Origin of the sequence: Rhodococcus sp. 14-2470-1a, from assembly GCF_002259425.1 — a bacterium.
GTDB lineage: Bacteria > Actinomycetota > Actinomycetes > Mycobacteriales > Mycobacteriaceae > Rhodococcoides > Rhodococcoides fascians_E.
Genome location: NZ_NPFZ01000048.1, coordinates 1 through 52,732, shown reverse-complemented (window position 1 = coordinate 52,732; position 52,732 = coordinate 1). Strand labels below are relative to the sequence as shown.

Annotated in this window: 62 protein-coding genes, 3 tRNA genes and 1 riboswitch (1 of these 66 cut by a window edge); of the genes, 24 read left to right on the top strand and 41 right to left on the bottom strand. The window is 65.7% G+C overall.

What is annotated here, in order from left to right; all coding sequences use genetic code 11:
• The 14 genes from CH292_RS27215 to CH292_RS27150 form a co-directional block, all read right to left on the bottom strand.
• On the bottom strand, positions 1–177 hold the beginning of the coding sequence (locus CH292_RS27215; protein WP_094656259.1) for an endonuclease VII domain-containing protein. Its footprint begins 282 nt before the window's first position; 177 of the gene's 459 nt are visible here — the first part of the coding sequence; its start codon is at positions 175–177; its stop codon lies off the left edge, out of view.
• Positions 174–659: a hypothetical protein gene (locus CH292_RS27210; RefSeq protein ID WP_094656258.1), complete on the bottom strand. Its 486-nt coding sequence runs from the start codon at positions 657–659 to the stop codon at positions 174–176. Before CH292_RS27210 ends, CH292_RS27215 begins: the two co-directional genes overlap by 4 nt.
• Positions 656–1,600 (bottom strand): hypothetical protein, encoded by a 945-nt coding sequence (locus tag CH292_RS27205; protein ID WP_094656257.1) that lies wholly within the window; start codon positions 1,598–1,600, stop codon positions 656–658. Before CH292_RS27205 ends, CH292_RS27210 begins: the two co-directional genes overlap by 4 nt.
• A gap of 2 nt (positions 1,601–1,602) precedes the next feature.
• Entirely contained in the window at positions 1,603–2,670 is a 1,068-nt protein-coding gene (locus CH292_RS27200; RefSeq protein WP_094656256.1) for a DNA cytosine methyltransferase, read from the bottom strand.
• Between the two features lie 156 nt (positions 2,671–2,826).
• Positions 2,827–3,144, bottom strand: coding sequence for a hypothetical protein (locus tag CH292_RS27195; protein ID WP_094656255.1), 318 nt, complete (start codon positions 3,142–3,144; stop codon positions 2,827–2,829).
• A complete protein-coding gene (gene bet, locus CH292_RS27190) occupies positions 3,141–4,160 on the bottom strand; it encodes a phage recombination protein Bet (RefSeq protein WP_094656254.1) in 1,020 nt (339 codons plus the stop codon). The genes CH292_RS27195 and bet overlap by 4 nt, the downstream gene beginning before the upstream one ends.
• Positions 4,157–5,062 (bottom strand): YqaJ viral recombinase family protein, encoded by a 906-nt coding sequence (locus CH292_RS27185; RefSeq protein WP_094656253.1) that lies wholly within the window; start codon positions 5,060–5,062, stop codon positions 4,157–4,159. The genes bet and CH292_RS27185 overlap by 4 nt, the downstream gene beginning before the upstream one ends.
• A complete protein-coding gene (locus CH292_RS27180) occupies positions 5,059–5,412 on the bottom strand; it encodes a hypothetical protein (protein WP_094656252.1) in 354 nt (117 codons plus the stop codon). The genes CH292_RS27185 and CH292_RS27180 overlap by 4 nt, the downstream gene beginning before the upstream one ends.
• A complete protein-coding gene (locus CH292_RS27175) occupies positions 5,409–5,666 on the bottom strand; it encodes a hypothetical protein (protein WP_094656251.1) in 258 nt (85 codons plus the stop codon). The genes CH292_RS27180 and CH292_RS27175 overlap by 4 nt, the downstream gene beginning before the upstream one ends.
• Positions 5,663–6,085 carry a hypothetical protein gene (locus CH292_RS27170; protein ID WP_094656250.1) on the bottom strand — a complete coding sequence of 141 codons (423 nt, stop codon included), beginning with the start codon at positions 6,083–6,085 and terminating at the stop codon, positions 5,663–5,665. Before CH292_RS27170 ends, CH292_RS27175 begins: the two co-directional genes overlap by 4 nt.
• Complete coding sequence (locus CH292_RS27165; protein WP_094656249.1) at positions 6,085–6,513, bottom strand: hypothetical protein; 429 nt, start codon at positions 6,511–6,513, stop codon at positions 6,085–6,087. Before CH292_RS27165 ends, CH292_RS27170 begins: the two co-directional genes overlap by 1 nt.
• Positions 6,510–6,758, bottom strand: coding sequence for a hypothetical protein (locus CH292_RS27160; protein ID WP_094656248.1), 249 nt, complete (start codon positions 6,756–6,758; stop codon positions 6,510–6,512). Before CH292_RS27160 ends, CH292_RS27165 begins: the two co-directional genes overlap by 4 nt.
• Complete coding sequence (locus tag CH292_RS27155) at positions 6,755–6,976, bottom strand: hypothetical protein (RefSeq protein ID WP_143545819.1); 222 nt, start codon at positions 6,974–6,976, stop codon at positions 6,755–6,757. Before CH292_RS27155 ends, CH292_RS27160 begins: the two co-directional genes overlap by 4 nt.
• An 86-nt stretch (positions 6,977–7,062) precedes the next feature.
• On the bottom strand, positions 7,063–7,260 hold the full coding sequence (locus CH292_RS27150; RefSeq protein ID WP_094656246.1) for a helix-turn-helix domain-containing protein: 198 nt from the start codon (positions 7,258–7,260) through the stop codon (positions 7,063–7,065).
• Between the two features lie 167 nt (positions 7,261–7,427).
• Between CH292_RS27150 and CH292_RS27145 the strand changes: the two genes are divergently transcribed.
• The gene (locus CH292_RS27145; RefSeq protein ID WP_256978600.1) at positions 7,428–7,724 is read left to right on the top strand and encodes a helix-turn-helix transcriptional regulator; all 297 of its coding nucleotides are present in this window, start codon (positions 7,428–7,430) and stop codon (positions 7,722–7,724) included.
• Between the two features lie 118 nt (positions 7,725–7,842).
• Here the strand turns inward: CH292_RS27145 and CH292_RS27140 are convergent, their stop codons facing one another.
• On the bottom strand, positions 7,843–9,129 hold the full coding sequence (locus tag CH292_RS27140) for a lipase family protein (protein ID WP_094627341.1): 1,287 nt from the start codon (positions 9,127–9,129) through the stop codon (positions 7,843–7,845).
• 681 nt (positions 9,130–9,810) lie between these two features.
• On the opposite strand from CH292_RS27140, the gene CH292_RS27130 reads away from it, so the two are divergent.
• The 6 genes from CH292_RS27130 to CH292_RS29520 all read left to right on the top strand — a co-directional run bounded on the left by CH292_RS27130 (position 9,811) and on the right by CH292_RS29520 (position 12,051).
• Positions 9,811–10,470, top strand: coding sequence for a TetR/AcrR family transcriptional regulator (locus CH292_RS27130; RefSeq protein WP_019667338.1), 660 nt, complete (start codon positions 9,811–9,813; stop codon positions 10,468–10,470).
• 111 nt (positions 10,471–10,581) lie between these two features.
• Positions 10,582–10,654 (top strand) — tRNA-Glu (locus CH292_RS27125).
• A gap of 132 nt (positions 10,655–10,786) precedes the next feature.
• Positions 10,787–10,860: transfer RNA gene (locus tag CH292_RS27120), tRNA-Asp, on the top strand.
• A gap of 66 nt (positions 10,861–10,926) precedes the next feature.
• A tRNA-Phe gene (locus CH292_RS27115) sits at positions 10,927–11,003 on the top strand.
• 120 nt (positions 11,004–11,123) lie between these two features.
• Entirely contained in the window at positions 11,124–11,678 is a 555-nt protein-coding gene (locus tag CH292_RS27110; protein ID WP_094656245.1) for a DUF6584 family protein, read from the top strand.
• A 241-nt stretch (positions 11,679–11,919) separates the two neighbouring features.
• The gene (locus CH292_RS29520; protein WP_019667336.1) at positions 11,920–12,051 is read left to right on the top strand and encodes a hypothetical protein; all 132 of its coding nucleotides are present in this window, start codon (positions 11,920–11,922) and stop codon (positions 12,049–12,051) included.
• Here the strand turns inward: CH292_RS29520 and CH292_RS27105 are convergent.
• The 3 genes from CH292_RS27105 to CH292_RS27095 form a co-directional block, all read right to left on the bottom strand.
• Positions 12,022–12,318, bottom strand: coding sequence for an ANTAR domain-containing protein (locus tag CH292_RS27105; RefSeq protein ID WP_230594378.1), 297 nt, complete (start codon positions 12,316–12,318; stop codon positions 12,022–12,024). The two genes, CH292_RS29520 and CH292_RS27105, sit on opposite strands and share 30 nt — an antisense overlap.
• 108 nt (positions 12,319–12,426) lie before the next feature.
• Positions 12,427–13,014, bottom strand: coding sequence for a helix-turn-helix domain-containing protein (locus CH292_RS27100; protein WP_020111539.1), 588 nt, complete (start codon positions 13,012–13,014; stop codon positions 12,427–12,429).
• A gap of 42 nt (positions 13,015–13,056) precedes the next feature.
• Positions 13,057–13,473: a hypothetical protein gene (locus tag CH292_RS27095; protein WP_230595947.1), complete on the bottom strand. Its 417-nt coding sequence runs from the start codon at positions 13,471–13,473 to the stop codon at positions 13,057–13,059.
• Positions 13,474–13,549: 76 nt separating this feature from the next.
• On the opposite strand from CH292_RS27095, the gene CH292_RS27090 reads away from it, so the two are divergent.
• Positions 13,550–14,653, top strand: a complete 1,104-nt coding sequence (locus CH292_RS27090; protein WP_094656244.1) for a hypothetical protein — start codon at positions 13,550–13,552, stop codon at positions 14,651–14,653.
• 5 nt (positions 14,654–14,658) lie between these two features.
• Here CH292_RS27090 and CH292_RS27085 read toward each other — a convergent pair whose 3' ends face one another.
• The 4 genes from CH292_RS27085 to CH292_RS27070 are packed head-to-tail and all read right to left on the bottom strand — an operon-like array spanning position 14,659 to position 19,705.
• The gene (locus tag CH292_RS27085; RefSeq protein ID WP_094656243.1) at positions 14,659–15,558 is read right to left on the bottom strand and encodes a pseudouridine synthase; all 900 of its coding nucleotides are present in this window, start codon (positions 15,556–15,558) and stop codon (positions 14,659–14,661) included.
• A gap of 23 nt (positions 15,559–15,581) precedes the next feature.
• Positions 15,582–16,781, bottom strand: coding sequence for a lipase family protein (locus CH292_RS27080; RefSeq protein WP_033190679.1), 1,200 nt, complete (start codon positions 16,779–16,781; stop codon positions 15,582–15,584).
• Positions 16,782–16,812: 31 nt separating this feature from the next.
• Positions 16,813–18,276 (bottom strand): MFS transporter, encoded by a 1,464-nt coding sequence (locus CH292_RS27075; RefSeq protein ID WP_256978599.1) that lies wholly within the window; start codon positions 18,274–18,276, stop codon positions 16,813–16,815.
• Positions 18,277–18,280: 4 nt separating this feature from the next.
• The gene (locus tag CH292_RS27070) at positions 18,281–19,705 is read right to left on the bottom strand and encodes a condensation domain-containing protein (RefSeq protein ID WP_019667328.1); all 1,425 of its coding nucleotides are present in this window, start codon (positions 19,703–19,705) and stop codon (positions 18,281–18,283) included.
• Between the two features lie 208 nt (positions 19,706–19,913).
• Here CH292_RS27070 and CH292_RS27065 point away from each other — a divergent pair, with 208 nt between their 5' ends.
• The 3 genes from CH292_RS27065 to CH292_RS27055 are packed head-to-tail and all read left to right on the top strand — an operon-like array spanning position 19,914 to position 22,774.
• Positions 19,914–20,921, top strand: coding sequence for an alpha/beta hydrolase family protein (locus CH292_RS27065; RefSeq protein WP_094656241.1), 1,008 nt, complete (start codon positions 19,914–19,916; stop codon positions 20,919–20,921).
• Entirely contained in the window at positions 20,922–21,851 is a 930-nt protein-coding gene (locus CH292_RS27060; protein ID WP_019667326.1) for a glucosyl-3-phosphoglycerate synthase, read from the top strand.
• Between the two features lie 26 nt (positions 21,852–21,877).
• On the top strand, positions 21,878–22,774 hold the full coding sequence (locus tag CH292_RS27055) for an oxidoreductase (RefSeq protein WP_094656240.1): 897 nt from the start codon (positions 21,878–21,880) through the stop codon (positions 22,772–22,774).
• Positions 22,775–22,822: 48 nt separating this feature from the next.
• On the opposite strand, the gene CH292_RS27050 is transcribed toward CH292_RS27055, so the two are convergent.
• The 4 genes from CH292_RS27050 to CH292_RS27035 all read right to left on the bottom strand — a co-directional run bounded on the left by CH292_RS27050 (position 22,823) and on the right by CH292_RS27035 (position 25,817).
• Entirely contained in the window at positions 22,823–23,818 is a 996-nt protein-coding gene (locus CH292_RS27050; RefSeq protein WP_094656239.1) for an NADP-dependent oxidoreductase, read from the bottom strand.
• An 11-nt stretch (positions 23,819–23,829) separates the two neighbouring features.
• Positions 23,830–24,252 (bottom strand): organic hydroperoxide resistance protein, encoded by a 423-nt coding sequence (locus CH292_RS27045; protein WP_019667323.1) that lies wholly within the window; start codon positions 24,250–24,252, stop codon positions 23,830–23,832.
• Positions 24,249–24,695 (bottom strand): MarR family winged helix-turn-helix transcriptional regulator, encoded by a 447-nt coding sequence (locus tag CH292_RS27040; protein WP_019667322.1) that lies wholly within the window; start codon positions 24,693–24,695, stop codon positions 24,249–24,251. The genes CH292_RS27045 and CH292_RS27040 overlap by 4 nt, the downstream gene beginning before the upstream one ends.
• A gap of 87 nt (positions 24,696–24,782) precedes the next feature.
• Positions 24,783–25,817 carry an ABC transporter substrate-binding protein gene (locus CH292_RS27035; RefSeq protein WP_094656238.1) on the bottom strand — a complete coding sequence of 345 codons (1,035 nt, stop codon included), beginning with the start codon at positions 25,815–25,817 and terminating at the stop codon, positions 24,783–24,785.
• A 92-nt stretch (positions 25,818–25,909) separates the two neighbouring features.
• Between CH292_RS27035 and CH292_RS27030 the strand changes: the two genes are divergently transcribed.
• Together CH292_RS27030 and CH292_RS27020 are read left to right on the top strand one after the other, a co-directional pair.
• Positions 25,910–26,377 (top strand): MarR family winged helix-turn-helix transcriptional regulator, encoded by a 468-nt coding sequence (locus tag CH292_RS27030; protein ID WP_037165134.1) that lies wholly within the window; start codon positions 25,910–25,912, stop codon positions 26,375–26,377.
• Between the two features lie 445 nt (positions 26,378–26,822).
• Complete coding sequence (locus CH292_RS27020; protein ID WP_094627350.1) at positions 26,823–27,905, top strand: 3-deoxy-7-phosphoheptulonate synthase; 1,083 nt, start codon at positions 26,823–26,825, stop codon at positions 27,903–27,905.
• On the opposite strand, the gene CH292_RS27015 is transcribed toward CH292_RS27020, so the two are convergent.
• Positions 27,902–28,525 carry an alpha-ketoglutarate-dependent dioxygenase AlkB gene (locus CH292_RS27015; protein ID WP_019667317.1) on the bottom strand — a complete coding sequence of 208 codons (624 nt, stop codon included), beginning with the start codon at positions 28,523–28,525 and terminating at the stop codon, positions 27,902–27,904. The two genes, CH292_RS27020 and CH292_RS27015, sit on opposite strands and share 4 nt — an antisense overlap.
• A 127-nt stretch (positions 28,526–28,652) precedes the next feature.
• Here CH292_RS27015 and CH292_RS27010 point away from each other — a divergent pair, with 127 nt between their 5' ends.
• Entirely contained in the window at positions 28,653–29,732 is a 1,080-nt protein-coding gene (locus CH292_RS27010; protein ID WP_019667316.1) for an iron-siderophore ABC transporter substrate-binding protein, read from the top strand.
• 40 nt (positions 29,733–29,772) lie between these two features.
• Positions 29,773–30,198, top strand: coding sequence for a VOC family protein (locus CH292_RS27005; RefSeq protein ID WP_026348168.1), 426 nt, complete (start codon positions 29,773–29,775; stop codon positions 30,196–30,198).
• Between the two features lie 13 nt (positions 30,199–30,211).
• Here CH292_RS27005 and CH292_RS27000 read toward each other — a convergent pair whose 3' ends face one another.
• Both CH292_RS27000 and CH292_RS26995 read right to left on the bottom strand, forming a co-directional pair.
• Entirely contained in the window at positions 30,212–31,228 is a 1,017-nt protein-coding gene (locus tag CH292_RS27000; protein ID WP_019667314.1) for an AraC family transcriptional regulator, read from the bottom strand.
• 4 nt (positions 31,229–31,232) lie between these two features.
• Positions 31,233–32,450 (bottom strand): pyridoxal phosphate-dependent aminotransferase, encoded by a 1,218-nt coding sequence (locus CH292_RS26995; protein WP_037165152.1) that lies wholly within the window; start codon positions 32,448–32,450, stop codon positions 31,233–31,235.
• A 103-nt stretch (positions 32,451–32,553) separates the two neighbouring features.
• Here CH292_RS26995 and CH292_RS26990 point away from each other — a divergent pair, with 103 nt between their 5' ends.
• Entirely contained in the window at positions 32,554–33,540 is a 987-nt protein-coding gene (locus tag CH292_RS26990) for an LLM class F420-dependent oxidoreductase (RefSeq protein ID WP_094656306.1), read from the top strand.
• A gap of 11 nt (positions 33,541–33,551) precedes the next feature.
• Here the strand turns inward: CH292_RS26990 and CH292_RS26985 are convergent, their stop codons facing one another.
• The 3 genes from CH292_RS26985 to CH292_RS26975 form a co-directional block, all read right to left on the bottom strand.
• Positions 33,552–34,220 carry a DUF3239 domain-containing protein gene (locus CH292_RS26985; protein WP_256978598.1) on the bottom strand — a complete coding sequence of 223 codons (669 nt, stop codon included), beginning with the start codon at positions 34,218–34,220 and terminating at the stop codon, positions 33,552–33,554.
• Positions 34,221–34,246: 26 nt separating this feature from the next.
• Positions 34,247–35,902 (bottom strand): DNA repair helicase XPB, encoded by a 1,656-nt coding sequence (locus CH292_RS26980; protein WP_026348165.1) that lies wholly within the window; start codon positions 35,900–35,902, stop codon positions 34,247–34,249.
• Positions 35,903–36,024: 122 nt separating this feature from the next.
• On the bottom strand, positions 36,025–38,295 hold the full coding sequence (locus tag CH292_RS26975; RefSeq protein ID WP_094656236.1) for a helicase-associated domain-containing protein: 2,271 nt from the start codon (positions 38,293–38,295) through the stop codon (positions 36,025–36,027).
• A 61-nt stretch (positions 38,296–38,356) separates the two neighbouring features.
• Between CH292_RS26975 and CH292_RS26970 the strand changes: the two genes are divergently transcribed.
• Positions 38,357–38,545, top strand: coding sequence for a hypothetical protein (locus CH292_RS26970; RefSeq protein ID WP_019667308.1), 189 nt, complete (start codon positions 38,357–38,359; stop codon positions 38,543–38,545).
• Positions 38,546–38,621: 76 nt separating this feature from the next.
• On the opposite strand, the gene CH292_RS26965 is transcribed toward CH292_RS26970, so the two are convergent.
• The 3 genes from CH292_RS26965 to CH292_RS26950 all read right to left on the bottom strand — a co-directional run bounded on the left by CH292_RS26965 (position 38,622) and on the right by CH292_RS26950 (position 40,336).
• Positions 38,622–39,236, bottom strand: a complete 615-nt coding sequence (locus tag CH292_RS26965; RefSeq protein ID WP_019667307.1) for a transglycosylase family protein — start codon at positions 39,234–39,236, stop codon at positions 38,622–38,624.
• Positions 39,237–39,246: 10 nt separating this feature from the next.
• Positions 39,247–39,484: riboswitch (cyclic di-AMP (ydaO/yuaA leader) on the bottom strand.
• Positions 39,485–39,730: 246 nt separating this feature from the next.
• Positions 39,731–40,102 carry a YccF domain-containing protein gene (locus CH292_RS26955; RefSeq protein WP_037145213.1) on the bottom strand — a complete coding sequence of 124 codons (372 nt, stop codon included), beginning with the start codon at positions 40,100–40,102 and terminating at the stop codon, positions 39,731–39,733.
• A gap of 15 nt (positions 40,103–40,117) precedes the next feature.
• Complete coding sequence (locus CH292_RS26950) at positions 40,118–40,336, bottom strand: hypothetical protein (RefSeq protein WP_094656235.1); 219 nt, start codon at positions 40,334–40,336, stop codon at positions 40,118–40,120.
• Between the two features lie 169 nt (positions 40,337–40,505).
• On the opposite strand from CH292_RS26950, the gene CH292_RS26945 reads away from it, so the two are divergent.
• Positions 40,506–40,919, top strand: coding sequence for a cold-shock protein (locus CH292_RS26945; protein ID WP_019667303.1), 414 nt, complete (start codon positions 40,506–40,508; stop codon positions 40,917–40,919).
• On the opposite strand, the gene CH292_RS26940 is transcribed toward CH292_RS26945, so the two are convergent.
• From CH292_RS26940 to CH292_RS26930, 3 genes are read right to left on the bottom strand one after another with little or no spacing between them, the layout of a single operon-like run.
• The gene (locus CH292_RS26940) at positions 40,920–41,441 is read right to left on the bottom strand and encodes a DUF2771 family protein (protein ID WP_094656234.1); all 522 of its coding nucleotides are present in this window, start codon (positions 41,439–41,441) and stop codon (positions 40,920–40,922) included. It lies immediately after the preceding gene.
• On the bottom strand, positions 41,438–43,072 hold the full coding sequence (locus tag CH292_RS26935) for an MFS transporter (protein ID WP_179278115.1): 1,635 nt from the start codon (positions 43,070–43,072) through the stop codon (positions 41,438–41,440). The genes CH292_RS26940 and CH292_RS26935 overlap by 4 nt, the downstream gene beginning before the upstream one ends.
• 43 nt (positions 43,073–43,115) lie before the next feature.
• Positions 43,116–43,946 (bottom strand): glutaminyl-peptide cyclotransferase, encoded by an 831-nt coding sequence (locus CH292_RS26930; protein ID WP_306437491.1) that lies wholly within the window; start codon positions 43,944–43,946, stop codon positions 43,116–43,118.
• A 37-nt stretch (positions 43,947–43,983) separates the two neighbouring features.
• On the opposite strand from CH292_RS26930, the gene CH292_RS26925 reads away from it, so the two are divergent.
• From CH292_RS26925 to CH292_RS26915, 3 genes are read left to right on the top strand one after another with little or no spacing between them, the layout of a single operon-like run.
• On the top strand, positions 43,984–44,883 hold the full coding sequence (locus tag CH292_RS26925; RefSeq protein ID WP_373454703.1) for a DUF3027 domain-containing protein: 900 nt from the start codon (positions 43,984–43,986) through the stop codon (positions 44,881–44,883).
• The gene (locus CH292_RS26920) at positions 44,880–47,594 is read left to right on the top strand and encodes a sacsin N-terminal ATP-binding-like domain-containing protein (RefSeq protein WP_094656231.1); all 2,715 of its coding nucleotides are present in this window, start codon (positions 44,880–44,882) and stop codon (positions 47,592–47,594) included. The genes CH292_RS26925 and CH292_RS26920 overlap by 4 nt, the downstream gene beginning before the upstream one ends.
• Positions 47,584–48,132, top strand: a complete 549-nt coding sequence (locus CH292_RS26915; RefSeq protein ID WP_019667297.1) for a phosphatase PAP2 family protein — start codon at positions 47,584–47,586, stop codon at positions 48,130–48,132. Before CH292_RS26920 ends, CH292_RS26915 begins: the two co-directional genes overlap by 11 nt.
• Here CH292_RS26915 and CH292_RS29130 read toward each other — a convergent pair.
• Both CH292_RS29130 and CH292_RS26910 read right to left on the bottom strand, forming a co-directional pair.
• On the bottom strand, positions 48,098–48,244 hold the full coding sequence (locus tag CH292_RS29130) for a hypothetical protein (RefSeq protein WP_167336921.1): 147 nt from the start codon (positions 48,242–48,244) through the stop codon (positions 48,098–48,100). The two genes, CH292_RS26915 and CH292_RS29130, sit on opposite strands and share 35 nt — an antisense overlap.
• 174 nt (positions 48,245–48,418) lie before the next feature.
• Positions 48,419–48,667 (bottom strand): DUF2530 domain-containing protein, encoded by a 249-nt coding sequence (locus CH292_RS26910; protein ID WP_019667296.1) that lies wholly within the window; start codon positions 48,665–48,667, stop codon positions 48,419–48,421.
• Between the two features lie 18 nt (positions 48,668–48,685).
• On the opposite strand from CH292_RS26910, the gene CH292_RS26905 reads away from it, so the two are divergent.
• The 3 genes from CH292_RS26905 (at position 48,686) to CH292_RS26895 (ending at position 52,048) form a co-directional block, all read left to right on the top strand.
• On the top strand, positions 48,686–50,140 hold the full coding sequence (locus tag CH292_RS26905; RefSeq protein WP_019667295.1) for an NCS2 family permease: 1,455 nt from the start codon (positions 48,686–48,688) through the stop codon (positions 50,138–50,140).
• Between the two features lie 52 nt (positions 50,141–50,192).
• Positions 50,193–50,621 carry a MarR family winged helix-turn-helix transcriptional regulator gene (locus CH292_RS26900; protein ID WP_019667294.1) on the top strand — a complete coding sequence of 143 codons (429 nt, stop codon included), beginning with the start codon at positions 50,193–50,195 and terminating at the stop codon, positions 50,619–50,621.
• Positions 50,622–50,764: 143 nt separating this feature from the next.
• On the top strand, positions 50,765–52,048 hold the full coding sequence (locus tag CH292_RS26895; protein ID WP_179278119.1) for an MFS transporter: 1,284 nt from the start codon (positions 50,765–50,767) through the stop codon (positions 52,046–52,048).
• Here the strand turns inward: CH292_RS26895 and CH292_RS26890 are convergent.
• Positions 52,016–52,621 carry a response regulator transcription factor gene (locus CH292_RS26890; RefSeq protein WP_019667292.1) on the bottom strand — a complete coding sequence of 202 codons (606 nt, stop codon included), beginning with the start codon at positions 52,619–52,621 and terminating at the stop codon, positions 52,016–52,018. The two genes, CH292_RS26895 and CH292_RS26890, sit on opposite strands and share 33 nt — an antisense overlap.
• Between the last annotated feature and the right edge of the window lie 111 nt (positions 52,622–52,732).

The window sequence follows — 52,732 nt, the reverse complement described above, 5'->3', positions numbered from 1 at the left end:
CCAATACAGCTCGCCCGTGATCCCGTAGGTGCGTTCGACGTGTCGCGCGTGCGCCCGCTCCTTCGACGCCTTGCGCTTCTCCCGATCGTGCGTCGCGCACCGCGGACCCGGATACCTCGCCGGCCGGCGAGAGTCCGGATCGCAGTCCTTGCACCGCTTGCGTTCCGGCGCGCTCACAGCCGAGCCTTGCCCGTGATCCGCTCGAGGCACGGCATCCGCCGAGGCTCGCCGTTGCGCACGTTCACGCACGGCGACATTTCCTCCGCCCCGCACGTCGGACACGGCCGGTCGACCGCGCCGTTCACGTCGTACGCGCCCGGCACCGGGTCGCCGTCCGCCGCGATCGGCAGCGCGCCCAGTTGCTCGTCCGGCCCGACGAGCCGGAGCCGGCGATCGCGCGAATCCTCGCGAGCTGCACGGCCGGCCGCGTCGAGCCGCATTACCCGGTCGTTCGCCAAACGCCGCGCGCCGTCGACGACGTGAAACGGCTTGATCCGATCCGGCGAGGTTTTGTGGTGAAGCACCACGGCCTCCGCCGCGTCCTCGATCGGCAGGTCGCGGACCGTCGCGAACCACACGTCGACGTCAGCCTGCCCGACCGTGCGCTGGTCGAATGCGGCGATCCCGGTCAGCAGATCCCACACGTCATCCCGCGTCACTGCGCCAGCTCCGCCGGTGCGTTGCTACCGAGCGCGAAGATGCTCCGCCGGCCGTTCGTGCGCTCCGCCGCCTTCGCCTCCTGCACCGCCTGCACCCGCGCGTCCGTCGTCGACGGCCGAGCCGCCGCCGTCCGAGCCGGAGCCGAGCGGCCGCGAATCACTTCCGACACGAGCGAGGGCAGCGTGCGCGGCCCGAGGCCCGGTTTCTGCATCCACAGCCCGAGCGCGGACTTCACGTCCTCGTGCGACGTCCCGCCGGCGAGCAACATTTTCACTTCGAGCGCGAGCGCCGTCCGGACCGCTTGCGGATGCTCGACCGGAATCGCCTCGCGAATCAGCTTCCACGGCGTCGCGTCGATCGCCGGCCCGCGAGCCACGTTCACATCGACGTCGAGCACCGGGTCGCTGGCCGGCTCGATGTGAACCTGGCCCGTCGTCGGATCCTCCCAACCGACCGCGCCCGGCGACGGCCGCGAATCCGGCTCGCCCGCGTTGCTTACGTGAGACGAACTACCTACGTAAGTAGGTATATTCTCTTCTCTTCTCTTCTCTGTAGAGCGGACGTCACGTGACATGTCCCGTGACGACCCCTCCTCCTCCTGGCGCTTTTTTCTTTCACGCTCACGCGCCTTACGTTCGCGATCGGCCTTCTTTCGCCTGGCCAGCGCGTCGCCGGACTCTTGCCACTCGCCCCACGTCCGAAATTCGAGCACGTTCGGGTCGTCGGTTTCGACGAGAATCCGAGCCGCGCAGAGTTCGGCTACTCGCGATCTACTCGCCGGTACGCCGAGGTTTCCGAGCGCTTTTCGCGTGATTTTGCCGCCGGTTTCCGCGTTGCCGCAGTAGGCAATCGCCCGCGTCATCAACCGCTCAGCGTTGCCCGACAAGTTCTCGACGGCCGGATCCATGTAGTACGTCGTCGACAGCCAAACCTTTTGCATCGTCAGTACCTCCCAGCGGTCGCGCCGGCACCGACGAGGCCGGCCGGCGCGGTCAATAGCGGGCCCAGAATTGCGGCCGCGAGCAACGGCGGAACGGCATTCCCGACTTGCTCGAATTGCTTGGTTACGGATCCCGACCACGGGTAGTCAGCGCGGAAAGATTGAAGCGCGCCCGCTTCGGCCACCGAGACGCGTCGCGTCACCGAGGCACCGTCGCCGAGCGACTGTTTCCATACCGCGGTGCCCTTGCCCGTGATCGTCGCCGCCGGAGCGCCGTACGGATCGCGCGGCCGCGACTGGCCCGTGACGCCGGCCGCGAGCATCGACACGTTCCCCGGCTCGTATCCGGCAGGTGAAGCGCCGCCGGTCCAGCCGAGCGCGTCCGCCATAGTCCGCGGCGCGTCGAGTATTGACCCGAACAGATCCAGCTCGACAGGCTCCGGCCACTGCGCGCGCGTCGGCTCCGGAGCGGTCGCCGGCACGCCGTCGCGCCGGCCGATCAGGATTACCCGCCGGCGCGTCTGCGCGACGCCGTGCGCCTCCGCCGCGAGCTGCTTCACGGTCACCGAGTAACCCCAGCTCCGGAAGATCCGCGCGAAGTGCTCGAACAGGGACGCGACTTCCGGCACTTCCTCGAGGACGACGACGCGCGGCCGCAGCTCGCGCACCCAGCGGACCGGCTGGCACACCAGCGGCGAGCGATCGTCGGCCCACGCGTAGAAATCGGTCGAGTCGTCGCCGGCCGCCATGCGATCGGCGAGCGTGTGGCACTGCACCCGGTCGTACTCGCCGAGCTTGCCGCCGGCGCTGCTCCACGCCTGGCACGGCGGCGACAGGATCAGCACGTCGACGAGGTACTGCTCGAAGTAGGTCAGATCGAACGCGGCGACGTCGGCCCGGATCCGCCGGTGGCCGGCAGCTTCCGCGGTCGCGCACGCGTCCGGATCGGTGTCGAGTCCGACGAGCTGGCCGGTATAGCCCGCTATACGCGCGCCCTCGTCCCACCCTCCCGGACCGGCGAACGCGTCGACGACGATCGGCGTTCGCCCGTCAATTACGTTGCTGTTCATAGTGTTTCGTTTCCTTGGTTGGTTGGTATGCACGCCGGCCCGCAGATCCCGGCCGGCGGCCGCTGGCGCTTCTCACAGACGAAGCACCAACGCGCCGGCGGCAGCTCGTCGCCGCCGCCGACGCATTGGTCGAACAGATGAAGCTGTGTCACGCGATCAGTAGCTCCGCCGCCACATGCGCGCATCGCCCGCGACCACGCCGTCGACGAGCAACCCGCGCTCGTCCATATCGGCGAGCCATGCCCGGCACGCGGCGAGGGCAGGGCAGACCATGCACAACTCAGCGGCCGCGGACTGGCGCACGCGCATATCGCGCCACGTCTCGTACGGCGCGGACCCGTCCCACAAGGTCCGCCGGCCCGGCTCCGGCCGGAATGCTGCACGCTGGCAGACCGCGAGACCTTGCTCGTCCTCGCGCCCGAACGCCGCGTCGACTGCGCGCTCGTAGAGCGACAGCGCCGAGTCGGCCGTCACTTGCCGGCCGATTCCGCCGCCGGCGCGGATTCCTCGAGGAATCGGACGACGCCGGCGATATCGTCGCGAGTGAGGTCGGTCAGCGCGGACAGCTCGCGCCCGACGCGCGCGGACAGGAACGTGCGCCGCTCCTCGTCGTCGAGGATCCCGGCCGTGTCGAGCGCCTTCCGGAGCTTGTTCCGATCGCGCTCCGTTGCGGCGACCGGCTCCGCGGCAGCAGGTGAAGGCCCGGCGGCCGCCGGCTCCGGATCCGGCACCGTCTCCGCGTCGACGACCTCGTGCGGTGTCTCCTTCGGCCGGCGCACCGCGGCCCGGACGCCGGCGAGTCCGCGGCCGCCGCGCTCGCGACGCTTCTCGTTCGTCTCCTGCACGCGGTCCATCGCGCCGATATCCTGCGCGGCGTCCTCGAGCACCATCCCGGCGAAGTCGTTCGGATACGCCAGACGCCACGCGGCCGCCTCCGCGCACTTCGCGAGCTGGTTCGCCGGCATCTTCGCCCACATCGAGTTAGGGCGTTGACGCTGCCCGTATCCTGTCAGTTGGACGTATTCTGCGTACATCGCGACCGCGACGTACCGATTCCCGTTTACCGTGATCGCCACCTTCGCCGCGGCCGGCGGTTCGGTGTCGAACCACGCGTCGTCCCAGCCCGAGTTACGGCTACGCCACAGTGCCTCGCCGACCTCGAGCACGTCGCCGCGCTGGCGTGCGATCCGGTGCCCGAGCACGCGATAGCCGTCGATGCCCGTCTGGATCGTGTAGGTGAAGCCGTCGTCCACCCAGTCGCCGTTTACCTGCTTCCGCTTCGCTCGCGCGATCATGTAAATCTGCTTCGAGAACGGATCCAGCCCGGTCCGCTTCGACTGGTGGAAAAACAGCTGCACTTCCTCGTCCGGCGCGTCCTCGACGCCGGCGAGCCGCAGCACCGCCGAACGTTGCGCGTCACTGAAACCGAGCTGCTCCGGCTCGATCGCCAGCTCCGTTACCGGATTACGTAGTGCCAGTTCGTTACTCATGCGCTCAGAGCCTCCATAACCTTTTTGCCCGCCGGATTGAGCCGGATCGAGTCGTGCGGACCCGGCCCGCGGCCGGCGATCTTGTATGTCTGTTTTCCGTCCTGCTCCTCGCGAGTCAGCAACGCCTCCGCGGCGTCGCCCATCACGTCGAGCACCCGCGTTTTCAGCCCGCGCAGCCGCTTGTCCGTCTCCCGGTGGTCGAGCACCGCGTCGAGGTAGTCGAGCGCCAGCGCCTCGTCGAGCTGCACCGTCGACCCGTCGATTCGAGGGTGAAGCGCCCGCACCGCGTCGTAAGTCGCCACGTGATCGTCGAGTTCCGGCCCGGCGTCCGGATCCGACAGCGATCGGTGAAAGTCCCGCAGCTGGTCGACAATGCCGTCGAACAGGTCCGCGTCGAACCGCACCCGGTACGTGTGCCACTGAAAGAACGGACCCATGACGACCAGATCGGCCGGCTCGCGCGTGTAGCCCGAGACGCCCATCTGCACGATGACCTGCGTTACGTAGTCCGCCGGCCCGTCGTCGGTAAAGAAATCGCCCCACTCTTCGAGCGAGCGCGCCGTTTTCTTCTCGACGACGCGGCGAGCACGGCCGCGCGAGGCCCGGCCGTCGATCGTGGCAATCAGCGGAAACCCGAACCGGTCGGATCCGTCGAACTGCACTTCGCCGCGCGAGAGCCGCCAGCCGGCGTTAGCCGATCGCCACAGCTCCGCGAGCGCCAGCTCGTAGGCATGGCCGACGCGAAATTCGTCCTTCGGATCCTCCGGCGGCAGCTCGCCGCGCATCCGGTGCCACAGCGACCGCGGCGATTCCCAACGCGACAGCCCGAGCACGGCCGCGGCCTTGGACGGCGACATGGTGCGCAGCCACTCGTCCGAGCCTGGTTTGATCTTGACGCTCATTCGACGATCACCCCGAGCGCGGCCGAAATGCGGCGCAGTTTGCCGGCGCTTTCCGCGCGCACAGACTGAAGCACCTCGCGCACCGCGGCCGCCTCGACCGGATCCAGCAGCAGCGACCCGTCGTCCTGCCAGCCGTAAACCTCCGCGTCCACGACGTCGGTCGAAACCGGCTCGTACCAGTGGCCCAGCGTCATATCGGCCGCGACGCCAGCCGGCACGGCGAGAGTGACCTCGACCCGCCCGCCGGCCGCCGCGCGAATGTTGACCAGCTCGCCGGCGTCGAACGTCTCCCGTGACACGTCCGCGGACAGGTCACGTGACAGATCCGCGGACGTCCGCCCGGCGCTCATCGCCGACCCGCGCAATGCGTCTTGTGTTCGACGAACACCTGAAACCCGGCAGCGACGCGCATCCGCGCCTGGTGGACGGTCAGCCCGCCCGTGCGCAGCACACCGTCGCGGCCGCGGTCGACCGCATAGTTCCCGCCGGCACCGACCGCCGGCTCGAGTACGATCGTCGACGACGCCGTTTTCCGCGCGACGAGCACGGACCGGCCGCACTTGTCGCACGGCACGCCGGCGGACTGCATCAGAGACGCGCTCACAGACCGGCCGCCTTCCGCATCGACGCGGCGAATCCGTCGATCCGAGCGCCGGCCGCCATTCCGTCGAGGTAGGCGTCGGCCGCGGTGTCCGCCGCGGCGCGCCGCCACTGTTCGACGCCGGACAGCTCCGCCGCAGCAGGTGAAGCGTCGCCGGCGAACTCGCCGGCGCGGATCCGCGCCGCCATTTCCGCGAACCCGTCGCGGACGTCGGCGACGGTCGCCGTGTCCGGACCCGGCTCGATCGCGTGGCCGGCCTCGATCGTGCCGGCGACAGCCTCGAGCATGGCCTCGAGTTCGTGTCGCGTCGCGCCGACGCCGTGCCGGTGCGCGATCGCCGACAGATGCTCGCCGGCCCGGTCGACCCACGTCGCGACGTCGGCCGCGAACGCGTCCCACGCTCGTTCTTCTCGTGCGTCCATCAGTTGCCCGCCTCGTCGTCGTCGTGTCCGTGAAAGGTGATCGGTCCGCGCGCGTCGACGAGCTGGTCGAGCGTCAGCGCGTGGTCGTGGTTGAAGCTGGCCGAGCGCAGCAGCTTGTCGGAGTACATGGCCCACGCGATCCGGTCGGCGTCGAGCACGACGTCGCCCATGAGCAGCACCGTCTCCCGCGAGACCTTGAAGCCGCGGATCCGATCGTGTCCGGATCCGGCCGGCAGCTCGTCGGCCCACAACAGCCGGAGCTTGTGCAGCGGAATCCAGATCCGCGCCGCGGACTTGCCCGAGTCGAGGCGCACGTCGTCGAGCACGAGGAATCCCTCGTCGCCGTCCGGCGAGACGACGCCGGATCCTTGCTCGACGCGCGAGGGCATATCGAACTTGAAGGACACCCGCGTGCCCGCTGCCTTCACAGCCCGACCTCAGCGTCGCGCGCCCGGTCGTAGTCGCCGTCCGGGTCGCCGTCGTCGTCGACCTCGAGTCCGCAGTCGCGTATCGCGTCGAACGTCTCGTCGACCGCTTCGGCGACGATCTTCTCGTCGACGCAGACCCCGACGACCTCGCACGCGTCGAGTAGGTCCGCCTCGAACCGCTCGCGCATCCGCGCGGTCAGATCGCCGAACGTCTCCCAACGTTGCTCGTCTGTGCGCGCGCTCATGCGACCACCGACACCCAGCGCACGAGCTGGTAGCCGAGCATCCCGCACACGCACAGCAGGAACGCGTTCACCACGACCGAGCCGACGATCACCCAGTCGATCCCGCCGCCGTTGTCGACGTCGAGGCCGGCCGCGTCGTCGCGCGGAACGGTCGCGAAATGCTCGTCGAGTTCGGCCGCGCCGGCGTCCCTCTTGTCGATCGTCAATCCTTCGGACATACTGGTGCCCTCTTCTCTTTCATCAGGGGTGGAGTTCAGTCCGCCGGCTGCGCCAACAGCCCGCGGACTCTTTTCGTTGTGCGCCTTCACTGTTCGGACGCCGTGCGCTTCGCCGCGATCTTCTCGACCTTGCGAGGGTCGAACAGGAACGGACCGCGAACGCCCGTCCCTCTATGCGCCGGTTTCAGCTCACCACGTGCGACCATCCGCGAAATCCCCGAGGGAGTCACGCCGAGACGGTCCGCAGCTTCACGCGTCGGAATCAGCTTCTCTGTGATCGTCACAATGTGATCGTGGCAGTGAATTACAAGCGTGTCAAAACATTGTGCGCCCGGCGTGTCTGCGGGGTTTCATAACGTTGTGACGTAGAGCCGTCTTGCGGCAGTCATAAGGTTGTGCGAGGATTGATCTTGAAAGCACGATCAACGCAAGTGATGAAGGAGAGTCACCGATGAGCGCACCGAGCACGCCGCGACTTCAGATCCCAGTGTTCGACCTCGCCGACCGGCTCCGGAAATCGCTCCGCGTGTCCGGCATGGCGGTCACGGAAATGGCGGACTACTTGGGCATCACGCGCGAGACCGCCGGCCGCTACATGAACGGCCACGTCCGCGTCCCGACAGCAACGCTCCGCGTGTGGGCGATGGCTACAAATGTGCCGTTCGAGTGGTTGAAGGACGGCGTGGTTCCGGCCGAGCTAGCAGCGGAAACGCAAGGCGCAGAACCTAATCGACGGACTTTGGATTAAAAGTCCGTAGCTCTACCAACTGAGCTATAGGGGCGCGGATCGAAAGTGTAGTGGGTCCGCCCCGGCACTTCGCCACGCCCCCTGGCGCGCTCTCGAAAAGAACACCGGGAGGGTTCGGTCACCGACCGAAACTGCTGCATCCGTCGGGTGCCGGTATCCCGGCGAGCCTGTCGTCGATCCACTGATGGGAGCCTGGGAGCCCGGAGACGGCGACGATCATGTGTTCGCCGACGTATTCCTCCAGTCGAACCTGGGCGCCGCCCGCGCACCATTCGTCGTACAGGGTTTCGGCGCCTTGTTTGGGAATCCAGAACTCGTGCTGTCCCTGATAGATGAAGACCGGCGCCGACGGTGTGAGGTCGCCACCCATGCGGGTCTGCCGGATGATCTCTTCGGCTATGGGCGTTCGGTCGACGTTCGGCACGTCGGAGAGAGCCTGGACAGGAATCGGCGCGACGAGGCCGCCGGGCGCGAGCAGGTACACGCACATGTCCTTGGCGATCTGGGCGAGTCGCAGCCCGTTGGCGTTCATCAGTTGGAACATCTCGGGATATTCACGTGCCACGCCCATCGCGGCCGACAGGAACAGGGTCGATGCGGCGTTGTTGCCGTTCATCGACCCGAGGAGGATGCGGTAGTCGATGGGGGCGCCGCCGAATGCCGTTCCGACGATGTTGACGTCGGGTGCGTACACCGGTGCGAGTTGGGCCGCCCATCCGGATGCGATGGCGCCTCCGGAGTACCCGGTGATGGCGATCGGTGATTCGGCAGGCAGGCCGAGTGACGGCAGATTCACCATGGCGCGTAGGGCATCGAGGACGGCGTGCCCCGCCATGCGTCCGGCGGCGTACGCCTGGCGCGGGCCTTGGTGATCGGTGACGACGACGGCGTAGTTCTTGGCCAGGAAGAGTTGTACCGCAGCGATTTCCGGTGCGATGCCGCGGGGCAGTGTCCAGGACGGCGCGCATGTCTGGCCGAGTGAGTCGATTGCCATGTTGTAGGCGACGACGGGTCGGGGTCCCGGCCCCGCCCAGGGTGCTGTCGGCACGATGACGGTGGTAGCTCCGGCGACCGGCCTATCCTTCGAATCCGTTGTTCGGAAGAGGATCTGTGTCGATTGGACAGGGGTGAGCAACGGGCCGACGGTGACTGTTCTGGTGTTGAGAACCGCGCCGGGAGAGTAGCTTTCGAATCCTGGTGGTGGATCGAACCACGGCTCGCCCAGTGGTGTTGCCGCGGCCAGTGTCGGGTCCTGGGCTGGATCGATGAAATCGGACATAGGGTCGGCGTTCGCCGTCCAGGTGGCGGTGGTCAGCAGCGCGACGCTGAAGACTGTTGCTGCCGATCGGCGGAGGATGGTTCGAAGAGTCATGCGTGCCCCGAATTCGTTGTCGTCGTTGACCACGATGTGTTGTGGGCCACAGTAAGGGCGAGTTCGGGTGGGCGAGTGCTTCCGGCGCTTTCGGAGGCGAAACCGTTATACGAACCCCTTCTGAGACTTGCACGGCCACAGCGATATCGGCGTCGAGACGTGCGAATGAATCGAACTGGCAACGAATCCCGGGGTGTTCGATTGTTTCGACGCCGTCGGTGTGGTCGAGCGGTCCAGAATGTCTGCGTGGCAGGGGATTCGTGACCGGCCGGGCTCGGTCGACCGTCGGCACGGTAGAAGTGTGTCGGACCCGTGGCCGGCCGGAGTGCTGCATTTCGAGTCCATCGGAAGAGGCGCTTCACACAATTGTGACGCTTTTGTGGCGGAGTTCTCGATTTCGCCGTGCGTCGAAATCGTGGATTGACACCGGCGGGCTATATGTAAAGCCGTTCGGAATTGCTCGGTGTAGAGCTCCAATAGCGCGGCCCGCGACAAAGAAACGGCTCGAGTGCGCACCCCCTGCAGCGCACTCGAGCCGGCTTGATCGTACCACTCGGATTGTTTGAAGACAGCTCGGAGATTTGTCCGGATTACTGTTTCCAGCACTTTTTCCGAGCGAGTGGTCGGTCTCGAGTGCGCTGGTTCAAGTACGCTCGACTAGCGGTACTGCCTGCTGATAGATGCAGGTCGCTCGGGTTCGGAGGCACGGAAGCAATGGCACAACAAGAGCGCGCTCGGCGAACCCGAGCAGCGATAGTCGAAGCGGCGGCATCGGAGTTTGCACGCCGCGGGTACGCGGCTGCGTCGGTGAACACCATTCTGGAGGGCTCGAATGCCACCAAGGGCGCGATGTACTTTCACTTCCAATCCAAGGAAGACCTGGCTCGTGCCGTTCTGACGGCCGCGCTGGACCGGTACGTCGCCATCACGGAGAAATGGCTCGATTCGCCGCTGCACCCCTTCGAGGTGATCCGCGGGATCATCGACGACCTGGCGCTCGGGTTCCAGAACGACGTGATCGTTCGTGCCGAGTTCCGGCTGATAGTCGAGCCCGAGTTCTACGCGGAGATTCAATCCGGCGGAGGCCGTGTGTGGGGCCGTGCGGGGGTGCAGCTCGCGCGGAAGGCCCAGGAGATGGGGGACCTCGACCCCGAGTTCGGCCCGGAGAAGTTCATCCGAGTGCTGTCTGCGTCTCTTGCCGGCCAGCGGTACATGGCCGACCTCGTCTCCGACAGTCGCGATCTTCGCGTGATGTTCGAGGAATCGCTCGAAGTCGTACTTCACGCGATGGCGTCACCGGCATGGCTGGACCGCTGGAAGGCTGAAGGATGGCGCGAAAACACCGCAGAAACCGAGTCTGACCTGCCGGTTTGAGTTTTCTGCGAAAAGTGTCCTAAGCTATCCCAGCTCCCAACGGAACGCCGTTGAGGGTAGCGGCGGAGCAGTTCGGAACCGAAGAAATTCGGGCCCGGGTCATTCCGTCGGGCCCCCTTCGTCTAGCGGCCTAGGACGCCGCCCTTTCAAGGCGGTAGCGCGGGTTCGAATCCCGTAGGGGGTACGCAGGAAACGATCGGAATTGACAAACCGGTCGGCAGTACAGCAGTCTCTTGCAGGCCGCCGCGGTTCGAAGCAGGTTCAAAGCCTGCTAAGGTCTACGGCGGGAAGTTCCTCCGGGAATGTTTCACAGCAAGGCCCTGTGGCGCAGTTGGTTAGCGCGCCGCCCTGTCACGGCGGAGGTCGCGGGTTCGAGTCCCGTCAGGGTCGCAAAATCGATGCGAAAGCATCGGCTTGCGTGTAGTTCACGAGATGGCATTGTCACCGGTGCCGCCCGGCCAGGTAGCTCAGTTGGTACGAGCGTCCGCCTGAAAAGCGGAAGGTCGCCGGTTCGATCCCGGCCCTGGCCACCACAGCGTTCACAAGCCTTCACCGAGAAACTCGGTCGGGGGCTTGTTTCGTTTCCGGTTGCCGCAGGCTCCGCTTCACGGTCACGGCGCCGACCGAGTTGCCGGACGGTTACGCTTCTCGCTGTGGACGTGATCGACAGCGCGCAGCGCGCCTTGGCCGCGGGTGACCTCGACGGCGCTCGGGAGCGTCTGTACGAGGCGCTGAGGACAGCGCCGGCATCCCAGCCCGTTCTGGAACTGCTCGCGTACACCCACCTGTTGCGGGGTGATCGTGCTTCCGCTGGGGCGGCGTGGTTCCTGACCGACAAAGCCGACGACGACCCGACCGCGTCGTCGGCGTTCGAGGCCCTGGCTGCCCGTCATCGTTCTGCTCTCGAGTTGGCGAAATCGCTGCCCATCAATGCCCCGTCTCGGTACTACCCGGAGCGGGCTCGCGCGCGGCTCGACCGATTGGTCACCGCAATCGCAGCCGGCGGGCAGGAGTGGGTGCCACCCAGGGACACGGTGTACTTCGACGAGGCGGGCGTCGATGTCGACGATTTCGTCGACGACGAGTTCTCGGACGGAAGCGTGACTCGCAGCGACAGGCCACTGCGTCAGCGTGTGTTGGCGACCCTGGTGATCGTCGCGATCGCGGCGACGTCTGCATCGGTTGTGCTGGCCATCGTGTTCTCCTGACACACTGCGCGACGGTCGGAGATACTGCAGGCGTAAAGTTTGTTTTTCGACACCGTCCGGAACAGAAGGCACGATCATCGATCCCACCCCGCAGGAGACGAGTCACCGCGACGCCAACTACGCGGTCAATCTTGCGCAGGCCCGCGTCTTCGCGAGGAGTCTTGCAGAGCACATCGAGAAGTGTTCGGCGTCCATCGAGGTTGCGCAGGCCCGGTCTTTTCGAGCGCGCGCGGACAAGGCCATGACCCGGGCACGTGAACTCGACAGCGAAGCGGCCACGTTGCGTCGTGAGCTCTACGAGATGTATCGCCAGATCGACAACATGACCGCCCGCTTTCCCGAACTACGCGGAGACCCCGCTCTGCGCAACTGAGCCCGGCGCCAACACGTGCCCCCAGCGCGCCAGTGCTATCCGTCGTGACTCGGAATCGTGGCTGTCGCGGCCCTCGGCGATCGTGATGACCGTCCGCGCCAACTCGAACAGGCTCACCCTGTTGTCACGGGCGGTGGCGAACAGGTCGTTCACCGCGGCAGTGACGGTCACGCCGCATCGGCCGACGAGCACACCCGTCGCGATATCCACATCCGAGCGCGATGCGGGTCCCCGAGACACCGTTGTTTCGGGATTTCTCTCAGTCATGAACGTTCCTCGTACCTCTCGTGTGCTTCGGTGGTTCCGGAGCCGACGTCGTCTGCTCTCGGATCGCTCACTCTGCCATATGGATCCGACTGGAAAGTAGCGAAACAGCTACGAATCGGTGGGCTTGGCTCGAACGTGCATCCGTTCGCCCTGCGGGCCGAAAAGACTGAGGATTTCCACAGGGAGATCGTCGACTGCACCGAACCAATGCGGTACCCGGGTGTCGAACTCGGCGGCTTCGCCCGGCTTCATGACGATGTCGTGTTCACCGAGAACGAGGCGCAATCGACCGTTGAGAACGTACAACCATTCGTACCCCTCGTGGACACGGGGCGACGGCTCGGTGCGCACCGGATCCACGATGAGTTTGTACGCCTGCATCCCGCCCGGCCGACGGGTCAGCGGGTGAATGGTCACGTGCTCGCGGCGTACCGGGGTGCTCTTGATGCGAGGGTCTTCGACGGGCGGTGGGCTGATCAACTCGTCGAGCGGAATCTGATGGGCCCGTGCGATCGGCAACAGCAGCTCGAGGCTCGGTTTGCGTGAGCCGGATTCCAGCCGCGAGAGTGTGCTGACGGAGATGCCCGTGGTGTCCGCCAGCGCGGAGAGCGTTGTTCCGCGTTCGCTGCGCACCTTCCGCAGGCGCGGGCCGACGCCTGCGATGACCGAACCGACGTCGTCCTCGGAAGTGCTCATGAGGATATTGCAGTTTCGGCAAACAGTTTTGTCAAGCGAGAGTCAGGGGCAGGCGAGTGCGGCCTGGTCGTAGATCCGCTGCGCCTGCTCGGTCGTCGGAACGGCGTCGCCCTTCGCGGCCTCCACCTCCAACTGCGCAACGATGTCCGACTCCGGGGTACCGCCGGCGATCTCCGTACACGTACTGGACAGGAGGTTCTCGATCGCGGTGTCGTCCCTGCCCTCGGCCAGCCCACCGAACTGGGCACGGAACGCGACCACGAACGCTTGCACCTTGGCCTCGTCGAACACGCTTCCGGCGCGATCCCGGACACTCGTCGCGATGCTGCTTGCCGAGCCGGCGGCGTTCTCGAGCGACCGATCCGCGTCGGATCGATCCTCCGCAGTGCACCCACCAAGAAGCAGGGCACCGATCACGACGGACAGGGCCGCAGTACGGGTTCGCGAAACGATCGTCATGTCCGCGATGCTATCGCGCATCACCGACGTCGCCTTTCCACCCTCATCGGCCCCTGATCGCGCCCATACTTGTGCAGTGACCCCCGACGTCGCACACACGACCGTCCGAGTTCGGCACTCGCGCGTGCACCGTGACGCGTACGGCAGCACCGCCGCCGAAGCATTCATGATCATCGCGATCGTGACGATCCTCGTCACCCGCTTGTATCTGGAACTCACCCACTACCCCCAAGTGGGCGGCAAGACCCTGCACATCGCACACGCGCTGTACGGCGGCGCGCTGATGATGGTGGCGTTGCTCGTCGGGTGGCTGTTCATCGGGTTCGGTGTCCGGGCGCTGGCCGTCGTCCTCGGCGGCGTCGGATTCGGGCTGTTCCTCGACGAGGTCGGCAAGTTCGTCACCAAGGACAACGACTACTTCTACGGGCCGTCGTCGGAAATCATGTACGTCCTCGTCGTCGTGGTCCTCGTGCTGAACCGCATCGTGCGGGATTCCCGACGGCCTTCCCACGAGGAGACTCTGGCCAATGCGGCCGCGATCGCGGCGGAGGGCGTCGCACACGGGTTGCCGGATCATCGCCGGGAATGGGCGTTGCGCATGGTCGACCGCGCGGAAGCCGAGGGCGCCGAGGTCGAGACCGTCGCCGGTCTTCGATTGTTGCTGGAGGGTGCCCCGGTGACGCGTTCGCGGTTGTACGACGCTCGCATGTTCGCGCCGCGGCTGATCCCTGGCTTCCTGAAGAGTCCGCGCCTGGTTCCGGTGGTGGCGTGGGCGATGACGGCTGCGTCGTTCGTCGGTGTGGTCTTCGGGGTGGTCGAACTGACGCTCGGTGGACTCGATCTCGACACGCGCGACAGAACCATCGATATCGACGAAATGGGAATTGCCGGCGGAATTCTGTTCGCGTCGTCGGCGATCACGTTCCTGCTCGCATTTCCGGCCGTGCTCCGGCTTCGCAAGGGCAGATTGTGGCCCCTTCGATCCCTGCGTATCGCCGCATTGGTGTTCACTCTGCTGAATGCCTTGGTCGATTTCGCGCAAGAAGGATTCACGGCGCTGATCAATGTCGCGATCGGATTGTTCACAATGGCTGTACTTTCTCACCGAATCTCGGTGCGAACGGCCGAGATCGCCGAGGAGAACGCGTCGCGGGGCGACGTCGTGTCGATGCCGAAATAGACTTGTCAGGACGGAAAATCGAGCGTTCGACGGGTCGCGAAGACACACCGTTCGCCGGTGAAAGGATCGTCGAAACTCAGCTCACGAGCCAACAGTGCCAGGGGACGGGAATAGTCGTCGTGAGCGACCTCGTAGAACGTCGGGTAGAAGTTGTCCCCGACGATCGGCACTCCCAATGAGCTCATGTGCAATCGAAGTTGATGTGTGCGACCGGTTTTGGGTGTCAACGTGTACCGTGCCCAGCCGTCGTGGACGGCAGCGACCTCGACCCGTGTCTCGGCGTTGGGCTCGCCAGGCACCTCTTCGGCACGAAGAACGCCGCGCTCTTTGACCATTCGACTTTTGATCACCAACGGAACGGTCAGGTTCGGATCGTGGCGAGCGATGGCGTCGTAGATCTTGGTGACGGTACGAGCCGCGAACAGTTCCTGATACGCGCGCCGCACCTCGGGCCGGATCGTGAACACGAGAACACCGGCGGTGAGCCGATCGAGGCGATGGGCAGGCGACAGATCCGGCAGGTCGAGTTCCCGACGGAGAACGACCAGCGCGGACCGCGCCACATAGGCACCGCGGGGCGTCGTCGCCAGAAAGTGCGGTTTGTCCACGACCAGAAGGTTCTCGTCGCGATGCAGAATCTCCATCGGGAACGGCACGACCGGTTCGTCGGGCGGGTCTCGGTACAGATAGATGTCCGCGCGAGGACGCACCACGGAATCCAGCGAGATGGGAGTGCCGCCTGCATCGACGACCTCACCCAGTGCAACCTTCTCGCGGAGCCTCCTCTCGTCCTGCGGAAACCGCGAAATCAGGTATTGCAACACAGTGACAGGGCTCGGGTCGTCGGGCATCCGAATCCGAGTCGGACCGAGCCCGTCGCGCACGGGTAGGGGAGCACGCGCCATGCGCCCACCCTAGTTGCTCGGGATCAACAGCCACTCGGCGCGGGCTCGCCACGTAACCGGGCGTCGAGCCAGAGGTAGGCCTCGGGGAGGCCGAGGACGGTCGCGGAGAAGTGCTCGGCCGCAGGGTATCCGCGGAACACGACGTCGGCGCCCGATCGGCAGTATCGGTCGACCATGTCGGCGACAGGCTGGTACGGGGCGATGAAGTCGTTGACGCCCTGCCACACGAACAGTGGTGCCGTCGGGACTCCGTCGTAGAAGGTGACACTGTTCTCGCGTAGTACTTGTTGCGCACTCGGTGTGTCCGCCAGTGACGCGGCGGTGCTCAGGTCGCGAGCGCTGTGGAAGGCGCCGTCGATGAGGATCGAGCGTCGGCACTCGTTGAACATCTTGTTGCGCAGTGCGATTCCTCGGTCGTTGAGGTTGCTGGTGATGGGGAATCGACCCGGGTACTCGCGTTCGAGCCCGAGCGCCACCGCCATCGCCATGCCGAAGCCCGGGTGCGGTAGCGGGCTGTACGCCAAATTCTGGGCGATCTGCGCCAGATCGGCCGGGATTCCACCCTCGGCGATTCCGGCGATGTCGAGATCCGGCGCGTACGTCGGCGCGAGCGCAGCAGCGAAGGATGTCGCGAGTCCACCGCCGGAGTAGCCCAGTAGGCCGACCGGCGAGTCACGGAGCGGCAGTTGCTCGAACCGCTTCACCGCTCGTACACCGTCGAGGGTGATCTGGCCCGCCATGCGCGCGGCACCGTAGGCTGCCGTCGGGCCGAGGTAATCCGGCACGGCAACGGCCCAGCCGCGGGCGACCATTCCCAGATACACGGCCGGTGCTTCGATCAGTTCCTCGGAGAACAACCCGTGCGACGGTGCGCATTTGGTGCCGAGGGCATTGACGATCGCCTGGTACGACACGAGGGGCGTGCCCTCACCGTGTCCCTGCGGCATCAGGACAGTCGTCACGGCCGCGATGGGATCGCCTGCGGAATCGGTGGAGCGAAACTTGACCTGCCACACGTCGGTGCCCGGGTACGCGGACGTAGGGACACGTCGGCTGTCGAGGACGTCGCCGTTGGCGGCGTCGGCCACGTCGGCGGGCGCGGCGTAGAACGGATCTGGATCGGCGACCAGTTCGACGGGTTCCGCGGCAGCGGTGGCCGGAAACCCGACCAGGGCGCCGACGGCTGCCAGCACTACGAACACAGCGGTGATGCGAGAACGCACGGATCTTTCCTTCTTCTCGGGCGGGCGGTGATCAGGCAGGTACGGGAACGGGCGGCGGCCCCGCGACCCGTTTGGGCAAGGCGAAGGCAAGCACCGCCGCACACGCGACGACGGCGGACAGTACGAAGAACACGTGACGCTGAGCGACGATGTACGGCTGTGCGGCGATCCACCCGGTGCTGCCCGGTGGGAGTGCGTCCGACAGCGTCGGCAGTCGGTGGAAGAACAGCAGTCCCACGAGAGCGATTCCGACGGCTTGACCGACCTGCTGGACGGTAGGGATCAACCCCGACGCCGATCCGACGGTCGTGTCGTCGGTGCCCGAGACGATCGTCGTCTGCAACGGTGCGACGAACACGCCGATCCCTGCGCCGCCGACGAACAGTGGTGGTGCCAGCAGGGCGAGGCTGTGTGCCGTGTCCTCACGGTAGGTGAGGGCGGCGAAGCACATCATGGATACACCGAAGAGGACGAAGCCGAGCGGCAGCATCCGAGTGCCGAGCCGTGCGAACAAGGTTGGAGACAGGACCGAGAACACCGCGGCGCCGACCGCGAACGGCAACGTGATCACGCCGGTGCGCATCGGCGACAACTCCAGGCCGAACTGGAGACTCAGCGAGACGGTGAAGAAGAAGCCGGTGAACGAGCCGAACATGAGAACGGACAGGGCGCAGCCGAGTGCGAACGTACGTTGCCGGAACAGATCGACCCTCACCATGGGGTGGCGTCCGGCTCGGCTCCATCGCCGTTCGTGGAGTACGAACAGCGCGAGGACCGCGAGCGAGGCGAGAACTGCCGAGGTGCCGCCGATACTCCATCCGTGCTCGTAACTGTGAGCCAACGGATAGATCAGAAGGACCAGTCCGAGGGTGGACAGAACTACTCCGAGAACGTCGAGACGCTGAACGCCTGCGGGTTTCTCACGCGAGAAGCTCGCGGCCGCGATCACCATCGCCCCCACGCCGAGCGGTGCGTTGACGAGGAACACCGACCGCCAACCCCAGCCGAACATGTCCAACGAGACCAGGATCCCTCCGACGGACGGACCCAGAATCGCGGCACCGCCCGCGGTGGCACCGTACAGCGCGAACACGACGCTGTGGCGCTCGCGCGGAAACGCCGTGGCGATGATGGCGACGGTCTGAGCGGACACCATCCCGCCCGCGATGCCCTGCAGAACTCGCGCGGCGATCAGCAGCGTCGGCGAATCGGCGGCCCCGCACAGAATCGAGGCAGCGACGAACACCGACATCCCGGTTACGAACACCGTTCTCCGGCCGACGATCCCGCCGAGCCACGCCCCGGTCAACAGGGTGCATGCGAACGCCAACGTGTAGGAGGACACGATCAGCGATTGCGCGCTCGAACCAGCATCGATGTCGGTGGCGATGGACGGAAGAGCCACGTTGACGATCGTGACGTCGATCATCAACATGAACACGGCCACCAGGCACGCGGCGAGCCTGCGCCGTGCCGTGCGCCGTGGGGGTTGCACTGTCCTACGCGGTTTTTCCGGTCATCGACTGGGCGAACGAGTAGTCGCCGGTGGTCGCGACGGACTTCAGAATTTCACTGATCTTGGCGTTGTACCGCGCCACCGAATCCCGTGCGATGTCGGTGCCCGGGTACATGAAGGTCGTCCCGGTCTCGTTCTGGAATCGGTTGATCCACATGTACACCTCGTCGGAACTGCCCTGATTTCCGAAGAGTCCACCGTTGACGCTCGAGACGATGTCCGCGCCGGGCAGCGTACGGACATCGACGTACGAAATCATCGGCGCCGACCACCCGGGTCGGGTTCGAATACCCGTGTCGGGTGTCACGAGTTCGAGGACGCGGTGGTACGAGACGTCGGACAGTGCCTTTCCTGCGTCGAACGCGCGCTGCGCGACCCCGGCGAGGTGCGAGAACGTCTGGGTCCCCGAGACCGGGAATTGAACGGGGACGAGACTGGAGAACCAGCCGATCGCGCCGAACTCGGCGGGCATGCTCCTCGTGCTCTTCGGAGTCAGGCCGAGGTAGGTGAGATGGCCGGCCAGTTCGTACTCGGTGATCGCCGCCGCAGCGAAAAGGCCACCGATGAACTTCGCTCCGAACCTGGCACAGGCCTCGTCGAACGCCTCGCCCTCGGCTCGGTCGAAGAGCGGCTGCGTGGCCACCTCGGATCGCGTGTACTTCTCGAGCTCACCGAGGGGAAGCGCGAAGGACGGCAGGTCTCCGCCGTTGGCCTTCACCAGTTCGACCCATTGACGCACTTCGGGCGAATCGAGTGTCAGCTCGCCGGATGCGGTGCGTTCGCGGGCGCAGTACTCGAGGTAACTGCCGAGGCAGGGTTGCACGTCCAGCGTCCCGGCAACCGCGTCGGTGTAGAGCGAGCGCAGCTCGAAGAACGTCAGTGCCTGAGATATCCCGTCGGTGTCGAGGTGATCCACCGCTGCGTAGACCGTGAACCCGTCACCGCGGTCGATCACACCGAACGAGAAGCAGTCCCAGGACGTCGGACCGGGTGTCGTGTTCTGTACGTGGACGCGCAGGGCTTCCTCGTCGTCGAATCTGCCGTGCTCGGTCGGTGCGAGCTCGATGTCGTCCGCTGAGGCCTGATGGCGCACGACACCGGTGTCGTCGGTGACGAACCACGTCGAGAACGTGTCGTGTCGTCGGACGAAACCGTTGATCGCGCTATCCATGGCGGCCGGGTCCAGCGGTTCGAAGATGTCGAAGGTGACCAGGCACAATCGAGAGAACCGAAAACCCGAGTCGCGATTTCGATACGCGGACTTCAGGTATTCCTCCTGGATGTGCGACGCGGGTGTCGGGTGCGGCGGCGCAGCATGCACGCGTGCCCTCGACTCGGGTGTCGCGGTCCACGTCGTCACCAGTCCTGGCTGTGGTTTCCAATCGCCGATGAGACCGAAACTGACCACGTGGACCCCTTCTCCCGACAACTAAGGTGTATTCGGATGCGCAGCACGAAGCGTGCCGACGCGGGATCCATCATGGTCGTGCAGGCATGACATGGCGACGGTTTCCGGCTTGTGAGACGGCCCAAACATGGCCTGCTCCAACGCCGACTTCTCTCAATTCTCGTCGGTCGACGCGATCGGTGATGCAGTCCGACTTACCATTTCACAAATGTCGCACCGCCCTGCTCTGAAACTGCTCGCCGCGCTCGCGTCGGCGTGCTTGTTGTCCTGCGTTGCGGCTGGAGGTGCGGGCGCAGACCCCGGCGGCGGTGCCGCGGTTGTGTCGAACCGAGTGATCGCGGACCGGACCAGCGTCGTGGACGTCTTCTCTCCCTCGATGGGTAGGCCGATTCCGGTCACGGTGTACCGGGCCGCGAATCCTGAAATCCCTGCTCCTACTCTGTATCTGCTCAACGGTGCCGCCGGTGGAGACGGTGGCAGCAGCTGGTTCGACCGCACGGACATCGCCGGGTTCTTCGGCGACCAGCAGGTCAATGTCGTCGTACCCACCGGGGGTGCGGCAAGTTACTACACCGACTGGTACCGCGACGATCCTGTTCTCGGGCGCAACCAGTGGGCGACCTTCCTCACTCGTGAACTGCCCGCGGTGGTCGACGCGGAGTTTCGTGGCAACGGAATGAACGCGATTGCAGGTATCTCCATGGCGGGAACTTCGGTGTTCCAACTGGCCCTTGCCCATCCGGGCTTCTACACGGCAGCCGCGTCGTACTCCGGGTGTGCGATGACGTCGGATCCGCTGGGGCGTGCGTACGTCAAATCCGTCGTCGAAATGCGCGGTCGGGGAAACACTCTCAACATGTGGGGTCCGGACTCGGATCGGGCGTGGACGGACAACGACCCGTACGTGAACGCGGAGAAGCTGAGAGGAACCGAGCTCTACATCTCCAGCGGTAGCGGACTGCCGGGGCCACTCGACACCATCGACGGGCCGGATGTGAACGGTAGTCCGGGAAAGCTCGTGGAACAGTTGGCCGTCGGAGCCTTGATCGAGTCGGCGACCGACCGGTGTTCGCGCATGATGCAGGCTCGCCTCGATTCTCTGGGGATCCCGGCGACCTACAACTTCCGAGACAACGGCACGCATTCGTGGGGGTACTGGCAGGGCGACCTGCACGATTCCTGGCCACTGCTGGCCCGGTCGCTCGGGGTGGCGTAGATGAGCGACGTTCTGCGCAATTCGTGGCGCGAGGCGCTGTGGTCCGTCGAGGAACTGACGGCCGCGAAACAGGGGAGAACCGTGTCGGTCGTTCTCCCCGCGTTGAACGAGGAGGCGACGGTCGCGGCCGTGGTTCGGTCCATCCTGCCTCTGCTCGGCGGTCTCGTCGACGATCTCCTCGTCCTGGACTCGGGATCCGTCGACGCGACGGCGGCCGAGGCGCGTCGTGCGGGCGCCCGAGTGGTCACCCGTGAACAGGCGGTACCGCATCTGCAACCCCGACCCGGCAAAGGGGAAGTCCTGTGGCGATCACTGGCCGCGACCGATGGAGACCTCGTGGTGTTCGTCGACTCCGACCTGCTGGACCCGAACCCTCGGTTCGTGCCGTCACTTCTGGGGCCGCTGCTGCTGGACACCGGGGTGCAGTTGGTCAAGGGGTTCTATCGTCGACCGCTCCGAGGCGACGGGATGACGTCCCCGAACGGCGGTGGGCGAGTGACCGAGATGGTGGCGCGTCCCCTGCTGGCCGCTTTGCTACCGGACCTCGCCGGTGTTCTGCAACCGCTGGGCGGCGAGTACGGCGGGACGCGCGAGCTTCTCTCGTCGATACCGTTCGCCCCCGGATACGGTGTCGAGATCGGGATTCTCATCGACACGTATCGGCGCCTGGGCGTCGACTCGATCGGTCAGGTCGGCCTCGGTGTGCGGGAGCATCGCAACCGTCCGACGTCCGAGCTGGCGGTGATGAGCAGGCAGATAATGGCGACGATGTTCGGTCGACTCGGCATCGCGGACTCCGCCGTCGGGCTGACGACGTTCGGCTGCGAAAGCGACCCGTTCCGGGGCGTCACGAGCGACGTCCTGGGACTCGACCGGCCGCCGATGGCCGAGGTGTCCGCGACAGCGAGCAAGGAGATCAGGGCGTCCTGACGCCGCTGCAGAGTTAGGCTCGGTCGGTGAGCGCGCAGCGAGGTTGGACCACGTCGGACATTCCGGATCAGACGGGCAGACGATTCATCGTCACGGGGGCCAACAGCGGACTGGGGGAGGTGACGGCCCGGGCCCTCGGGGCAGCCGGCGCCGACGTGGTGCTCGCCTGCCGCGACACCGGCAGAGGCGACGAGGTCGCGCGCAGCATCGGGCCGCGTGCGCACGTACGTCGACTGGATCTGGCGGACCTGTCGTCGGTGAGGACGTTCGCGCACACCGTCGACACCGTCGACGTGTTGATCAACAATGCGGGCGTGATGGCGTTGCCTGAGCGCCGGACTGCCGACGGGTTCGAGATGCAGTTCGGCACCAACCACCTGGGGCATTTCGCTCTGACGGGGCTGCTGATCGAGAAGATCACCGACCGCGTCGTCACCATGTCCAGCGGCCTGCACCGGATCGGTCGGATCCATCTGGACGATCTGAACTACTCGCGCCGGCCGTATCGTCGGTGGCCGGCGTACGGGCAATCGAAGCTCGCGAACCTGATGTTCGCACTCGACCTCGACAGACGGTTGACCGCGGCGAATTCAGCGATCAAGTCCGTTGCCGCGCACCCCGGTTACGCGACGACCAACCTGCAGGGCCACACCGAGTCCGTACAGGACGCATTCCTGACGGTGGGGAACCGAATCGTCGCCCAGTCCGCGGACATGGGTGCTCTCCCCGAGTTGTACGCAGCGACATCACCCGAGGTCACCGGTGGCTTGTACATCGGACCGAGCGGTCGGCAGGAGTTGCGAGGGTATCCGACGATCGTCGCTCCCAGTCGGCCTGCGCGGGACCGCGCCGTTCAGGAGGCGCTGTGGGACAGGTCGGAAAGACTGACCGGAGTGCGCTTTCCCTCTCTCGGGAGTCGGTGACGCCGTGGGGGTGACCGGTATCGGATCGCCCTCCACGGCGCCTGGGCGTCAGATGCTGACGACCATCTTTCCCGTGTTCTCACCGCGGAGCAGCCCGATGAACGCGCGAGGCGCATTCTCCAGACCGTCGACGACGGTTTCGTCCCACTCGACGACGCCGTCGGCGAGCCATCCGGCCATCTTCTCGGAGAACTCTCCCGCGAGGTGGCTGTAGGAACCGACGATGAATCCCTTGAGCGTCAATTCCTTTCCGATGGCGAGGGCAAGGTTGCGCGGCGCGGCGGTCGGCTCGGTGGCGTTGTACTGAGAGATGGCCCCGCACAGTGCAAACCGGCCGTACTTGTTGGCGGACGCAAGTGCTGCTTCGAGGTGATCGCCACCGACGTTGTCGAAGTAGACGTCGATTCCGTCCGGTGCGGCGTCGGCGAGCTGCTTCTTCACCGGTCCGTCGTGGTAGTCGAACGCCGCGTCGAATCCGAGCTCCAGCAAGCGCTTCACCTTCGCCGGTGAGCCTGCGCTGCCGATTACGCGAGCAGCGCCCAGAGCCTTGGCGATCTGCCCGACGAGGGACCCGACCGCGCCTGCCGCGCCCGAGACGAACACGGTGTCGCCCGGCTCGAACTGCGCAACGGCGGTCAGCCCGGAGTACGCGGTCAGACCGGTCATTCCCAGCGCGCCGAGGTACGCCGACGCGTTCGCCGTCGTCAGGTCGACGACACGAGCCGAATCACCATCGAGGACAGCGAGATCACGCCATCCTTTGCCGTGGGAGACGGCGTCGCCGACGGAGATCGCGCTGTTCTTCGATTCGATCACTTCGCCGACGGCTCCACCGTCGAGAGGTGCGTCGATCTGGAACGGCGGGACGTAGGACTTGACGTCGTTCATTCGTCCGCGCATGTACGGATCCACCGACATGAAGAGGTTGCGTACCAGGATCTGACCGTCCTCCAGGGCGGGCAGTTCGGTGGTCACGGTCCGAAAGTTCTCCGGCGTGGGCTCACCGTGTGGCCTGGATGCGAGATGAATTTCGTTGGACTGCATACGGTATCGCCTCAGTCTTCCGTGACCGTCACGGTCACGTCGATGTTGCCCCGGGTGGCGTTCGAGTACGGGCAGACCTGATGCGCCTTGTCCGCGAGGGCCTGAGCTTCGTCACGTGCCAGGTTGGGGAGGGTCACCTCGAGCGTCACAGCGAGCTGGAAGCCGCCTGCGTCGTTGGGTCCGATGTCGACTCGGGCGCCGACGGCCGAGTCGGTGACGTCGGCCTTGTCCTGGCGAGCGACCATCTGCAGGGCCGAGTGGAAGCACGCGGCGTAACCGGCGGCGAACAACTGCTCCGGGTTGGTGCCGTTGCCGCTTCCTCCCATGGCCTCGGGAATCGCGAGGTCGAGGTCGAGACGGCCGTCGGACGTGCGGGCGTGCCCGTTGCGTCCTTCGCCGGTGGCCAGTGCTTCTGCGGTGTAGATCGTCTTCATTCCGATACGCCTTTCGTGTTGTGCAGCGCGTTGGTCAGTGTGATCAACGAGTCGCGGAGGTGTTCGAGGTCCTGCACGGTCATGCCGGTCTTGCCCGCAAGCTCTTTCGGGATGTCGAGGGCATGACGGCGTCGGTCCTTGCCTTCGTCGGTGAGATGAATCTCTACTCGACGCTCGTCCGACGCCAGGCGTCGACGTTCGATGAGGCCGAGTCCTTCCAATCTCTTCAGGAGCGGAGACAGTGTGCCGGTGTCGAGATCCAGTTCTGCGCAGATCTCTCGCACTCCGCGCCCGTCCTTCTCCCACAGCACCAGAAGGACGAGGTACTGGGGATATGTCACGCCGAGGCGCTCGAGCATCGGGCGATACACCGCGGTGGTAGCCCGCGATGCGGAGTACAGCGCGAAGCACACTTGACGGTCGAGTGCGAGGTCATCTGACATAGGAACGAATGTAGTGCACAACTAAGTTGTGCGCAACCTATCGAGGCAAGCACATGGGGAACGCGCACGTTCCCCATCCTGACTGCTTTACCGGGTCAACGTCTCCGTCAGTCCGTCGAGAACGATCGTCGCCGCCGTCGGACCGGCGTTGAGGTACCACGGATCGTCGTCGACGGTCACGATGTGGCCTTCGGTGGACGCGCTCATCCCGGTCCACAGGGGGTTGGTGGTGTACGTCTGCTGCCGGGAACCCGGGCCGTTGTCCTGACTGCCGACGAAAACCCAGTCCGCATCGGCCGATTGGATCTCTTCTTCACTGAAATCCTGTGACGTCTTGTCGAACTGCTGGCTTTCCGGGCGTGCAAGACCTGCATCCCAGGCGATGTAGCCGGCGAACGACGGAACCCCGAACACTCGGGCGCGATCGGCAGTGAACCGCACGAACGACACGGTGTCGTCGCCGACCTCGTCACCGAGATCCTGTGCACGCGAGACGAAGTCGTCCACGAACGACTGCGCCTGCTCGGTTCGGCCGAGAGCATCCGCGAGCAGCAGGAAATCCTGCTTCCAGTTGACGCCCGTGCCCTCGGTCAACACCGTCGGCGCAATCGCCGACAACGTCGCGTAAATGTCCTCGGACGCAGCCTTGTTCGCGAGAACGAGATCAGGCTCCAGCGCCGCAATGGCCTCGAGGTTGGGGGCCTGCCTGTTCCCGACGTCGACGAACTCCGCCATCTCCGCGCTGAACTGCGGGAATTCGCGGCCGACGTAGTCCGGAACCAGGGCTGCTCCGTCACCGTAGGCAACGCCGGTGGGAACGACGCCCAGTGTCAGTACCGCGTCGAGTTGGCCGGTGGCGATGACGACGATTCGCGTGGGCTCGGCCGGTATTTCCGTCGACCCGCCGAAATGAACGACGGTGCGGGGGAAGACACCGTCGTCGACTCCCGGGGAGCCCATCCCGTCGGGAATGCCGGTCGGGCCTGGGGCCTCGACGACCGCCGGTGCCGCGAGAGTCGTCGTCGGTGTGGTGCTCGGGTCGGCGGGGTTCTCGCTCGACCCGCATGCGGTGACGAGTACTGCGGTGGCGAGAAGGGGCAGGAAGATCGGTGCGCGTTTCACGAGGCCTCTGGGTACGGGATCGACAAGATGAGGTAACGCTATCCTGCATCAGTGCCGGTAAACAATATCTGTGTCAGATATAGTTTTGTGGCATGAGCCACCCCGACGACGTCGCCCGCGGCCTTCTCGAGGTCGCATTCGACCTACGCCGCGTTCTTCGGCTCCACCTGGACACCTCCGGTACCGACGAGACGCTGCCGCTCGCACAAGCCGAAGTCGTCCGAACGATCCTGGCGTTCCCGGACAGTCGGATCGGTGACGTCGCCGCCAGACTGCGACTTCGCCCCAACACCGTCAGCACGCTGGTGCGCACACTGGTCGACAAAGGCCTGATCGACCGGCACCCCGACCCAGCCGACGGCCGAGCCGTCGTGCTCCGGGTGAACGGCGAACGGGCGGCCCGACGCGAACGCCGGGCCGACCGCAGGATCGAGGTACTTTCAGCCGAAATCGCGAAACTCCCCGCTGCCGAGCGTCGGGCAGTGGAGGACGCCATGCCGATCCTCGCGAAGGTGAACGACGCGCTTCGCCGCTCACCGGAGGATCGAGGTCAGAATTAGCGAACGGCGCGCGGCGCCTCGACGAGATTGCGCAGCGACGCCTCGACCTCGGTGGTTCCGCGTGTCTTCAGCCTGCAATCCGGGTCGACACAACCTTTCGGCGGGAACCGAATTCAGTGCCGCGAGGATCGAATCGGTTTTGGAGAGAAGGAGGAACATCACCGGGTTCCCTCTTGCGTCGCCGTCCGTGGTCTTCGGGGCTCCTCGCGACCGCTGGGCGAACCGACTGCACGCATGAGCGCAGGTGCCGCGCCCGCCCCCGTGGAGAGGCGTGCTACCGTCTGTTCCATGCAGCGCACGTATTTCTGGTTTAGCAGGCCGGCCCCGGGTGGGTCAGCCAGCGACGCCATGCGCTGAGACCCCACCCCACGAGCCGGATGCAGACCGGCTCGAAGCGTGCGTGGAGCTCTCCGAGGGCCGGTCTGAGAATCGAAAAGGATTTCTCATGACTACAGCTGTCACCCCTACCGATACGTCGTTGGACGATCAGCGCACCATCAGCATCAGCCCGCTGGTGGCGCCGTCGTTGCTGCGACGTGAGCACGCCGCCGACGACGCGGTGTCGTCGACGGTTCGTCGCGGCCGCGCCGGTGTGGTCGACATCCTGAACGGCGCGGACGACCGTCTCATCGTGGTGGTCGGGCCGTGCTCGGTGCACGACACCGACGCCGCGATGGAGTACGCACGCACACTCGCCGAGAAGGCGTCCGAGCTGGGCGATCGGTTGCACATCGTCATGCGCGTGTACTTCGAGAAGCCGCGTACGACGCTGGGCTGGAAGGGCCTGATCAACGATCCGCACCTCGACGGCTCGTTCGACATCAATTCCGGTCTGCGCGTGGGGCGTCAGCTGCTGGTGGACATTTCCGCTCTCGGACTGCCGGTCGGGTGCGAATTCCTCGACCCGATCACGCCGCAGTACATCGCGGACCTGGTCAGCTACGGCGCCATCGGTGCTCGCACCGCAGCCAGCCAGGTGCATCGCCAGCTGTGCAGCGCTCTGTCGATGCCCGTCGGGATCAAGAATTCGACGGAAGGCGACATCCAGGTCGCGGTCGACGGTACCCGTGCTGCCGCCTCGAGCCATGTGTTCCCCGGTACCGATCTGGACGGCCAGGCCGCGTTGATTCGCACCACCGGCAACCCGGACTGCCACGTCATCCTGCGCGGCGGCACCGACGGACCGAACTACGACGCAGAATCCGTCGCCGACACGGTCGCGCGTCTGCGGAAGTCGTCGCTACCCGAGCGCGTCGTCATCGACGCCAGTCACGGCAACAGCCGCAAGGACCACAACAAGCAGGTCGACGTGGTCACCGACGTTGCCCGACGCCTCGGCGAGGGTGAGCACGGCATCGTCGGTGTCATGCTCGAGAGCTTCCTCGTCGCAGGCCGTCAGGATCTGACGCTCGGACGCAAGGAGGACCTGACCTACGGCCAGTCCATCACCGACGCGTGCCTCGATTGGGACACCACTGCAGCACAACTCGATGTGTTGGCTGCCGCCGTCGAGACTCGCCGCGGTTAGCGGACACCGCGCGGCCGGAACTGCACGCTGATGCGTGGTCCGGTCGCGCGGGTGCTCTTGGGGACGGCGTGCTCCCAGGTGCGCTGACACGAGCCGCCCATGACGATCAGATCGCCATGTCCCAGTGTGAATTTCAGTGATGTGCCGCCTCCACGGGGGCGCAGCATCAGTTGCCTGGTGGCGCCGAGCGAGACGATGGCGACCATCGTGTCCTCGGTGGCGCTGCGGCCGATGTTGTCGCCGTGCCACGCCACACTGTCGGATCCGTCTCTGTAATAACACAATCCGGCCGTCGCGAACGTCTCGCCCAGTTCCCGGCCGTAGTGTGCGTCGAGTGCGTTCTTGGCTTCGTCCAACGCCGGATCCGGCCACGGCTCGGATTCCGAATAGAACCGGACCAGGCGAGGCACGTCGACCACGCGGTCGTACATCCGACGCCGCTCCGACCGCCAGTCCACCGCGTCGACGAGGCGGTCGAACAGATCGATCGAGCCTGCCCATCCCGGCCTCACGTCCACCCATGCGCCGTTCGACAGTGCCCGCCTGCTCACGGTCGATCCGAGAGGACCGAACCGCTCCTCGTCGTCGGTGAACAGCGAGCCCTGAAGTTCCACGCTCATCACGCCAGCGTAGCTGCTTTCGAACGTATGTTCCACTTATATCAAGGGCTGGCTGTTACGAGGTTAGGCGACCCTTCCCAGCGTGCTACTTTAGTGAACCTAAACCAACTCTCGGAGGGTTCTGTCGATGTACATAGGGTCGCCGACGCGTCGTATCACCGCGTTCCTCGTTGCTGCTTCGATGGCAACGGCGCTGGTCGGATGCAGTACCGACTCCGGTGACTCTGCGGCCGACACCGAGACGTCCGCAGCGACCGGGTCGGCCGCGGCGGCGGGTTCGTTTCCTGTCACCATCGACTCCGCTCTCGGAAGCGCCACCATCGACTCGGCCCCGACTCGCGTTGCCACCTGGGGTTGGTCCAACCAGGATGCTCTCCTGGCCTTGGGCGTGGTGCCGGTCGCAATGCCGGCATTCGTCGGTGAAAGCTACGGCGCCGACGCCGAGGGCGTGCTGCCGTGGGATCGAACCGCTCTCGGTGAACTCGGCGCCGCGACTCCCACATTGTTGGCTGGAGACGGCACCGGCCAAGCCCCGATCGAACAGTTCGCCCTGGCCGAACCCGACCTGATCTTCGCGCCCTACTCCGGCATGAGCCAGGCCGAGTTCGACGCGCTGTCCGAGGTCGCGCCCGTCGTCGCGTATCCGGAGCGACAGTGGACCGCGTCGTGGCAAGAGCAGGTGACGATTGCAGGCGAGGCCCTGGGCAAGCAGGACGAAGCGGCCGCGGTCGTCGCGGATACGGAGAAGAACATCGCGGAGGTCGCGGCGAAATACCCCGCGCTGAAGGACAAGTCGATCACGGTCGCCCTGCCGAACGAGCCCGGTGTGTTCTCGGTGAGCAAGGACGACGACGTGCGCGTGGAGTTCCTCGAGCAACTCGGTCTGGTCAACGAGGAGTCGATTCAGCAGTCCGATCCCACCGACGACGCCGAGGCCGTGTACTTCGACCTCAGTTACGAGAAGGCGTCGGCGATCGCATCGGACGTCCTCTTCGTCGTCGCGTACGACAAGCCGTCCCTGGCCGCGTTCCTGGCGGAACCGGTCATCGCCGAGCTTCCCGTCGTCGCCGATGGACGAACCGCTTCGACCGAAAGCTTCTCGGTGGAAAAGAACTTCGCGTTCGGTGGACTCACCGTGCTGACCATTCCCGTCGTCCTGGACGATATTGCGTCTGCGTTGAACGCTGCTGCGGAGAACGTCGACTGACCGACGTATGCGTGTCGGTGCATCGGCCTATCGTGTGCACATGGGATACGAATTTCAGGTCACGGTGGACAGCGGGAAACCTCATGAGCAGGCGAAATGGTGGGCATCCGCGCTCGGGTGGGTCGTCGAACCCACCGATGGTGCGTTCATCGAGGGCCTGATCGCGGCGGGTCACGCCAGGCAGGAGGACACCGTGGTGTTCGAGGGCGACCTGGTCTGGAAGATCGGCGCGGCGATCTTCGATCCGGACACTCCTGGAACCCCGCGTGTTCTCTTCCAACTCGTGCCCGAGCCGAAGACGGTCAAGAACCGTCTTCACTTCGACATCAGGGTCGGCGACGAACGCGAGGCCATCGCCCAGAAGCTGGTCGACGCCGGGGCCTCGGTCTCGCACCGCGGTCAGGTCGGTCCGAGCACGTGGATCACCATGACCGATCCCGAGGGAAACGAGTTCTGCGTGTCCTGACCGGGACGGGGTGTCAGCGGTAGGCACCGGGGGTCTGTCCTGTCCAGCGCTTGAAGGCTCGGCGGAATGCGGACGGTTCGGAAAAGCCCAGTCTGTTGGAGATGTCGTCCACCGAGTCGCCGCGGCTCAGACCGGAGACGGCGGCGTCTCGTAGGACTTCCTCACGAATCTGGTTGACGGACGTGCCTTCTTGCCGCAGGAGTCGACGTAGATGGGCGGTGCTGACGGACAACATGTCCGCGATGTCGTCGGTGCCGGGTGCTTGACCCTGCAGGCCGAGTTCGAGTGCACGTCGGACTTGGGCGGATGCTGTGCTGTCGTAGTCGCGGGCCGTGAACAGGAGGTTGGGGGATTCGCGGAGATACTCGGCGAGAGTGTCCTCCGTTTGCACGATGGGTGCTCGCATCGCGGAGTTGTCGAACTCCAGAGCGGCTACGTCCGCTCCGAAAGTGACTCTCGTACCGAACATTCGGTCGTAGAGCTTCCCCGTGGACGGATCGTCGAGGTCGTAGGGGAGTTCGACGGAATGCAGTTTGACTCGTCCTCCGATGAGCCATGCAGCGAAGCGGTGCACCAGAACCATCCGGAAGTCGGTGAGCAATCTGCCGGCAGCAGCCCTCGCATGCTCGGGTAGGTGGCTGTTGTCGGCGGGCGGGATGGTCAGCCGCGTCGCCCCGTCGTCGCCGGTGATCAGCATCGGGGGCATTCCCGACAGAACACGGGTCGTCTCGGACATGCGGTTGAGTGCGGCGGAAAGGTCGGGACAGTGGATCAGCGTCAGACAGATGACCCGAAAACTTCCGCGCCGCATCGGCGTCGACGCAAGTCCGAACAGTTCGTCACCGGTGACCTGCCATGCCGCCTGGGTGAACAGGGTGACCTGCTCGGCGGTCAGCCGGTTGCTCGGATCGTGCAGCGAAGACCGGTCGATTCCGGCGATGGTCATGGGGTAGGACAGGTCGACGCCACCGCTCTCGGCGAGCACGACAGCCTTGGCGATGAACTCGGCAGGAATCGTACGGGCACTCATGGGATCACAGCGTGAGTAGCCTGGAGGCGGCGTCGGCGAGCACGTCGTCCTTCTTGCAGAAAGCGAACCGTACGAGCGTCGTCCAGTTGCTCGGGCCGGAGGCGGGCGTCGGATCGTCGACGAAGGCGCTGACCGGAACGGCCGCGACTCCGATTCTCTCCGGCAGGGTTCGGCAGAACTGCAGGGCGTCGACTCCGCCCACCGACGAGATGTCCGCGCACACGAAATAGGTTCCGTCGCTTGCCTTCACGTCGAGACCGGCGTCGGCGAGCGCGGAGGACAGTACATCTCGTTTGGCCTGCAGGGACGTACGTAGATTCTCCACCCACGCGTCCTCGTGATTCAACGCATGCGCGACGGCAGGCTGGAACGGAGTTCCGCCGACGAAGGTCATGAACTGTTTGGCCGCGCGTACTGCATCGATGAGCTCACGTGGTCCCAAGGCCCAGCCGGTTTTCCAGCCGGTGGCGTTGAAGGTCTTTGCGGCACTGGACACGGTGACCGTGCGCTGGAACATTCCAGGGAGAGACGCGAGTGATACGTGGGTGGATCTCGCCGATCGACCGGACGAGTCGGGGGAGTCGAAGGTCAGTCGTTCGTAGACCTCGTCGGTCAGGACCAGAAGGTCGTGCTCACAGGCGATGTCGGCGATTCGCGTCAGCTCGGCGTGTGTGAGCACGGTCCCGGTGGGGTTGTGCGGTGTGTTGACCACGAGGAGTTTCGTGTTCGGGCCGATCGCTGCGGCCAGGGCATCGGTGTCGAGCGCGAATCCGTTGCCGTCCGGGACCAGCGAGACGGCCTTGCGTCGTGCCCCGGCCAGTGCGATGGCAGCTGCGTAGGAGTCGTAGTACGGCTCGATGAGCAGAACCTCTTCGCCGGGTTCGACCAGTCCGAGAATGGTGGCTGCGATGCCTTCGGTGGCGCCGACGGTGATCAGCACTTCCGTTGCCGGGTCGTACTCGATGCCCAGACGGCGCTGTCTGTCCGCGACGACGGCGTCGCGCAGAACGGGCAACCCCGGCCCGGGTGAGTATTGGTTGAAGCCGTCGGCGATGGCGCCCCTCGCGGCGTCGAGCATCGACGCGGGTCCGTCGGTGTCGGGGAAACCCTGGCCGAGGTTGACGGCACCGGTGGACACGGCGAGCGCCGTCATTTCGGCGAAGATGGTGGATCCGAACGGGCGTAGGCGCTCGACGGTTCGGCTCTGATACTCCGCGGACATTCCTGCAGCGTAGCTGGTGTCACATTTCGGGCATCGTGGTCGTCCGTCATCGGCGGTGTCGGTCGAGGAGTGTGATTCCTACTGGATCGGTAGGATTCCGGTCATGCGATTCGGACTCTTCATTCCTCAAGGCTGGCGACTCGACCTGGTCGGTATCGATCCTGCGGCGCAGTGGGACGTGATGCGGAACCTCGCATCCGCCGCCGACGCCGGACCGTGGGAATCATTGTGGGTGTACGACCATTTCCATACCGTCCCCGAGCCGACGGACGAGGCGACGCACGAGGCCTGGACTCTGATGTCCGCGTTCGCGGCGACGACGTCGCGAATCCGTCTGGGGCAGATGTGCACGTCGATGGCGTACCGCAATCCCGCGTATCTGGCGAAAGTTGCGGCGACGGTGGATCTGATCTCGGCCGGCCGCGTCGAAATGGGTATCGGTGCCGGCTGGTACGAGCACGAGTGGCGGGCATACGGATACGGCTTCCCTCCCGCCGGGCAGCGTCTTGGCGCACTCGAGGAGGGTGTGCAGATCTTCAAGCAGGCCTGGGAAACCGGTGAGGCGACGCTCGACGGCAAGTACTTCCAGGTCGATGGCGCTCGGGTGTGGCCCAAGCCGGTCCAGGAAGGCGGCATCCCTCTGTGGATCGCCGGCGGCGGCGAGAAGGTCACGCTGAAGATCGCGGCGAAGTACGCCGACTACACCAACTTCGACGGCACCCCGGAGGGATTCACGCGTAAGTCGGAGTTGCTGAAGGGGCACTGCGACGCGGTCGGACGCGATTTCGACTCGATCGTGCGCTCGTCCAACTACAACGTCGCGATCGGGACCACGGAAGCAGAAGTGAAGGACAGGCTGGACCAGCTTCAGGCGCGTCTGACGCAGTACGTGGGGGCCGAGAAGGCGGACGCGGCGCTCGACGCGTTCCGTGGTCTTCCCGGTGTCGGCACGCCGGAGCAGATCGTCGAGAATTTGACGGCGCTGAAGGAGAAGGGGCTCGCGTACGGCATCTTCTATTTCCCGGAAGCCGCCTACGACCGTTCCGGCATCGAACTGTTCGAGCGCGAGGTCATTCCGGCCCTGTCGTGATCGGTGGTGCGCTACCGCAGTTCGTCGGGCAAGTCGTGCGGATCCACCAGGAGTTGCTGGTTGTCGGATTGACGGACCTTGGGGGACAGACCGATGTTGGCGACCAGCAGAGCCCATTCCGCTTCGCTGATCTCCGCGGTAGCGCGCTCGATCACCGATGCGTCCGTGGTGCCCCAGGCGATGGGCATCGGGGCGACCATCTGCCAGGTGTCGCTGATCGCGTTCTTGCTTCGATCCGACAGGACCGAGATCGACGGAACCAGTTCCCCTTCGACCAGTTCGTGGCCGGGCAGCGATCGGATGCTGCGTGTGACGAGGGCGTAGTGCGACGCGTTCGCGTCGGGCTTGGCGATGTCGATCAGCGCCAGCAGGGTGACGCCGCGTGCACGCGTCTCCGCGATGACGGCGGGCACCAGCCCGCCTTCGGCATAGAGGTCCTGGGCGGTGCCGACCTTGCGCGGCGCCCAGACGGTCACCCACAGCGACGTCGCCGCCGTGATCAGGAACACCGCGCCCAGAATGTAGGACCACGGGTGCGCCAACCAGAAGAACCACGCGGCGGCGGCGATCAGCACGACCGCGGTGACGACGGCGGAGACACGGAGCCGCCGGACGTCGCCCATGGTCTCGTTCACCGAGTTGGCGTGGGCAACGTCTACGGGAAAATCGAATCGGCGCACCTGCCCATTATTAGCACGCCGGCAGCTCAGATCGCAGGCCCCAGCATGTCGTCGGCGTCGGTGATGCGATAGGCGTATCCCTGCTCGGCGAGGAATCGTTGCCTGTGCGCAGCATATTCGGCGTCGAGGGTGTCCCGGGACACGACGGAGTAGAAATGCGCCTGTCCGCCATCGTGTTTCGGCCGAAGGAGGCGTCCGAGGCGCTGTGCTTCCTCCTGACGTGATCCGAAGGTTCCTGAAACCTGCACGGCCACAGATGCTTCCGGGAGGTCGATGGAGAAGTTCGCGACCTTGCTGACCACCAGGGTCTGAATCTCGCCCTTGCGGAACGCGTCGAAGAGGATTTCTCGTTCCTTGTTCTTGGTCGACCCCTGGATGACCGGGGCGTTCAGTGCCTCACCCAATTCGTCGAGCTGATCGAGGTACGCCCCGATCACCAACGTCGGCGCGTCCTCGTGCTTCGCCAGAATGGATTTCACCACGGCGATCTTGGTGTGCGCCGTCGAGCACAGTTTGTATCGCTCCTCCGGTTCCGACACCGCGTACGCCATGCGTTCGGCATCGGTCAGCGTGACGCGAACCTCGATGCATTCGGCGGGCGCGATCCAGCCCTGCGCCTCGATGTCCTTCCACGGAGCGTCGTATCGCTTGGGGCCGATGAGCGAGAACACGTCGCCCTCGCGGCCGTCCTCACGGACCAGGGTCGCGGTCAGGCCGAGGCGACGCCGCGACTGCAGATCGGCCGTCATGCGGAACACCGGCGCCGGAAGCAGGTGGACCTCGTCGTAGATGACCAGACCCCAGTCGCGCGAGTCGAACAGCTCGAGGTGCTTGTACTCGCCCTTGGTGCGACGAGTGATGACCTGGTAGGTGGCGATGGTCACAGGGCGAATTTCCTTGCGCTCGCCCGAGTACTCACCGATCTCTTCCTCGGTGAGCGAGGTACGCGCGATCAACTCGCGCTTCCACTGGCGGCCCGCGACGGTGTTGGTGACGAGAATCAGCGTCGTGGCCTTGGCCTTGGCCATCGCGGCGGCACCGACCATTGTCTTGCCGGCGCCACAGGGGAGGACGACGACGCCCGAGCCGCCGGCCCAGAACGAATCCGCGGCCATCTCCTGGTAGTCGCGCAGCGACCAATGGCCGCCCTCCTGATCCAGATCGATCGGGTGCGCTTCGCCGTCGACGTACCCGGCGAGGTCTTCCGCGGGCCAGCCGATCTTCAGCAGCATCTGCTTGAGATGCCCGCGCTCGCTCGGGTGAACGATGACCGTGTCCTCGTCGACCTTGGCGCCGAGCATCGGCGCAATCTTCTTGTGCCGCATGACCTCGGTGAGGACGGCACGGTCCAGGCTGATGAGCGAGAGTCCGTGGACCGGGCTCTTCACCAGCTGAAGGCGTCCGTACCGTGCCATCGTGTCGACGATGTCCACCAGCAACGGTTGAGGCACGGCGTAGCGCGAGTAGTTGACGAGTGCGTCGACGACCTGCTCCGCATCGTGGCCGGCCGCACGCGCGTTCCACAGTGCGAGCGGGGTGATGCGATAGGTGTGCACATGCTCGGGCGCTCGTTCGAGCTCCGCGAACGGAGCGATGGCGCCGCGCGCTTCACCGGCTTGCGGGTGGTCGATTTCCAGCAGCAGAGTCTTGTCGGACTGGACGATCAAAGGCCCATCGGTCACGTGTTCCTCCTACAGAACTCTTCGGCGCAACGCGCCTGATGCGCATCGAAAATGCGCAACTGTTCCATTGTCCACATAACGTGCCGTCCGCGCATGTGAGCGGAACTGCATTGCCGCTCACGTCAGTCGACGAGAGCCACCGAGGTGATGCGATGCAGGGTGAAGCGACGTACTTCACCGGTCGCGGGATCGAATGCCTCGAGCAGACCACCGCCCATCGCGACCGGATCGACGACGCGTCTCGACGCGGTGCCCTGGGCGTCGACGTAGCCGATCGTGACGCTTCGCCGCACCTGCAGTGCGGTCTGGAGCAGGGCGAGCGTCGCGGTTCCGGTTGCGCGGGTGCCGTCGGAACGCACGGTGTGACCGCTCGCCCGGGAGGCGCGTTCGCCCGCTCGCAGTTCGGTGACGAGCCGGGCGAGTTGCTCGTCGGTGGGTACGGCCGGGCTGCGGAACTGGGCTCGGGTTCTGCGGACCGGGACCCGCGCACCGCGGCTGCGGAGGTCGACGATGGCGCCGTTGGAATCCTCGCCTGCGGGTGCAAGCCCCGCCGCGGTGAGGACGTTCATGACTTCGGCCAGGGGCGCTTGCGAGATGGCGACCGTCGGAGCGAGCGCGCGGAGCGCCAGTTGTTCGCTCGCCGGGGAGGCCAGAACCTCGGCGAGCAGAGCCGGATCCTCGCACCGGACGAACGACGAGGCCACACCGGCCCGGAGTCGTCCGTGGCGCCGGGCGACGTCGTCGATCAGGTAGCTCAGTCCCTGCGGAACCGGGGTACGGGAGTGTGTGGTGAACAGACTGTGCAACTCGGCCGCGCTCATGCCCACGTCGAGAGCTCGGCGCAGACTGTCCTCGGTGATCCGGTACATCGTCGCCGCGCCTGCCGACTCGACGTCGGCCACGAGCTCGATCCGGTCGTTCAGATCAGGTTCGAGAGGTCCCGGTGCCACCAGGGTGAGGTCGGCCTGGAGGAGGATGTAGTCGATCGGTTTCGGAAGAACGGACCGCATGGCGGCTTCGGCGTCGCCGCCGTGCAACAACGCTTTGCCCGGTGACGACAGCGCACCGCGGGCGACGATGCCGAGGGTCGTGGCTTCGTCGATCATCTTCTGCGTCGGGCGCATCGCGAACCTGGCCGCTGCCCGTGGACGTCGCCAGCCGAGTCCGCGCGAGACGTCGGCGGGCGTCACCGAGTTTCCGGCGCCCAGATCGGCCAGGTACTCGAGGACCGTACGACGGTCGCGCGGGGCCGCAGGCGAGCGAACTTCCTCGGACAGCGCGGCGACGGGTTTGTCGTTGGAATCGCGCATACCGATGAGCCAGGGGGCACGCTGCAGATCGAGCCACGCCGACGCCAGGGCGTGCCAGCGCGCGGCAGGCGTTGCCGTCGTCCAGGCGTCGACGGCGGAGGTGGGCGCCCAGTAGTCGTCGCCGGAGTCGTTCGACGGAAGGGGATCGGGGGTGCCGCTGGAGATCAAGCCCGCGGCCGCGAGGAGTTCGACGAGCAGTCCCACCTGGTTCTCGTCGAGACCCGTCGCTTTGGTGATGCGTTTGAGTTCTCGGATGCCGAGACCGCCGGCCTTCAGCGCCGGGGCGGGTGCGACCGCCAAGGACTCGATGATCGCCGCGCAGTGCCTGATCAGCTCGAGCGATTCGCCCGCCGCCGCGGCGTCGACGTCGGCTGCCGTGTACTTGGTCGTCGCCGGCTTGGGTGGAGTCAGCGAGGTGGGATCGGAGATCGGCTCGCCCCGCAGCGCCTGACCCACCTGATGCGGAAGCTCGACCGTCTGCTCGTCCAGCCACGTCAGCAGCCCGGCGCGCAGCAGCTTCTGGACCGGACGGTCCGGCGACGTGCCCGGCGCGGCATCGCGGGTCCGACCGACGGGAGAAGACCTCGCGAGAGTGTCGAGCAGGCCACGTTCGCTCGATTCGATACCGGCGAGCGCTTCGGTGACGCGCTCGGGCGTGAGTGAGTCGTCTGCGTCCAGGATGCGGCCGATTCGCCACGGCACGGCGTCCGGTGCCGCGGGAGCCATCCGAAGGGTTCGAGTGCCCCAGACCAGAGCGCGTTCCCGCAGCGCCGTCAGCGCACGATCGACGGCTTTGGCGGTGGCGCGCTTGTCGATCACGTCGTCGAGACGCGCACGAGTCACCGGCAGATCACCCGCACCCTCGATCGAGAGAAGCTCGAGAATCGTCAGCGCGAGGGTGTCGAGTGAGTCGGCACTACGGAGAATCGACGCGCGCTGCTCGGCGCGGCCGGCGAGAACACCGATGGTCGACGGCGGTGGCACCGTCAGGTCCGGACGCAGCGTGAGAAAGCCGACGAGTTCGGAATCGGAGCGGGACTCCAGCCACGTGGCGAGGTCCGGTGGCGCTGCTTTATCGGTCATCACGTATCAGATTAGTGACCTGGGCTGGTGTATGCCGCAGCGCAGGTGTCAAAATGGGCGCATGGTGAACAAGTCGAAGAAGCCCTATGTCGATCCAGGCTGGCCGGACACCGCACGCGGTGACCATGCGGTGACGGAATTGTCGTCCACGCGCTCGGGAGGCTTGTCGCCGTACGGCGAGGAGACCGAGTTCCCGCTGCCCGTGGAGGAACTGCCCTACGCGCACCCTGTGACCGTCGTCAACCGCTGACACAGCCGATACGAACAGACGAGAAAGGCCCTCGAGACCACGGTCTCGGGGGCCTTTCTCGTACCGGCGGTGTGCCTTACTGAGGCAGGAACGCCTTGTTGGCCTGGTAGAACTCGACCAGCTGCGGGTCGAGCTGAATGCCCTGCGTCGCGTCCTTGATGATCGAGGCGATCTGCGGGTCGTTGGTGAAGGTCTGCACGGCGCTCGTGATGCCGTCGATGACCTCGGCAGAGCCGTCGACCGTCGGGATGGACGTCAGGTCGGGGAGCTTGGGTGCTTCGGGAGCGGACTTCGGCGAGGCAGGCACGCTGCGCTCGGACGGTGCGCTGCTGAGGCCGAGGCTCGAGGAGCAAGAGGGCCATGCGCCCCAGCCCTGCGATGCGAGAACCTTCTCGGCGACTGCGATCTGCTCTTCGCGGCTGGCCTGGTTCGCGGTGGCTGCGTACTGCTGGCCGCCGTGCGAGTTCCAGGTGCTCGGGGAGAACTGCAGACCACCCTGGAAACCGTTGCCGGTGTTGATGCCCCAGTTGCCGCCTGCTTCGCACTGAGCGAGACGGTCCCAATCGGAGTCAGGAGCTGCGTTGGCGGTACCGGTGAAGGCGATGCCTGCGGTGCCCATGATGGCGCCGGTGACGGCGACCTTGGCGACGGTGCGGCCGGTGGTGGTCGGCTTGCGATGACGTCCGCTCATACTTTTCTTCGAATCCTCTCCACAGGCGCCTGCGAGGTCAGCTGTCGGGTTCGGGCTGAGAGGTAGCCCGGCCCGGCGTGTCCAGCAGTGAGATCACTGCAGGATCGACGGGCTTCACCCCAAGGAATGTTCCGCGTGAGCGGAGCGTTCCGGTTATCCGAGAGGACGTGTGGGTCCCCCGTCCTCGTCCCCTGGGTGTTCTTGGTGGGGGTCCGTTTCCGCGGGACGAGGTTTGGCGCTGCGGGAACGGATTCGGCCGAAGTTTCTCAGCCGCCACTGACCGTACTGAAGTTCCCGTGGAGTGTCACCATTTGGTAACTGTTGCTTTTTCGAGCCGCTACGCGGCGTGCTCGTGTCCGATTTTCGGTAACGAACGAATCTGCAGCTAGAGGCGTCGGCACCGCGACGACGTCCGTCCGTTGCCCTTCCGTTACCACCCTGTTATGTGATGGAAGTCACACCCATCCGGATTGGGGCGGAAGGGGCAGAAGTGGTCACGCGTCGACGATGTCCTTGCCGAGCGGCATCAGGGAGATCGGAATCATCTTCAGGTTCGCGATCGCAAGCGGGATTCCGATGATGGTGATGGCCATCGCGAAGGCAGTCGCGATGTGCCCGATGGCGAGCCAGACACCGGCGACGATCAACCAGATCACGTTGCCGATCACCGATGCGACCCCCGACGTCGGACGTTCGACGACCGTCTTTCCGAACGGCCACAGTGCGTAGACGCCGATTCGGAAGGACGCGATTCCGAACGGAATCGTGACGATGAGGATGCAGCAGATGATTCCCGCTGCGAAATATCCGAGGGCGAGCCACAGCCCGCCGAAGATCAGCCAGATGATGTTCAGTATCGGACGCATGGTCGGTACTCCCGTCTATCGTGCTCGTCGGCCGGAAAACAGTGCGAACACCAGCGCCAGCACGAAGCCGAGCGGTGCGGCGATCATCGCGGTCAGGTACAGCCACAGCGGCGGCTCGTTTCCGCCCACCGCCGGAACCAGAAAGATCGCCGCGATGGCAATAAATCCGGCAACGAAAAGTACGAGTGCTACGCGCAGCAGAGCCGAGCTGCCTCGGGGTCGTCGATCGGTCACATCTCCAGACGGTAGTCGCTCGCCGGACGTCGGCTCACCCGACGGAGAAACCCAGGTGCTTGCACCGGCCCACTCGCGGTAGACTGTCGTATTCGCGTCTCGCCGATCGTGCGGGGCGCGAAATTTTGTGCCAGCAACAACAATCGAGACAAATGGACGGGTGAGCGCAGTGCCTACCGGCAAGGTGAAGTGGTACGACGTCGACAAGGGATTCGGCTTTCTCTCTCAGGAGGAAGGTGAGGACGTCTACGTTCGCTCGTCTGCGCTCCCTGCAGGTGTCGACGGCCTCAAGGCCGGTCAGCGCGTGGAATTCGGCATGGCCGCAGGCCGCCGCGGACCCCAGGCGCTCAGTCTCAAGGTCCTCGAACCGGCTCCGACCGTGCGTCAGAACACTCAGGGTCGGCGTGAGCATGTCGAGCGCAAGCACACCCCGGACCAGCTGCACGGCATGGTCGAGGACATGATCACGTTGCTCGAGGCCACCATTCAGCCGGAGCTGCGCAAGGGCAAGTACCCGGACCGCAAGACCGCTCAGAAGATCTCCGAGGTCGTCCGCGCCGTCGCGCGTGAGCTCGACAGCTGATCAGTCGGTCTTGGTCGCGATCGACCAGATCGCGTGGCTGATGATCTCCTCCTGCTGAGTGTCGGAGTCGATGACGCCCGACGGCAGTCGGATTTCGACGCCCAGTAGCTCCCTGCCCTCGTCGTCGAGGGGCTGGACCGTCATGCCCAGCTTCTCGTCGGGCAGGTAGAGGGTGTCCGACTCGACGGCGCCGTCGCCGTCCGCGTAGACCGCGGCGAGGATCCAGGGCGCCGACGTGATCTCACCGGGCAACGACAGCTGCAACGGGTGGCCCTCGCTCACCGGAACGGTGGCGCTGGTGCCGTCGGTGTCGCACAGCGGCTCGTTCACGGGGCAGTAGAGGTACGGCTCGACGACGACGGTTCTACCGTCGGCGAATGCGGTGACGGTCGGCCGATGCGACGGTGCATCCTTGACGAGCAACGCGAGAACCGCGACGAACGCAACTGCGACGACTACGAGGCCGACGGTGCCGATGGCCAGTATCTTCTTGGTCTTCGGTGCGAAATTCACTGTGCTCACGTTCTGTTCGTGCTGGTCGCGGCGGACGGATGTCCGACGGCGTCGGGGATTTCCTGGTCGGCGTGATCGGGTCGGTTGCCCCCGAATCCGGGGAGCAGCGACTTCCCACGGTAGGTGAGGAAGGTTTGGACCAGACCGATCGTAAGCACCACCGACACGACGGTGAAACCGAGCCAGAACTCGGTGGGCAGCAGTACGCCCATGGTTCCGCCCATCACCCAGCAGAGCTGGAGCACGGTCTCGGATCGGCCGAATCCGGAGGCAATGGATTTCGGTGGCAGGTCCGACTGCAGTGATGCATCCAGCGAGACCTTGGCCAGTGCGCTCGCCGCGGATGCGATCAGCGCTGCGAGCGCGGCGGTCAGCAGACTGCCGGTGATCGCTGCGACGATCGCGCCGACGGTGACCGCGGTGGTGCACCGGAGGACGACGATGGCGGGCCTGCCCAGCTTGATCCGAGCGCCTGCCGCGTTGCCGGCGAAGTTGCCGATCGCGGCAGCGGCGCCGACGAGCCCCAGCATCGCAGCCTGCTTGATCGGCTCGTGTTCGGTCTGAGCTTTCGCGACGAAGGCCACGTAGAGCGTCAGAAACCCGGTCAGGATTCGGATGGTTCCGTTACCCCAGAGCCCGATGATCACAGCTTTGCCCAGCGGCTGGCGTCGCGCCTTCGCGGGCGTCGCCGACGGTGTTTCCCCGGCTCGGCCGCGACGGATCACTTCCGTCTGGGCGTCGTCGCCGTGGTAGCTCAGGGTTGCGGGGACTTCGCCTTCGGTGACCTCCACCCACGAGGGGATGCGCATGCTCAGGTATGCACCGAACACCGTGACGGCGGCGACGAACCAGAGCGCACCAGGGGAGCCTGCGACGAACGCGATTCCGGCGGCGATTCCACCCGCGACGATGGTGCCGCCGATGAGGCCGAACACCGTGAGCCGTGAGTTGACCCTCACGAGGTCTATCTCGGGTGGAAGTACGCGGGGCGTCACCGCGGATTTGAGTACCGCGAAGGATTTGCTGAGCACCAACATTCCCAGTGCGGCCGGATACAGGACCCAGCTGTCGAAGTTGAACACCAGCACCACCGCCAGCACCGTCCGCAGACCGAACGAGGTGGCGAGCGCGATGCGACGGCCGTGCTGCAACCTGTCCAGCATCGGTCCGATCAGCGGCGCGATGACGGCGAACGGTGCGATCGTGATGACGAGGTAGAGCGCGACCTTCAGCTTGTCCTCGCCGGTTGCGGCAGAGAAGAACAACGTGTTGGCCAGGGCGACGGCGATGGCAGCGTCGGACGCGAAGTTGGCCATGGTCGCGTAGGTCAGTGCCGTCAGGCCGGACTTGTCGGCGCCGTCGGCTTTTGCTGCGCGCTGGAACGTCGCGATGCCCTTGCCCGTCAGTTCTCGGCTGCGCATCGCGGCGACCCGGGTGACCGTCAGCTTCCGGGGAATCGGGGGAGCTTTCGGCCCTTGCGGTTTCCGGTCCTGCGGCCGATCGGCCTGAGGCTGGGGATTCGGTGGGTGCAGAGGAGGCAGCGGGGTACGCCGGCTCGCGGCGCGGGGGGCCGGCCGGTAATTGTCGAACCCTGGGTGGTCCTCACCCGCGGGGGCGTCGGAATCACGGGGATCGGTCACGGATCAATTCTGCACTGAAAGTCGGATGGGCGAGTACACCGACTCACGTGAACTCCACCTCGTACATCGTCGGCCACAATTTTCCGGTCACGAGGAACCGGTCGGTGCCCGGTATCTGTGCGATGCCGTTGAGGACGTCGGCTCCGGCCCGTTCCTCGTCGGTCATGGCGTCCCACAGCGGCCGAGCGTCGATCATCGCCGTGACGGCGCCGGTCTGCGGATCGATCCGCGCGATGTCGAACGTCTTCCACACGTTCGCGTACACGGATCCGTCCTCGGCGCACTCGAGCTCGTTGAGGTTCGACAGTGGGTTCCCGTCCCGGGTGACCGATACCTCGCCGGTGGCGTCGAACGTCGCCGGATCGCGGAACGTCAGCGTCGACGAACCGTCACTCATGATCAGCCGCGACGAACCGTCCGTCGGCGCTTCGCACAGTCCCCACCCTTCACCGTCGTAGTCGACGCGGGCGCGTTCGGCCAGTGTCTGCGGGTCGCGGGCGAACGCGACACCGTCCTGCCAGGTGATCTGCCAGGCCGTGCTGTCGGTAACGGTGATGCCTTCACCGAAGTAGGAGGAGGACAGGTCGACCTGCCGAAGGATGTCGCCTGTGTCGAGGTCGCTCACGCGGACGTAGGACGTTCCGTTGCGGCCCGTGCTCTCGTACAGCACTCCGTCGGAGATCTCGAGCCCCTGGGTGAACGACGTCCGGTCGTGGGGCAATGTGCGAACAACGGTGACGGACAGCGCGTCGGCCGATATCGCCGACGATTCCGGTTCCGTCTCAGTGCATCCGGTCACCAGTCCCGCCGCGGTGAGCAGACCCATCGCGGCAGCCGCTGTGGTCTTCACCCTGGAACGAAACGGCGCAGGCATCGCCCCATCATGGCAGCCCGAACTGGGCGCATCCGAAGTGATGCGGCAAAATGAATGTGTGAGTTTCACATCGTCTCCTGAGCTCGACCAGATTCGTCCCGTTCTCGCCGACGCCGCGGAGTTGGCTCGTGCGGCGCTGATCGATTCGGCCGAAGGCGGCGTCGGAGAATATCTCGGCGTCACCGCCGAGGATCGCTCGGCGGCCACCCACCGCTTCCGTGCCGAATTGCAGGGCTACCGCGGATGGCAGTGGGCGGTGGTCGTCGCCGCGCCCGAGGACGCCGACGTCGCGACCATCAGTGAAATCGTGTTGCTCCCGGGCCCCGATGCTCTCGTTGCGCCCGCGTGGTTGCCGTGGGACGAGCGGATCCGTCCGGGCGACCTCGGACCGGGTGATCTACTCCCGCCCCGGCACCAGGATCCGCGTCTGGTTCCCGGGTACGTGGTGACCGGTGACCCCGCTGTCGACGACGTCGCTCTCGAACTGGGTCTGGGTCGCACCCAGGTTCCGAGCCGGGAGGAGAGGCTCGACGCAGCCGAACGGTGGCACGACGGTGACTTCGGCCCGGGCAGCGAGATGGCGAAGGCCGCTCCGTCGACCTGCGGGCTCTGCGGATTCTTCCTGCCGATCGCGGGGTCGTTGTCGGCTGCCTTCGGAGTGTGCGGCAACGAGTACTCCGCCGACGGGCGAGTGGTGCACGTCGAGTACGGCTGTGGTGCGCACTCCGACACCGAGCTGCCGACCGGCGCCGGGTCCCCGCAGTTCGACCCGTACGACGACGCGGCGCTCGAGGTCGTCGCCACACCACCCGCACCGGAGGCCGCCGAGCCTGAGGCCGCCACGCCTGAGGCCGCCACGACTGAGGTCGCCGCGCCCGAGGCCGAGTCGGAGGCTATCGCCGACGCCGCCGAGCAGGACGATCGATCGACCGATTGAGCGATCCATTCGACACCGAATCGCTGCGTGCGGCGGTTCTGTCCGCGTGGACGTCGTCGCCGACGCGATTGCGGGAGGACTCTGCCACCGAGAGTGATCTGGTGCGCGGTGGTTATCGCGAACGGCTGCTGACCGAGCTGGCGCAGAACGCCGCCGACGCTGCCGCACGCGGCGGGGTGCCCGGTTCGCTCCGCGCGTGGTCGGATGGGGAGTTCCTGCACGTTGCGAACACCGGCGCTCCGCTCGATCGAAGTGGGGTGCACGCTCTGACGGCGTTGCGGGTGTCCGCGAAAACCGAGGGTGTCGGCCGGTTCGGTGTCGGTTTCACCGCGGTACGCGCAGTCAGTGACGAGATCGAATTCCGTTCCGCTGCAGGCGGAGTGGTCTTCAGCGCCGATCGGACGATGCAGGCGCTGGCGGACGCCGGGGTGGTGGCGCCGGCGACCGGTGTTCCGGTTCTGCGACTGGCGTGGCCGAGTTCGGTCCCGCCCGCCGACGGGTTCGACTCCGAAATCGTGTTGCGGGTGCGAGACGCCGACGAGATCCTCGCTTCGATGCGCGAGGACGCGGCGTCGCTGTTGCTGGAACTGGAAGCTCTGACGGTCATCGACATCGCGGGCGACCGGCTCGAACGCGCCGTCACCGACGTCGGCGTCGGGGTGGAAGCCGTCGACGTGGACGGGCGCCGGTGGTGGCAGTATCGCACCGAGCGGGTGCGGTGGCTGATGCCGACCGTCGACGGCCGGCCGGTACCCGATTCCGCGAATGTTCTTCGCGCGCCCACGCGGTCGGACGAGGAGTTGTCGCTACCGGCGATACCGATCGCCGACGTGGCCATGCAACCCGATCGCCGACGGGTACTGCCCGGTGCCGATGTGGCCGGGCTCGCCGCCGGATACGGCCGGATGCTGGCGGCCCTGCCTCCCTCGGTGCGGCCTGTGTTCGTCCCGGTGCCCGGGTTCGCGCGCAGTGCCGTGGACGAGGTCCTGCGGGAGTCGATTCTGCGTGAGGCATCCTCCACTGCATGGCTTCTCGGAGTCGGAGGGGTGGATCTGGTTCCGTCCCGCGCCATGGTTCTGCCCGGGCTGACGGACGAGTTGGCGGAGGTGGTGGCCGAGACGTTCCCGGACCTGGTTGCGCCGTCGATGTCCGGTCCACGACACGCAGCGGCGTTGGCGGCGGTCGACGTTCGTCGCATCGGTTTGGCACGTCTCGCCGAGATGCTCACCGGTGTGGACCGCGAACCGGCATGGTGGGGTCGCTTGTACGACGGGCTCGCGGCTCTCGTCGTCGACGGCGTTGCATCGGAAGAGCTTGCTGCACTTCCTGTTCCACTCGCGGACGGCCGTACGGTGACGGGCCCGCGGACGACGGTGCTCGCCGACGGCGTCAGCGGTGCGATCGGGGTGCACTGGACTCGGTTGGTTCACCCCGATGCCGCTCGTCCACTGTTGACGAGGCTGGGCGCGGCACAGTTGTCCGCCGCGGAGATGCTGTCCGATCCTGCGCTGGAAGCTCTTCTGGACGAACTGGACTGGGACGACGGTGATGCCGTCGACGGGCTGACCGACGCCGTACTCACTCTTGCCGCGAACGCCGACGGTCTGCCCGGGTGGCTCGGATCGATTCCGCTGGCCAGTTCCACCGGCGAACTGCGTGCGGCGGACGAATTGTTGCTGCCCGACGCACCGTTGGCGGCCGTCTTGGCCGAGGACTCGCCGTTCGGCACGGTCGATCCCGCCGTCGTACGTTCACACGGACCGGAGGCGCTACGCGCGGTGGGTGTCGGCTGGGGATTCGGGGTCGTCACCGACGACCTGCCGACCGAGCCGGATCACGATCTCGACGACGAGGCCGAGTGGTGGGCGTCGCTGGCCGATGACCCGGAGACGCTCGTCGCGGTCCGCGACCTGGATCTCGTGGACTCCGATGCCTGGCCGGAAGCGCTGTCACAGCTGTTGGCGGATCCGAGAACGCGTGCCGCGCTGCAGGATCGGGACGGATACACCGCGTGGTGGTTGCGGCGTCACGCCGTCGTCGACGGCACGTCGGTCGGAACCTACCGTGCGCCGTCGGACACGACGTTCGACGGACTGCTCGACGTGTTCGAGCACCCGAGTGCGGACGATCTCGCAGCTGCGCTGGCGCCGACCCACTGCGACAGCGCCTGGTTCACCCGGCTGCTGATCGACCGTCTCGCCGATCCCTCGCGCACACCGACTCCTGCGGTGATCGCGACAACTCATACAGCGATCGCCGACGCAGTGGCGTCGGGGCGCGTCGAGGAGGACGACCTGGACCTGCCACCGCAGGTTCGATCCGTGTCGGGTGCACTCGTCGACCCGATCGATGCGATGGTGCTCGATCGACCGTGGCTCGCAGCCGTCCTCGACGCCGACGTCACCGTGCTGTCGACACTGGAGTCCGCGTCCGTGCTGGCTTCGGTGCTCGATGTGCGCCTCGCCTCGGACGCTGTCCAGGGTGATGTCCGAGGCGTGGGACGGGTGAGTTCCTTCGATCGTGAGCCATCGGCGGTGTTGGCCTGCGCGGCACTGGGACTCGACTTACCCGCGGGGCGGGTCGTCGTGCACCACGAATTGATCGTTCGACTTCGCGGAGCTGTGGCGGGGGACCGAACCCTCGCTTGGTGGGTGGCCGAGGACGGCACCACTCACATCGCCGACAACAGGGAGGCCGAGGGTGGACGCTGACGTCCTTCTGTGGATGGTCGAGCATCGCGTGGCCTGGGTGACGTCACTGTTCTGGGTGATCACGACACTCGGGAACACGGTGTGGATGTTCGTGTGGTCCATCGCGGGATGCTCGGCATTGCTGATGTCCGGCCGGCGGCCCGACGCGATCATGGTCGGCGGTGCCATGCTGACGGGTTGGGGCGCAATGAGTCTGGCCAAGCTGCTGTGGGGGCGTGCCAGGCCACCGGTTCCGGAGCGACTGGTCGAGATCTCGAGCTATTCGTTCCCGTCCGGCCACGCGATGATGTCCGCGATCCTCGCGACGGTGACGATCGCTGTCCTGGTGACGTCACGAACGCCGTGGCTGCACAGGCGCAGTCTGCTGGCGTTGCCCGTCGTCGGCACCCTGGCGATCGGGTTCTCCCGGATCTACCTGGGCGCCCATTGGACGACGGACGTGCTGGCGGGCTGGGTGTTCGGAGCCCTGTGGGGACTGCTGTGGATCGTCGTGGTCCGTGCGATCAGCGACCCGCGTAGTCGGACCGCTGCGCGATGACGAGGAGTTCGTCGCGCATCGAGGGGCTGCTGACTGCGTGTGCGCGTGCGTAGAGGGCGCGAAGCGAGCGGGTGTGGTTACGGCGGGTACGGAACTGCGAAACGAACTTCATGGCCTTGCTTTCGTGGATTACTCGGTTGCTTGAAACTGACATAACCAATACTCCACGTTAAATCTGTGTAACTCAACCGATTCAGAGGTGAGTTTCCGCACGTCGGAGCATGTGTGGCGTGACGACGATTACGTGCGGCGGCACGACGTGACGTGGGTTATGGACGGCGGCCGGTCAGTTCAAGCCGCGCTGCGCGGTCTTTTTGCCGCGCCTCGATGCTGCGCGTTGGACGAGAAACACCACGTAACCGGTTGCTCCGACGCCGATTCCGGCCCAGCAGACGGGCAGCGCCGACGACCACCGTTCGCCGACGAGCAGAACGACCACCGTTGCCGCGATCCACAGAGCGAGACCGGCCGCGAGCACCGGAGCCGGATCGGTCAGCCTGGGGCTGAGCTCGTTCGGTTCCGACTCGGGGTCCACGAAATGTAGGTTACCTCCATGGCCTTCCAGTCCCGGCTCCTGGACAACTACTTCAAGATCACCGAACGTGGATCCACCGTTGGATCCGAAGTGCGCGGCGGCGTCGTCACGTTCGTCGCGATGGCGTACATCGTCGTACTCAACCCGTTGATCCTCGGCAGCTTCTCCGCCGACGACGCCGCGGCCAAGACGGACGTGCTCGGCAACATCTTGCCGGTGTCGCAAGTCGCTGCCGTGACCGCGCTCGTCGCGGGATTCATGTCGATTCTGTTCGGCATCGTCGCCAACTACCCCTTCGGCATCGCAGCCGGACTCGGCATCAACACCCTGCTGGCGGTGACCATTGCGCCTCAGGTCACCTGGCCCGAGGCAATGGGTCTGGTGGTGATCGACGGGATCATCATCGTGCTGTTAGCCGTCACCGGATTCCGTACCGCCGTGTTCAACGCGATCCCGTCCGAGCTGAAAGCTGCGATCGCGGCCGGCATCGGAGCGTTCATCGCGTTCATCGGTCTGGTCGACTCCGGATTCGTCCGGCGAATTCCCGACGCCGCCGGTACGACGGTTCCCGTCGGGCTCGGCATCGACGGCTCCATCGCGTCGTGGCCGACGGCAGTGTTCGTCTTCGGACTTCTCCTCATGGGCATCCTCGTCGCACGCAAGGTGCGCGGTGGACTGCTCATCGGAATCGTCGTCACCACCGTCGTCGCGGCCATCGTCGAGGCCGTCACCGACGTGGGTCCGTCGCAGGGCGTCGACCCCAAGGGGTGGAACCTCAGCGTCCCGATTCTCCCGGATCAGCTCTTCCAGATCCCCGACCTGTCGTTGGTCGGAGATGTGAACCTGTTCGGTGCGTTCACCCGCATCGGTGTACTGGCTGCCAGCCTGCTGGTGTTCACCCTCGTGCTCGCGAACTTCTTCGACGCGATGGGAACGATGACCGGTCTGGGCAAGGAGGGGAATCTCGTCGACGAGAAGGGCACGCTCCCCGGCATCGGCAAGGCACTCGTCATCGAAGGCACCGGAGCCATCGCCGGCGGCGGGGCGTCGGCGTCGTCGAACACGGTGTTCGTCGAGTCCGCGTCGGGAATCGCGGAAGGAGCGCGTACCGGCCTGGCCAACGTCGTCACCGGCGTGCTGTTCCTCGCCGCGATGTTCCTGACGCCGTTGACCGCCATCGTCCCGATCGAAGCCGCGGCCCCCGCCCTGGTCGTGGTCGGTGCGTTGATGATCGGACAGGTCAGGGACATCGATTTCACGAAGTTCGAGATCGCTCTTCCCGCGTTCCTGACCATCCTCGTGATGCCGTTCACCTACTCCATCGCGAACGGTATCGGCGTCGGCTTCATCGCCTGGGTGATACTCGCGGTCGGTCGAGGCAAGGCCAAGTCGGTACATCCCCTGCTCTGGGTCGTCGCTCTACTGTTCGTGGCGTATTTCGTGGTCGGACCCATCACGGACGCGGTTACCTGAGCTCATCCTCGCTGCTAGGCGTAGTCTCCTCGCTGTGACGTCGGGAAATAACGTGAAGGACAACCGTGAACTGGCGAGCGACCTGTCGCTTGCCGTCGTGCGATTGACTCGTCATCTGAGGGGGAGACGAGTCGATTCGCAAGTGTCGTTGACTCAGCTGTCGGCCTTGGCCACGCTGAGCCGTGAGGGGGACATGACACCGGGGGCTCTCGCGGCTCGTGAACGCGTGCAGCCACCGTCGATGACCAGGGTCATCGCGTCACTGGCAGACCTGGGATTGGTGGTGCGCACCGCGCATCCGACCGACGGCCGTCAGGTGATCGTGTCGCTGTCGCCCGCCGGGCACACGCTCATCGCGGACGAGGCGAGTGCGCGGGAGGCGTGGATGACTGCGCAGCTGGCCGGGTTGAACGAGACCCAGCTCGCAACCCTGCGCGATGCCGTCGGGATCATCAGCGCGTTGGTGAGCGAGTCCGAATAGGCAGGGAGCGGAAGTGGAGCCTGCGGAACGACTCGTTAGGCCAGGAGTGGAGCCTGCGGAACCACTCGTTAGGCCAGGAGTGGAGCCTGCGGAACGACTCGTTAGATAGGTTTAATATCTATGGGGTGCCCACAGCCTCGCCGATGTTCGCTGCGCTTCGTACGCGCAATTACCGATTGTGGGCGTCGGGGCAGATCGTGTCGCTCGTCGGGACCTGGATGCAACGTGTTGCTCAGGATTGGTTGGTTCTGACGCTGTCCGGCGGTAACGGGTTTGCCGTCGGCATCGTCATGGCGTTGCAGTTCGGTCCGACGTTGCTGCTGTCGGTGTGGGGCGGTGTGCTGGCGGACCGCTACGACAAGCGCAAGCTTCTGATGATCACGCAGGTCTTCGCTGCGGTGTGTGGTCTGGTGCTCGGACTGTTGGACGTGGGCAACGTAGTCGAGTTGTGGCATGTCTATGTCATCGCCTTCGTGCTGGGGTGCTCGTCCGCCATCGACGCTCCGGTGCGTCAGTCCTTCACCATCGAGATGGTCGGCGAGGAGACTCTGTCCAACGCAATTGCGTTGAATTCCATGACGTTCAACATGGCCAGGATCATCGGGCCCGCGATTTCCGGTGTCCTGATCACGCTCGTGGGAACGGGCTGGGTCTTTCTGATCAACGCAGCGTCGTTCGCCGCCGTCTTCGGTGCGTTGATCGCGATGCGCGCCAAGGACTTGTTCGCCGTGGAACGTGCCCCACGAGCGAAAGGGCAAGTACGAGCCGGTTTTTCCTACGTATGGGGACGGCCCGATCTGCGAGTGTTGCTCGCGACGGTGTTCGTGGTGTCCACGTTCGGCTTGAACTTTCCGCTGAGTCTTGCGGTGTTGGCTCGGAACTCGTTCGGCAGCGGTGCCGATGCATACGGTCTGCTGTCGACGACGCTGGCGGTGGGCACATTGCTGGGAGCGACGTTGGCCGCGCGACGATCGACGACGCCTCGGCTCCGGTTGTTCCTCGGGGCGGTCATCGCGTTCGGTGTGTTCGAACTTCTCGTCGGCCTGATGCCCAACTACCTGCTCGTTGCGCTGCTGCTGATTCCGACGGGTGCACTGAACCTGACGTTCTCGACGTCGGCGATGAACATACTGCAGATGTCCGTGCCGTCTGACATGCGCGGACGAGTCATGGGTATCTACATGCTCTGTTTCCTCGGCGGTACACCGATCGGAAGTCCGGTCCTCGGGTGGTTGGCGGACGTACTGGACCCCCGCGCCCCTCTCGTCGTCGGCGGCGTCGTCTCGCTCCTGACCGGCGTCATCGCGGCCGTGTACCTGCTGAAGCACAACGGTTTACGGATCGGGGTCAGCCGGGCCGCGCCCGGTCGTCGGCTGCCGTCCCTGGAAGTGACGTCAAATCCAGCCGTGGCGTCGCGCAACGGCTGACGCCTCGTGCCGGTTGGCTGCTCCCAGTTTCGCAGCGGCCGAGGACAGGTAATTGCGTGTGGTTCCCTGGGACAGGTGAGCGCGTGAGGCGATTTCGGCGATGGTCGCGCCGTCCGCCGCGAACTCGAGCACGTCCGCTTCACGCGGGGTCAGTGGGGAATCTCCCGCGCCGATTGCTTCCGCGGCGAGCGATGGATCGACGTATCGGCCGCCGCCGTGCACGGTCCGGACAACTTCGGCGAGCGTCGCGGCCGATGTCGTCTTCGGTAGGAACCCGCGAACTCCGGCTTCCAATGCTTTCTTGAGATATCCCGGCCTGCCGTGGCTGGTCACGATGATGGCGGCACAGGTGGGGACGGCGTCGGCAATGAGACCCGCGGCCTCGATACCGTCGATTCCGCCCATCTGCAGGTCGAGAACAGCGATGTCGGGTGAGTGTTGCTGCGCCGCGGTGACGGCTGCTTCCCCGGAATCGGATTGCGCCACGATGTCGATGTCGTCCTCGAGCGACAGCATCGTCGCGAGGGCGGAACGGATCAGGTTCTCGTCGTCGGCCAGGAGTACGCGAATCATGAACCAACCTTAGGAGTGGAGCCTGCGGAATGACCGGGGCGAGCGGGAGTGGAGCCTGCGGAATGACCGGGGCGAGCGGGAGTGGAGCCTGCGGAATGACCGGGTTGTGCA

What these genes read in the sequence shown, in the direction of transcription:
- CH292_RS27205 (WP_094656257.1), bottom strand. Translation starts at nt 1,600, where the DNA reads ATGCAAAAGGTTTGGCTGTCGACGACGTACTACATGGATCCGGCCGTC.
- CH292_RS27045 (WP_019667323.1), bottom strand. Translation starts at nt 24,252, where the DNA reads ATGAAGACGATCTACACCGCAGAAGCACTGGCCACCGGCGAAGGACGC.
- CH292_RS27180 (WP_094656252.1), bottom strand. Translation starts at nt 5,412, where the DNA reads ATGAGCGCCGGGCGGACGTCCGCGGATCTGTCACGTGACCTGTCCGCG.
- CH292_RS26990 (WP_094656306.1), top strand. Translation starts at nt 32,554, where the DNA reads ATGCGATTCGGACTCTTCATTCCTCAAGGCTGGCGACTCGACCTGGTC.
- CH292_RS26930 (WP_306437491.1), bottom strand. Translation starts at nt 43,946, where the DNA reads ATGCCTGCGCCGTTTCGTTCCAGGGTGAAGACCACAGCGGCTGCCGCG.
- CH292_RS27200 (WP_094656256.1), bottom strand. Translation starts at nt 2,670, where the DNA reads ATGAACAGCAACGTAATTGACGGGCGAACGCCGATCGTCGTCGACGCG.
- CH292_RS26995 (WP_037165152.1), bottom strand. Translation starts at nt 32,450, where the DNA reads ATGTCCGCGGAGTATCAGAGCCGAACCGTCGAGCGCCTACGCCCGTTC.
- CH292_RS27040 (WP_019667322.1), bottom strand. Translation starts at nt 24,695, where the DNA reads ATGTCAGATGACCTCGCACTCGACCGTCAAGTGTGCTTCGCGCTGTAC.
- CH292_RS27105 (WP_230594378.1), bottom strand. Translation starts at nt 12,318, where the DNA reads ATGACTGAGAGAAATCCCGAAACAACGGTGTCTCGGGGACCCGCATCG.
- CH292_RS26965 (WP_019667307.1), bottom strand. Translation starts at nt 39,236, where the DNA reads ATGAGCGGACGTCATCGCAAGCCGACCACCACCGGCCGCACCGTCGCC.
- CH292_RS27185 (WP_094656253.1), bottom strand. Translation starts at nt 5,062, where the DNA reads ATGAGCGTCAAGATCAAACCAGGCTCGGACGAGTGGCTGCGCACCATG.
- CH292_RS29130 (WP_167336921.1), bottom strand. Translation starts at nt 48,244, where the DNA reads ATGAAGTTCGTTTCGCAGTTCCGTACCCGCCGTAACCACACCCGCTCG.
- CH292_RS27065 (WP_094656241.1), top strand. Translation starts at nt 19,914, where the DNA reads ATGTCGCACCGCCCTGCTCTGAAACTGCTCGCCGCGCTCGCGTCGGCG.
- CH292_RS27170 (WP_094656250.1), bottom strand. Translation starts at nt 6,085, where the DNA reads ATGGACGCACGAGAAGAACGAGCGTGGGACGCGTTCGCGGCCGACGTC.
- CH292_RS27060 (WP_019667326.1), top strand. Translation starts at nt 20,922, where the DNA reads ATGAGCGACGTTCTGCGCAATTCGTGGCGCGAGGCGCTGTGGTCCGTC.
- CH292_RS27160 (WP_094656248.1), bottom strand. Translation starts at nt 6,758, where the DNA reads ATGAGCGCGCGCACAGACGAGCAACGTTGGGAGACGTTCGGCGATCTG.
- CH292_RS27095 (WP_230595947.1), bottom strand. Translation starts at nt 13,473, where the DNA reads ATGACGATCGTTTCGCGAACCCGTACTGCGGCCCTGTCCGTCGTGATC.
- CH292_RS29520 (WP_019667336.1), top strand. Translation starts at nt 11,920, where the DNA reads ATGACCCGGGCACGTGAACTCGACAGCGAAGCGGCCACGTTGCGTCGT.
- CH292_RS27100 (WP_020111539.1), bottom strand. Translation starts at nt 13,014, where the DNA reads ATGAGCACTTCCGAGGACGACGTCGGTTCGGTCATCGCAGGCGTCGGC.
- CH292_RS27155 (WP_143545819.1), bottom strand. Translation starts at nt 6,976, where the DNA reads ATGTCCGAAGGATTGACGATCGACAAGAGGGACGCCGGCGCGGCCGAA.
- CH292_RS27085 (WP_094656243.1), bottom strand. Translation starts at nt 15,558, where the DNA reads ATGGCGCGTGCTCCCCTACCCGTGCGCGACGGGCTCGGTCCGACTCGG.
- CH292_RS27005 (WP_026348168.1), top strand. Translation starts at nt 29,773, where the DNA reads ATGGGATACGAATTTCAGGTCACGGTGGACAGCGGGAAACCTCATGAG.
- CH292_RS26975 (WP_094656236.1), bottom strand. Translation starts at nt 38,295, where the DNA reads ATGACCGATAAAGCAGCGCCACCGGACCTCGCCACGTGGCTGGAGTCC.
- CH292_RS26905 (WP_019667295.1), top strand. Translation starts at nt 48,686, where the DNA reads ATGGCCTTCCAGTCCCGGCTCCTGGACAACTACTTCAAGATCACCGAA.
- CH292_RS26955 (WP_037145213.1), bottom strand. Translation starts at nt 40,102, where the DNA reads ATGCGTCCGATACTGAACATCATCTGGCTGATCTTCGGCGGGCTGTGG.
- CH292_RS27015 (WP_019667317.1), bottom strand. Translation starts at nt 28,525, where the DNA reads ATGAGCGTGGAACTTCAGGGCTCGCTGTTCACCGACGACGAGGAGCGG.
- CH292_RS26970 (WP_019667308.1), top strand. Translation starts at nt 38,357, where the DNA reads ATGGTGAACAAGTCGAAGAAGCCCTATGTCGATCCAGGCTGGCCGGAC.
- CH292_RS27000 (WP_019667314.1), bottom strand. Translation starts at nt 31,228, where the DNA reads ATGAGTGCCCGTACGATTCCTGCCGAGTTCATCGCCAAGGCTGTCGTG.
- bet (WP_094656254.1), bottom strand. Translation starts at nt 4,160, where the DNA reads ATGAGTAACGAACTGGCACTACGTAATCCGGTAACGGAGCTGGCGATC.
- CH292_RS27020 (WP_094627350.1), top strand. Translation starts at nt 26,823, where the DNA reads ATGACTACAGCTGTCACCCCTACCGATACGTCGTTGGACGATCAGCGC.
- CH292_RS27130 (WP_019667338.1), top strand. Translation starts at nt 9,811, where the DNA reads ATGGCACAACAAGAGCGCGCTCGGCGAACCCGAGCAGCGATAGTCGAA.
- CH292_RS27145 (WP_256978600.1), top strand. Translation starts at nt 7,428, where the DNA reads ATGAGCGCACCGAGCACGCCGCGACTTCAGATCCCAGTGTTCGACCTC.
- CH292_RS27050 (WP_094656239.1), bottom strand. Translation starts at nt 23,818, where the DNA reads ATGCAGTCCAACGAAATTCATCTCGCATCCAGGCCACACGGTGAGCCC.
- CH292_RS26895 (WP_179278119.1), top strand. Translation starts at nt 50,765, where the DNA reads ATGTTCGCTGCGCTTCGTACGCGCAATTACCGATTGTGGGCGTCGGGG.
- CH292_RS27030 (WP_037165134.1), top strand. Translation starts at nt 25,910, where the DNA reads ATGAGCCACCCCGACGACGTCGCCCGCGGCCTTCTCGAGGTCGCATTC.
- CH292_RS27010 (WP_019667316.1), top strand. Translation starts at nt 28,653, where the DNA reads ATGTACATAGGGTCGCCGACGCGTCGTATCACCGCGTTCCTCGTTGCT.
- CH292_RS26890 (WP_019667292.1), bottom strand. Translation starts at nt 52,621, where the DNA reads ATGATTCGCGTACTCCTGGCCGACGACGAGAACCTGATCCGTTCCGCC.